Raw genomic sequence first — 44,821 nt, 5'->3', positions numbered from 1 at the left:
CGCGGTCCCCGCGCCGGCCGCCCCCGGCATCCGTCGTCGAGGCGGGACGGGTCAGCGGGCGGCTGGGCCTGTTCCGGCGCAACAAGTCCCGGGCCGACGGGGACGGCGCGGGCACCCCGGCGGACGGCGAGCCGCTGTCGAGGCAGGACGCGGAGTTCGTCGACTGGGTGACCCGGCTGGGCAAGCCGGTGGCGGACAACGAGGCTGCACCAACGACCTGATCGCGCTCGGTGTGCTGCAGGAGCTGACCGGACGCGGGCTGCGGGTGCCGGACGACGTGGCGATCGTCGGCTACGACGACATCGAGTTCGCCAGGCGGCCGCTGTCCCGCTGTCTTCGGTCCGCCAACCGCGGGAGCATCTGGGCGAACGGCGGCCAACTGCTGCTAGTGTTCTGAGTCGTTAATTCGTTGGTAGATTGCTGGTGTGGGTGATGGCCGTGGTCCGAAGCTGGGGCCGCTGGAACTGACCGCCGAGGAGCGGGAGGCGTTGCGAGGGCTGGCTCGGCGGCCGAAGACGGCGCAGGGGTTGGCGGTGCGGGCGCGGATCGTGCTGGCGTGTGCGGAAGGGCTGTCCAACAGCGAGGTGTCTCGCCGGCTTGGGGTGTCGCTGCCGACGGTCGGCAAGTGGCGCAAGCGGTTCGTGGCCGATCGGGTGGACGGGCTGCGCGACGAACCGCGCCCGGGTGCGCCACGGAAGATCGGCGACGCCCAGGTCGAGGCCGTGATCACGAAGACGCTCGAAGAGCTGCCATCCAATCAGGACAGCCACTGGTCGACCCGGTCGATGGCCAAGGCGGTGGGGCTGAACCAGACCGCGGTCTCGCGGATCTGGCGGGCGTTCGGGCTCAAACCGCACCAGGTCGACAGCTGGAAGCTGTCGACTGACCCGCTGTTCGTGGACAAGGTCCGCGACATCGTCGGGTTGTACCTGGACCCGCCCGAGGCCGCCATGGTCCTCGCCGTGGACGAGAAGTCGCAGATCCAGGCCCTCGATCGGACCGCGCCGATGCTGCCGATGATGCCCGGCGTGCCCGGCCGGGTGACCCATGACTACGTCCGCCACGGCACCACCAGCCTGTTCGCCGCGCTGGACGCGGCCACCGGCAAGGTCATCGGCCAGACCCAGCGCAAACACCGCCACCAGGAGTTCCTGCGCTTCCTGCGCACCATCGACCGGGCAACCCCGCCCGAGCTGGAGCTGCATCTGGTGCTGGACAACTACGCCACCCACAAGACGCCCGCCATCGGGCAGTGGCTGCTCAAGCACCCCCGGTTCCACCTGCACTTCACCCCGACCTACTCGTCATGGCTCAACCTTGTCGAACGCTGGTTCGCCGAACTGACCAACCGCAAACTCCGTCGGTCGGCCCACCGCAGTGTCGCCGCACTGGAAGCCGACGTAACCGCCTGGATCGAGGCGTGGAACGCCGACCCCAAACCGTTCGTGTGGACCAAGACGGCTGACGACATCCTCGAAACGATCGCCGCATACTGCCAACGAGTTAACGACTCAGGACACTAGGGCCAAGCAGCCGGGCGACCACTCAGAGGTAAGCCCAATCTGCTCATGCAGCGGCCGGTGCCCGACGGCACCGGCCGCTGCATCCCAGTCGCCACAGAACCCGACAAGGCAGGAGTGGCTTCAGGCGATCCCGTAGCGCTTGCGGGCCTCCTGAACGGTCTCGGGCTTGACCTCGCCGCGCCGGGCCAGGGCTGCCAGCGCCGCGACCACGACCGACTGCGGGTCGACCCCGAAGTGGCGACGGACGGCCGCACGGGTATCGGAGAGGCCGAAGCCGTCCGTGCCGATCGAGTGCCAGTCCTGCGGCACCCACTGGCTGATCTGGTCCGGAACCGCCCGCATCCAGTCGCTGACGGCGAGCACCGGGCCGGGAGCGCCGTTCAGCACCCGGGTCACGTAAGGGATGCGGTCCTCACCCTGAAGCTGCGCCGCGTCACAGTCCAGAGCGTCGCGGCGCAGCTCGCTCCAGGAGGTGGCCGACCACACGTCGGCTGCCACACCCCAGTCGCCGGCGAGGAGCCGCTGGGCCTCCAGGACCCAGTGGATCGCGGTGCCGGAGGCGAGAAGCTGCAGGCGCGGGGCATCCGCCGCCAACTCCGTGGCATTGGCTTCCTGGTACCGGTAGAGGCCCTTGAGGATGCCCTCCTCGATGTCCGCGCCGGACGGCATGGGCGGCTGAACCTTCGCCTCGTTGTAGACCGTGAGGTAATAGAAGACGTCCTCGGCGTCCGGGCCGTACATCCGGCGCAGCCCGTCGCGGACGATCACGGCGACCTCGTACGCGAAGGCCGGGTCGTAGGCGATGGCCGCCGGGTTGGTGGATGCGATCAGGTGGGAGTGGCCGTCCGCGTGTTGGAGGCCCTCGCCGGTCATCGTCGTACGGCCGGCGGTGGCACCGATGAGGAAGCCACGGCCGAGCTGGTCGGCGAGCGCCCACATCTGGTCGGCCGTCCGCTGCCAGCCGAACATCGAGTAGAAGATGTAGAAGGGGATCATCGGCTCGCCGTGCGTGGCGTACGACGTTGCGGCGGCCGTGAAGTCGGCCATCGAACCGGCCTCGGTGATGCCCTCGTTGATGATCTGGCCGTTCGTGGCCTCCTTGTAGTACAGGAGCGTGTCGCGGTCGACCGGGTCGTAGGTCTGGCCGTGCGGCGAGTAGATCCCGGCGGTGGGAAAGAGCGACTCCATGCCGAAGGTACGCGCCTCGTCCGGAACGATCGGCACCCAACGCCTGCCGGTCTCCGGGTCCCGCATCAGGTCCTTGACCAGGCGGACGAAGGCCATGGTCGTCGCGATCTCCTGACTACCGGACCCTTGGCCAACCTTTCGAAGGGCTTGGCGGACGGCGCGGGCAGCACCACCGGGTGGACACGGCGAGCCGGGGCGGGCCCGCCCAGCGCGGCCGTGCGCTCGTGGAGGTAACGGACCTCCGGCGAATCGGCGCCGGGGTGGACGTACGGCACCACCTCACCAGTCAGCTTGCTGTCGGGGATGGGAAGTTCGAGGAGGTCGCGCAGCGCGCGGAACTCGTCGCCGGTCAGCTTCTTCATCTGGTGGTTGGCGTTGCGCGACTCGAAGGCGGGGCCGAGCGTGTAGCCCTTGACCGTCTGGGCGAGGATCACGGTCGGCGCGCCCTGGTGCTCGACGGCGGCCCGATAGGCGGCGTACACCTTGCGGGGTTCGTGGCCCGCCCGCGAGGCGTGGAAGCACTCGGCGATCTTCGCGTCGGTCAGCACCTTCGCCATCTCGACGAGCGCCGGGTCGGCGCCGAAGAAGTGCTCGCGGATGTAGCCGACATCCCGGGCCGCGTACGTCTGGAACTGCCCGTCGGGGACCTCGCGCAGCCGGCGGACGAGCGCGCCCGTGGTGTCGAGCGCGAACAGGTCGTCCCAGGCCGAGCCCCACAGCGACTTGACGACGTTCCAGCCCGCCGCGCGGAACCGCGCCTCCAACTCCTGGACGATCTTGAAGTTGGAGCGCACCGGCCCGTCGAGCCGCTGCAGGTTGCAGTTGACCACGAAGGTGAGATTGTCGAGGCCTTCGCGACCGGCAAGAGCGAGCGCGGCGGTCGACTCGGGCTCGTCCATCTCGCCGTCACCGAGGAACGCCCACACCCGCGAGGCTGAGGTGTCCTTGATGCCGCGGTGCTGCAGGTAGCGGTTGAACCGCGCCTGGTAGATCGCCGACAGCGGGCCCAGGCCCATCGACACGGTGGGGAACTCCCACAGCCACGGCAGCCGGCGCGGGTGCGGGTAGGAGGGAAGGCCTTCGCCGCCCGCCTCCTGCCGGAACCGATCGAGATGGCCCTCGGTGAGCCGACCGTCGAGGAAGGCCCGGGCGTAGATGCCGGGGGCGGCATGGCCCTGGAGGTAGAGCTGGTCGCCGGAGCCGTCGGCCTCCTTACCGCGGAAGAAGTGCTGGAAGCCGGTCTCGTAGAGCCAGGCGGCGGAGGCGTAGGTAGCGATGTGACCGCCCAGGCCATAGCGGCTGCCGCGGGTCACCATCGCGGCGGCGTTCCAGCGGTTCCAAGCGGTGATGCGCCGTTCCATCTCCTCATCACCGGGGAACTCCGGCTCGGCGGCGGTCGGGATGGTGTTGATGTATTCGGTCTCGAGCAGCTTCGGCAGCGCAAGGCCGACGCCCTCAGCGTGTTCGAGAGTGCGGCGCAGGAGGTACGAGGCGCGCTGTGGCCCGGCCGCGGCGGTGACGGCGTCGAGAGAGGCCGCCCACTCGGCGGTCTCCTCGGGGTCACGGTCCGGGATCTGATCGAGTGCGTTCGGGTTGTTTCGCCCGATGTCGGTCATGGTGGCCGCCTTCCGACGGTTCCGGACCTCTCGTCCGCAGGGCGGGAGGTCGACACGGTGAGACAGGAAAGCTGCCTGCCGGGGATGCTCCGGCCGCAGCTACCAGCGAAGTGACTGGGAAGCAGCAAGGCCCGCAGCCGCCCACCTCCTGGGCGTCGCGGTACCGGGCCAGGAATGCGGTCAGTGCCGGCAGCATCTCCTCGGCGGCCCGCTCGGCGAGTCAGGCGCCCGCGAGACGGCGAACCGGCTGAACGATGAGCTCACGACACCCTCCGTTTCACCACACCTTGAGGAATCGGCACGGAACCGATGCTTCGTCCCGCGCCTTCCGGTTTCGTCGGCGAGCCGCCTCGCCGATCCACCACCAAGGACCAGGTGAGGCAGCGATTCGTGACAACCGACCCGCGTGTCAACGCCGCCTGAATCCTGACCATCGTGTTCCGCCCTGGAACCCGCCCGGAACCACGTGGTCAGTTTTCAGGCGGAGCCGACACCGCGACCAGCGCCCCGCGAGGACCTGCCGTCATCTCTCCGGCTGCCCTCGACCGGTATGGCCCGACCTACCACCGCACTGAACCGGCAAGCTGAGGCCGTGACACGCCTTGCCCGGGCCTTGCGCGACCGGCCGCCGCCCTGGACACGGTCAGCGATTCGAATCACGGAACGGGTATGCCGGCACCAGACGCGGCACCGGCAAGCTGAAACCAGGTGGACAAAGACCTCGGCAACCGCGACAGGCGGCTACCAACGGGAGGAACGAGACGTCATGTCCCACCGCGAGGTCCCGACGGATGCCGTGCGGGCCTTCGACGCGGTCCGGCCCCGGCTGTTCGGCATCGCCTACCGGATGCTCGGCACCGTTCACGACGCCGAGGACATCGTCCAAGACACGTGGCTACGTTGGCAGCTCACGGACCGCAGCGCAGTACGGGACCCGACAGCATTCCTCGTTACCGCAACGACCAGGCTCGCCCTGAACGCGGCGACATCGGCACGCGCCCGGCGAGAGACCTACGTCGGCCCATGGCTGCCCGAGCCGGTCCAGACATCGGTCGATCCGGCAACCCGAGCAGAGCAGGGCGAAGCTCTCGGACTTGCGTTGCTCCTCCTCCTGCAACGACTGACTCCGCACGAGCGCGCCGTGTACGTGCTACACGAGGCCTTCGACTATCCCTTCCGGCAGATCGCCGAGGTCCTCGACATCACCGAGGCGAACGCGCGGCAGCTCGGGCGCCGGGCGCGCACGCACCTCGCCGAAGAACGGCACGCGCCGGTCGCCCCCGCCGAGCACGGCCGGCTGCTCCACGCCTTCCTCGCCGCCGCACGCTCCGGTGATCTCGGTCAGCTGGAAAAACTGCTCGCGAACGACGTCGTCTCCTACGCCGACGGCGGCGGCATGGTCAGCGCGGCGCGGGTACCGGTCACCGGCCGGGCCGACGTCGCCCGCTACATCGCCGGCCTCATGAGAAAGTTCGGCGCGGTCGTCTCGCTGGACTTCGTCGAGTCCAACGGGCAGGAAGCCGTCCTCGTCCGCCGGGCAGGATCCGTCGTCGCACTGTGCGCGATCGATGCCTCTCCCGAGGGCATCACCCGAGTGCTGATCACCCTCAACCCGACCAAACTCGCCCGGTTTGATCCACAAGAAACCCGCTGATCGGGCGGCAACCCCAGGCGGGTTGATCGGGCGACCCGCCTGGGGCCAAGCCTGACGCGACAGCGGCACCAGCCAGTAGGCAGGCCATCAACTTCCCGAGCCCACCCGACAAGCTCCCCCTCACCCACCGGCCGCACCCCGCCGCCGCCGGCCACTCTTCCCGTTCGGCGTCCTGAGCGATCATCAGGACTGCTCCGACAACCGTGGGCCGGAACCTGGCTGCCCGGATCCGTCCCTCACCACCGTGGGCCACGGGCGGCTACCTCGGTGTGCGGACACCCGGCGCGGAGCTCCTCATGCGTCCACGACTCCGACCGCCCGCTCGGCTACGCCGCCCTTGCTCAGCGGCGCAAGCGGCGGGAGCAGGCGCCGTCGTGGTCGGCGCGGAGCAGGCAACGCCGACCGCCGGGCATCAGCAGGTCGCAGAAGACCCGATGGCGTACGTTCTGGTGGTCCTCGGCGGAGACGGTGGTCTCCCCCGGGTCGGTCTGCGGCAGCACCATCAGCCACCGGCCGATCACCCGGGCCAGGCGCTGCGCGGCGGGCAGGTCGGCGGTGGCCACCGGCAGGTGGATGACGTACCGCTGGGTCATGCCTCGGGTCCCTGATCGGCGTGGTCGCTCGATTGGCGACGCAGCGCCTCCTTGGCGGAGGCAACTTCCCGCCGGCTCGCGGCCAGGGCCGCGTAGACGGCGGCCATGTCCACGGCGACCCGGTCGAGGAAGGCGTACACGTGGTCGGGTTCAAGGCCGCGGCGTCCGAGCCCGACCAGCTTGAAGCGGCGCTCGCGCACCTGCCACGGCAGCAGCGGGGTGTACGGCATCGTGCCGTAGCTCGACCGTTGATTGCGGACGCTCATCTGCTGCCTGCCTCTCGTGTCGGATGGAAGGGGTGGGGCCACTCGTCCTCCCCGCACGTGCGGACCCACCCCGCCCTGCCACCGCAGCTTTCGATCAGCGGTACGGCACCAGGGCCTTGTAGTCATCGTGTGACAGTGGGCAGTGGAGACGCAACGTTCCACAGCAGAATTCTTGGCTCAGGCATTGACTTTTTTTACTGCAACCGATATGAGTTACGTGGTCGCGTTACGCAGTGTTGCGGGATGGAATCAGGGAGTGCTCGGGTGACAGAGGACGTCGGATCGACCGTGCCGCGTCGGCAGCTCGGTCGGCTGCTGCGCCAGTTCCGCACCGAGGCCGGGGTGACTCTGGACGCCGCCGCCGAAGCGCTGGAGTACAGCCGGCAGAAGATCTGGCGGATCGAGAGCGGCCTGGGGCCGGTGCGGGTGCTCGACGTCAAGGCGATGTGCGAGCTCTACCACGTGTCGCCGGAGATGACCGAGGCGATGCGGGGGCTGGCCGCCGAGACGAAGTCGAAGGGGTGGTGGCACGCGTACGGGGACGCGGTGCCGAGCTGGTTCGAGCTGTACGTCGGGTTGGAGTCCGCCGCGTCGCGCCTTCGCGGCTACGACGAGTCGCTGATCCCCGGCATCCTTCAGACCAAGGAGTACGCGCACGGGCTCTATCGGCTTGGGCGGACACTGAGCGACCAGGATCGTGAGCGCGCCGTCGAGGTGCGGCTACAGCGGCAGGCCCTGCTCACCCGACGGCTCCCCGCCGCACCGCGGCTGGAGTCGGTTCTCTCCGAGGCGGTACTCCGCCGCGCCGTAGGCGGACCGGCCGTCATGAGCGCTCAGCTCGACCACCTCCTCAAGCTGTCCGAGCTGCCTAACGTCTCGGTCCGAGTTCTGCCCTTGACGTCCGGTCCTCAGCCTGGAGCGGTGGCCGGGACCTTCATGATCCTCGACTTTCCCGCTACCAAAGGTGGTCGGGCCGCGCCGGAACCGTCGATCGTGTACAGCGAGTCGCTGACCGGGGCGCTCTACCTCGACAAGCCCGACGAACTGGCCGCCTACGAGCGCGTCTGGAAGGGTCTGGATGCGCTCGCCCTCGGCGAGGCAGAATCGAAGGACATGATCAAGAGGATTACCGGGGAGACGCGGCATGACTGACCTGACCGGCGCCGTCTGGCGCAAGAGCACCCGCAGCGGCGACAACGGAGGCGCGTGCGTCGAGGTCGCCGACAACCTCCCCGGCATCATCGCCGTACGCGACTCCAAAGACCCCGACGGGCCACACCTGCTTTTTCCAGCTGCAGCGTGGGTGTCCTTCACTGCCGCCGTCCGGAAGCCGGCCTGACGGGCTAGACCCAGCCGATCTAGCCGCCAACAAATCCGTGACCTCCGGTGCCCTGGCAGCCCGTCGGGGCCAGATCCCACCACCATCGGCCGTGCCCCCCTCTCGCCCACCTGGGCTTCGACTGAAAGACCCGACTCCCGGCCCCGTCAGCCAACGCTTTGGGCCCAATCGCGGCCAGCGCGCCTACCTCGGCCTTCGTCTTTGGACGCCGTGAGGAGGACGGCGGCTCGACGGGAGGCGGATGCGGCGCTGGCGATGAGCGCCCGTACGAACGCCCGACCTCAGCGATTCTCCCGGCCTTGCCCTCTTCCTCGCGGGCAGGCGGCGGCCGTTTTCGGCAGTGATGGTCAGCCATTCGGGAAGACAAAGGGGCCGGCTGGCCTTATTGCGCCCTCCGAGCTGTCGCATCAACGACAGACGTCTTCAAACTTGTTGTCACAGCAAGGAACGTCTTCAGCACCGAACGTGATTCTTTTTCGGGCACCTTTCGACCGAGCCAAGGGGTGGATGTGGTTTCGAGTCTCGAGCGCACCTCAGCCAAGCAGGACAAGGGCTACCAGCCGACCTCCAAAACAGATGAGGCCCACCGGGTCACGGCCTCGGCGTCCATGCCCTCCCCCCGATCCACCTTCCTGATTTGCTTCCTCCTGGCACTCCTGTTCGTCTTCGTCATCGCCGGTACCCCGCCAGGGTGGGGCGCCGGCATCAAGTGGACGACCCGAGCGCTCGCCGGCGTCATTCTGGTACTTCTGCTGGCCTGGCACACCCGACGTCGCTACTACTGGCCCCAGACACGGTCCCACCAACCCACCAGGGTATGGCGACTGCCGGATAACCAGGTAAATATCCTTCAGCGCAGCGCGGGCCAGACCAAAGCTCTCAGCCGCTTAAACGAGGCGGACTCGGCACGCGCTCGAGCATTCACATCAGCGATCCTCTTCCCGGCCAGCGTTCGACAAAGAATCACCGAGCGCTACGAGCCCAGCCAGAGAACGCTCACCCAGCACGTGACGATCGACGCGCAACTGCATCCACGGGTGGTGCGACAAATTCTGCATCCGGAAGACAAAACGATCGGCGGCCGCCAACCCTCGGTTCCGCTCCAGCGCCAAGCGGGGATAGAGGAAACGCGGGCGGAAGGCAGTGCATCGTCGAATGACGCAGCGGACAGGTCCGGAGGTGTCCACGATCAGCCGGTAATCCTGTTTCCCGTACTGGTCCCTCGCAAAGGGGAAATGGTTGATAACCTCCGCGTCCTCGCCGCAGACGGTAGCGCGCTTCCGGTCCTCTCGTACCGGCAGTACCTCCAGCTGATCGCCCAGGTCCTCAGGACCCTACTTGACATCGCATATGGTGCAGACATCTCCCAGAGCACTCACAGCAAGGCGTTCGAGGCCGAGCACATTGCGCTCCGAGCAGTGATGCGCCGGGCCGAAAACACCGAGCCGGACGACGACGATTCCGGAAGCCATGAACTGGACGTGGCGGCGAACCTGACTGACGGTCCCAAGGTTGTCAACAGCGCCGCGCTCAGGCTCGCCGCACAGCTGGTCAAGAAGCTCACCTCCCACTATGCCGTCGTCGCCGCGATCCCCTGTCCGCCGGACGGTCGCTTCGTCGTCTCCTATGAGCGCATGATGACTCCGGCCCTCGAACTTGCCCCGATCAAGCAGGGGGTCCTGAGCTGGCTGAAGGCCAGGGCCCGGCTCCTGCTCGGCTCTCGCCCGGTCGACTTCTCTATTTCGTTGGACAACGCGTGGACGACCCAGAGCTACCACCTTCTGATCGACGCACAGGATGGAGTTTTCGTCGGTGTCCAAGAATCCGAAGAGCTAATCGGCTATCTCGACGCGCATTGGAATCGGCGGAAGGAAATTCGCCGGGACGAGGCCAGAAAATATCGCTCCAATTCGTCCGCTATGGGGGGAGCAGGCTCCACGGTGGAAAGCACTACGCCGCCGCCGTACTATCGCTTCCGGCGACGCGCGGGCCAACGGTACGCGCACTTCTACACTCGATTCTTCCCCGAGCCGATGGAGGAACTCAAGAAGGAGCATCGCATGCCGAACGTGCGATTCCGTTTCTACGAGGTCCCACCGGGCTCCGTGTTCCGTGCGGTGATAACAGCCTCCGCTGCGGCGTTGCTAATCTGGCTGATTGGCTTCGTAGCCTCACGTAAAGCCGACCCCGGCACGGACGTTCCCGCCTTCCTCCTGGTTTTTCCCGCAGTAGCCGCCGCCTGGCTAGGCTTCGACGGCCAACCCCGACGTCTTCTCGAGGGGACACTGGCAGCCAGGATCTCGCTGGTCACCACCGTCCTGTGCTCCATCGCGGCGAGTGGCCTTTTCATGATCCACAAGGCTGACCTTCCGTACTTCCGCTGGGAGAACGTCGCGGACATGCAGGTTCTCGGCATCGCATCGTTGGCGTGGAGTGTGCTAACGGTCTTGGCTGTCCTGAACGCAGCCGCGATCGGGTACGCCTACCTTGCGCGCACGTGGGAGTTCATGCACCTGTCCAGCAGGCCCGACAACTTCGGCGGCCCAAAGGAGAACGTGGGCTGAGGCGATGCCCACTGCTACGCTCAGCGTTACCTCAGCATTACCGTGGCGACTACCCTTCTCAGTTGATCCTTCCCAGCACCTATGCCCGTCTTATCTAGAGGAGAACTTGCATGGGACTATGGATTGGAGCGGACAAGGCAATGGCAACCGACTCGGAGTATCACATCTCGTCACATGACTGGCCGGCAGGATCGCAGGCAAGCGATCTCACGCTCGAACAGGCGAATGAGGTTTTTGACCTGTTTGACAGCTTTTACCCCTTAGCGGTCCAGGGCCTGTCGTCCGTCACAATCCCCATGCCTCAGGACACCGACGACTGATGTGACTCGCACGGCCACCGCGAGCCGATACGCGGATGAACGCTAGCCGGCCGCTTGCAGACGCCGAATGCCGCGGCACCGGTAGCCCGTGTGCTCGTCCCGGTGCAGTACTACGCCGAGGACCCGGGGCAGGCTGATGGCGCTCGGCAATTCGGCTCGTCTCCCCAGATGGCAGCGGAACGGCGCCACCCGCTCGACACACTGCTTGGGCGTGTCTTCCCGATCGAACATGCTCATCGCCTCTGACGCCGTCCGTTCGTCTCGCCGGTCGCGTTCTCGCCCAGCCGACCGAGATGCACCAGCAATGTCTCGATCTCTGCCGCAGCCGGCGACTGCGGCCCGTACAAGGCGCTGATGTCTCGAAGCAGGTCCCGGAGGTGGCGTCGGGCACCGCTTACGTCGCCGACCCCGGCGGCGAGCATGGCAACTTGTTGCCGCAAGGCGAACAGCTCTGGTGAGTCCGGTGACATCACCCGCTGCTCCTCGAGCAGCAGCGAGCGCAGCTCGTCCAGCGCTGCGGTCGCCTCGCCCAGCTCGGCCTGACACACTGCTGCCTGCTGCCGGCACTGCCAGATCAGCTCCTGATCCGGCACCGGGCGCTCAGCAAGGTCGGGAATGAGACGCTGGAACTCGGGCAGCGCCTGGCGGAAGGCGCCGGCGAGGACGTACAGGTTGGCGAGGTTGAGCCGCAGCTCCAGAATCCTGGGCTGCTTGGCGGCGGGCCCTTTCCGGATCGGACGCAGCGCCGTTTCCAGCAGCGCGGCGGCCTGGGTGAACCGCTCCTCCTCGGCGAGCTCCCAGGCACGCTCCTCTGCTTCGGCCAACTCGTCGAGGGACAGCGGCCCGGACATCTGTGGCGCCGACCGTGGCCAAACGACGTCGACCCTGGTCGGAGCGATCGGCGCGCGGGGCGGTAGCGGACCGAACGGATAACGGTGGGGCATGGTCGGGTCGACGGACTGACCATCGGCGACCACTACGGCCAGGTCGTCGGCCACGCCGGGATCGACCACTCCGAGCGGCGCCAGGAGCTCGTACACCTCAGCGGCGGACCCGGGCCGGTCCTGCGGGTCCTTTGCGAGCAGGTGAACGACGAGCCGCACGAGTACGTCGGGCACACCGGCGCGATACTCGGTGACCGACGGAATCGGATCGTTCATGTGGCGGTGCAGCAGGCCGAGCGCGCTGTCCGCGCGGTACGGCGGCTCGCCTGTCAGTAGCTCAAACAGCACACAGCCCAGCGCGTAGAGATCGGCGCGCGGCCCGACGGCGCTGTTGAGCGCCTGCTCCGGGGCCATGTAGGTGGGTGTGCCCAGGGTGTGGCTGGTGGCGGTTAGCCGGGGCACGTCCGGGCCGAGCAGCGCCGCCACACCGAAATCGAGGACCTTGACCGATCCGGTCGGGGTGACCATCAGGTTCTGCGGCTTCAGATCCCGGTGCACCAGCGAGGCGGCGTGTGCGACGGCGAGCACCGAGCAGATCTGCGCGCCGATGGCGGCTGCCCATGGCACGGCGAGCCGGCCGCGCTCGGCGATCAGGTCGGAAAGCAGCAGGCCTGGTACGAGCTGCATGACGATGTAGACGTCGTCACCGTGGTGGCCGACGTCGTGGACGCTGGGCACCCCGGGGTGGTCCAGCCGGGCGGTGACCCGGGCTTCGCGCATGAACCGTTCGACCGCGTTGTCCCGCTCGTTCTCGGGGATGGTGAGCTTGCGGAGGAACTTGATGGCGACGGGCCGGTCGAGCTTCTCGTCGAAGCCGCCCCACACCTCCCCCATGCCGCCATGGCCGAGCGGGTACGTCAGCTCGTACCGGTCGGCCACGCGCTCCTGCGCCCGCATCCGCCTCCCCCTGTTTCCCGCAGCCGATTCCGTTGGTTCGAGCAGCTAGAACCGCTCACCGTACACTTCAGCCAGCTCCCGATACGCCTCGCGAACCGCGTCGAGGGCGGCCGGGTCGTGAGCGGCGTTCTCCGCGGCCAAGGCCGCAAGCTCGAGGGCGGTCTGGATCCGGGACAGGTCTGCCTCGATCTGATCCCACAGCGCCCTCGCTTTCTCCCGCTGTTCGGCCAGCAAGTTCGCGGCCTGACTGTTGGGCGAAGCGATCCGAGTCGGTTGGTGCTGCTGGCGAACGACCTGGGGACGAAGCTGCTGTCGACGACCGAGAACGTCAGCGGCCTCCCACAACACTTGGGCGAGCAGCTGCCCTCCCTCGGCCGGGTCGATCACCTTCTGGACGGCGGGCAGGGCAACACCGGCTCGCTCGGCCAACCCCATGAGGCCGAAGAATTCTTCGCGCTCCTCCACCCTTTCGAGCGTGTGGTGTAGTTCCGGGAACGCCGCCTGATCGGGTGCCACCACCTGGGCAGGCGGCGTGTCCGACACGGTCGCCGCCAAGCCCAAGCCCAGCACGAGCGTGGCCAGAATGAAGACCACCAAGAAGGGCGCACCGTTGAGGGACAGCCCGAAGGCGCCGAGCACGACCAGCGTGGCGAGCACGATGATGCCAGCCACATTGGGAGAGTTCTGGCGCACCGGTACGGCTCGCAGGTACGTGATACTTCCCCACTCATTCTTCACTCGCGCCCCGGACACCTTGAGCGGGGCGAGCGCCGCGACAGTCCTCGTGGCGTCGCTGGCGATCCAGAGGTGGAAGGGGTGGTCGGACGGGGACAACCGTCCTCCTCTCGAGAGGTATTCAGTTAGGCGATGCCCTTGCGGCGGCGGATCATCTGGTACGCCTGCCGGCGGGCGAACTGGTTGAGCTGCGAGCGCAGGCTGTCGTCGTCCAGGTAGCGCTGCATCAGCTTGCCGTTGTCGTCGTGCCGGGACAGGATCACGTCCTCGATGCGCTTGTCGCAGACCACGCCGAAGTTGCTCTCGTCGTTGACCATGGCGGCGGCTTCGAGGGTGCCGTCCTCAACCAGGGCGACGATCTGCTGCTCGACCCAGACCTTGTCGGCGTCGCCCAGCCCGATGCCGAACTTGTCGTTGAACGCGTCGATGAGCTCCGACAGCGCGACCTTCTCCGGGTCATGCTGCCTGCCCGCTCCCCCGCCGACGAACCCGGGCAGCATCTGCTCACCCTCGGGCGTCAGCGACGCGTCGTGCTCGCCGGTCTTGCTGACCCGCAGGTGGGTCAACTCCACCTCGCCGATGTCGACCGACGGGTCCTGTCGACGGGGCAGCCGGTTGAGCAGCGCACGCCCGTAGAGGTAGAGCCTTTCCAGGTCCTCGTCGTGGTAGGGCACGACCTGGCTCAGGAACGCGTACATCCGGGTGTAGTCGCGCAGCGCGGACCGGAAGGTGTCGGCGGCCTCGGCGTCGTCGGCGGCCAGGGCGTTGTAGCGGTCCACGGCCGGTTCGGTGAACCGGTAGAGGGCGGCGTGGGCCCGCTGGAGGCCGGTGTCGCTGGTGGCCTTCCGCTCGGCGGCGAGCAGCGCCTCGGCGTACGCCTGCATCTCGGAATCGACCAGCAGGGCGTAGCCCATGACCGCGTGCTGGGCGGTGTAGAGCAGGTTGGGGTCGGTGGGGGTGGTGGCGGCGGTTTCGAAGTACGGCTTGAACTGCTCGGCGATATCGCCGGCCTCGTTGACGAAGTCGAGGACGAAGACGTCGCCCTGGGCCTTGAGCGGGTGGGTACGGTTGAGCCGGGACAGGGTCTGCACGGCGGCGACGTTCTTGAGCAGCTTGTCCACGTACATCGTGGTGAGCAGCGGCTGGTCGAAGCCGGTCTGGTACTTCTCGGCGACGACCAGCATCCGGTACTCGGTGGGCTGCTTGGCCCTCGGCGTGCCGGCGTGCTTGTCGTCGGCGGCGGTGTAGGCGAACCGTTCGGGCAGCTCACCCTCGCTGAACCCGTTGATCCGGGCCTCGGTGTGCTCCACGCCGTCCACGTTGAGGTCGCCCGAGAAGGCGACCAGTGAGTCGCAGCCAACGTAGCCCTGCATCTCGACGTACTTCTTGATGGCGGTATGCAGGCGGACGGCGGCCTCGCGGGAGCCGGTGACCACCAGGGCCTTGGCCCGGCCGCCGAGCCGCGGCGCGGTGTGCCTGCGGAAGTGCTCGACGATGATCTCGGCCTTCTGCGCCTGCATAGTCGGGTGCAGGCTGGCGAAGCGGGCCAGCTGCGACCCGGCCTTCTTCGGGTCGACCTCCGGGTCGTCGGGGTTGGCGTTCGCCAGCTTCCAGTACGACTTGTAGGTCACGTAGTTGCGCAGCACGTCGAGGATGAAGCCCTCGTCGATGGCCTGGCGCATCGAGTACGTGTGGAACGGCTGGGGGTTGCCAGTCACCGAGTGCGGGGTGCCGAACAGTTCGAGGGTCTTCGGCTTCGGCGTAGCCGTGAACGCGAAGTACGACAACGTCTCGTGCCGGCCGCGCGCCAACGCCGACGCGGTGAGTAGGTCACCCGACTCGTCCACGTCGTCGCTACCGAGCTTGAGCAGCACCTTCTTCAGCGCGGCGGCCGAGTCACCGGACTGGGACGAGTGCGCCTCGTCGACGATGACCGCGAACCGCTTGCCGCGCAGCCCCTGCACCTTGTCGAGGATGTAGGGAAACTTCTGCATGGTGGTGATGACGACCTTGGCGGTCTCGCCCTGGAGTGCGGCGGCCAACTGTGCAGAGTCCTTGTCGATCCGCTGCACCACGCCCGGCACGTGCTCGAACTGGAAGACGGTGTCCTGCAACTGCCGGTCCAGCACCACCCGGTCGGTGATGATGATGGCCTTGTCGAAGACCGGCTCGTTGGGGCGCAGCCCCTTGGCCCGCGCATCCTCGTCGAGCATGGGGGCGGTGTGCAGGCTGGAGAGCCGGTGCGCCAGCCAGGCGATGGTGTTCGACTTGCCCGACCCGGCCGAGTGCATGACCAGGTAGTTCTGCCCGGAGCCGTTGCGGGCGGCGTGGTCGGCCAGGTTGGTGACCGCGTGCCACTGGTGGTAGCGCGGGAAGATCAGGCTGCCGGAGTCCTTGTCGGTGTGCAGGAACCGCCGGACCATGTCCATCCAGGTGTCCGGGTGCCAGATCTGCTCCCAGAGGTAGGAGCTGCGGTAGCCCTTGTCGCCGGCGGGCGGGTTGCCGGCGCCGCCGGAGACGCCCGGCCCGTCGGAGCCGGTGTTGAAGGGCAGGAACCGGGTCTTGTCGCGCGCCAGCTTCGTCGTGACGAAGACCAGGTCGGGGTCCACGGCGAAGTGCACGAGGGTACGCCTCGCGAAGAGCAGTTCCTTCGGGTCCCGGGTCTCGCGGTACTGCTTCTTGGCGTCCTCGATGGTCTGGCCGGTGAGCGGGTTCTTCAGCTCGGCCGTGGCGAGCGGGATGCCGTTGACGAAGAGGACCAGGTCGAGGGTGTTGTTGTTGCTCGTCGAGTAGGCGAGCTGGCGGGTGACGGTGAGGCGGTTGGCGCGGTAGAGCTTGAGCGCGTCGTCGGTGATGGCGTGGGCGGGGTTGAAGTAGGCCAGCCGGATCAGGACGCCCTTGTCCTTGACGCCACGGCGGAGCACGTCGAGGGGGCCACGCTCGTCGATCTGCTTGGCGAGGTACTGAGCGAAGTGCCGCTGCGCCTCGTTGGCGTTGTTCCCGTGGTAGGCAAGCAACTTCGCCCACTCGTCCGGCTGTGTCGCGCCGATGAAGGCGAACAGCTCGGCGGTGTCCAGTCCTGACTGCCGATCGTAGTTGCTGGCCGCTCCCCGCAGCCATCCCGAGCCGACCAGCTCGTGCTCGATTGCTGCCTCGAACGACTGCTCCTTGTGGACTGGGCTCATAGGTCGGCCTCCCGCGCCGTCGTCAAGTCCATCGCTCCTGATACAGCCGCCGCTATCAACGCCTGTCGCCGCTCACTGAGCAGGCCGAGCTGTCGCTCCACCACCGTTCGAAGATTTGAGGTAGGGCGATGGTGCGCGAACACCTCGGCCAGCATCAGCCGTTGGGCCGCTAAGGGAGCAGCCGGTACAGGCCATTCCTTGACTTCTTCAATCTTCAGATTCGCCATAGATTGCGAGGTTCCGTGAGACGCGGCAGCACAGAGGTCGCGAATTCTGGTTCCCTGCGCAACCATCGCTAGATAGTTCTTATCAAGCGCCGAGGTCGTTCCGATCCGGAAGATCTTGTCGCAGAGCAGGAGCTTCCGTCGAACCGATCCAACTACTGCAGCGGCACCCACAAGCGCGGGAGTATTTGCACGAGTTACGAGCAAATCACCCTCTCTGACTTCATAGCGGCTAACCGGAGCGACCTCGTCTGGGAGTCTTTTGTTCTCCGATGGGTGGAAGACGCCGCGCTTCACGCTACTAACCTTGAGAACACCCCACTCATGATCCTCTGCTGGCATGTTGTCGCACTGGGGGCTAAATCCCTGCTCGACACTGGCGATGAACCTTCTGAAGGGAGTGGTGCCGAAAGTGCCGGCCACCTCATCGATCTTGGAGTCAAGGACTGCTAGATCCCGCTCATGCAGCCTAAGCAGCATCTCCTGCTGCGCCTTCGCTAAGCGATCAATCCGCGCAACTTCACTGTCGAGGAAGTCTGCGATGCGCCGCTGCTCGTCAAGCGGAGGTAGTGGCAGTTCGAGATTGCCAACCTGTTCAGCATTCAGGTTCTGTTGCGTGTTACTGCGCGCCAGCGACGGCAACGCCTTACGCAGGGAGGAAAGGCAATACTCCAGAAAGCGAGGATCAACACGATGCGTCGGGGTTATGCCTAAGATCGCTTGATTCCAAGCGCCTATGCGACCCAACCGCGCCGTGTGGCCGAGACTTGCATACATACTAAACAGGATCGTGCCAGGTGGCGAAGGCTTCAAACGCGCGGCGCAGAGGCCAGCTGCTGTCAGAGCCCTGCTCGTGGTCTGGACGACAGGCTGGCTGGACATGTCTCCGATGGAAACCCATGGCACACCTTCGCCCGAGGAAGCCCAGTAGCTGCTATTACCAACGTCCGGCGTCCCTCCAGCGTTGAGTTGCGCAATGTACTTAAGCCGAGTCACTATCCAGCCATGGGGATTCCCAGTCACTGCGTGACCTCGCCCAGCAGGTTCTGAATCTCCGCCTCGAGAGCCTTTATCTCGGCGTCGATCTCCGCCAATGACCTCGGAGGCTGGTAGACGTAGAAGTGGCGGGTAAACGGGATTTCATATCCAGTCCTGGTCTTGGACTCGTCGATCCAGGCGTCGGGGACGTGTTGGATCACCTCGCGCTTGAGGTAGTCGTGGATGTCCTCGTCCAGCGGCACGTTCTCGTTGTCCCGCAGATCGGCGTCCGCCAGTGGCTTGCCCTTGCGGTCGGTCTGCACCTCCCCCTCCGGGTCGCTGACGGAGAACGCCTCCCACACCGCCTTCTCCACCGCCGCCGGCAGCTTGCCAAGCCCGTTCAGCTTCATCGCGAACTCAGCCCGCGTCGCGGACTGCGTGCCGATCAACGACTTCGCCGCCGCCAGCAGCGACTCCCGCTCGACGTACTTGAACACCGCCCGCGCCTCCGCGAGCAGCGCGACCGTCTCCTCCGTGACCTCGAACCGCAACCGCAGCGGACGCTCCACGGTGATCCGCTGGTAACCGAAGTCGGTGGTCTTGAAGACCTTCACCTTGGCGTGCTGCGGATGCGCCGGGTCGTCCGCGATGGACAGCGCGTCCACGTACGCCTTGGTCAGCTCGGCGATGTGCTCGTCAGTGAGCATCTTGCGTTTGTCGCCGAGGCTCTTGCGCATCTTGGTCCAGTAGTCGCGGCCGTCGAGCAGCACGACCCTGCGGTGGCGCGCCGGCTTCTTGCGGTTGGTGAGGATCCAGAAGTAGGTGGAGATGCCGGTGTTATAGAAGAGCTGGTCTGGCAGCGCGACGATGCCCTCCAGGAGGTCGTTCTCCAGGATCCAGCGGCGGATCTCCGACTCCCCAGACCCGGCGGCGCCGGTGAAGAGCGGTGAGCCGTTGAAGACGATTGCCAGCCGGCTGCCGCCGTCCTCGGGGCGCTTCATCTTCGAGATCATGTGCTGGAGGAAGAGCAGCGAGCCGTCGTTGATCCGCGGCAGCCCGGCACCGAACCGGCCGGCGTGGCCGCGAGCATGCTCGGCCTTGATGAACGCCTCGACCTTCTTCCATTCCACGCCGAACGGCGGGTTGGCGAGCATGTAGTCGAAGCGCTCGCTCTCGTGCCCGTCCTGGCTGAACGAGTTGCCGTAGGCGATCTTCGTCGGGTCGCCGCCCTTGAGCATCATGTCGGAGCGGCAGATGGCGTACGTCTCGCCGTTGAGCTCCTGCCCGTACACCTCAACGGTGGCGTGCGGATTGTGCGCCTGAATGTGGTCCTGGGCCTCGCTGAGCATGCCGCCGGTGCCGCAGGCCGGGTCGTAGACTTTGCGGACGATGCCCGGGGTGACCAGGTCGTCCTCGTCGGGGGCGAGCAGCAGGTTGACCATCAGCTTGATGACCTCGCGCGGGGTGAAGTGCTCACCGGCGGTCTCGTTGCTGATTTCGGAGAAGCGGCGGATCAGCTCCTCGAAGACGTAGCCCATCTGGTGATTGGAGACCACGTCCGGGTGCAGGTCGATGTCGGCGAACTTTGCGACCACCTGGTAGAGCAGCCCGGCCTCAGCGAGGCGGCTGATCTGGGTGTCGAAGCCGTACTTCTCCAGCACGTCGACTGCGCCGGGCGAGAAGCCGCCGATGTAGGCGCGCAAGTTCAGCCCGACGTGGTCCTGGTCGCCGAGCAGCTTCCGAAACGACATCTCGCTGGTGTTGTAGAACGACAGCCCGGCGGCCTTGCGCAGCACCGGGTCCATGTTTTGCACGCCAAGCTGCTTGAGCTGGGCGTGTTTGGCGAGCACCGCGTCCTTCGTCGGCTCCAGCACGCAGTCGAGGCGGCGCAGCACGGTCAGGGGCAGGATCACCCGGCCGTACTCCGACTGCTTGTAGTCGCCGCGCAGCAGGTCGGCCACCGACCAGATGAAGTTCGCGAGTTCGTGGTGCTTGGCGCTCACCAGATTCCTTTCGTTGTCAACAAACATGCAGTATGGCCGGTGGTCTGCATCGTTGTAGTCCCCCACCCGGTGCAGATGACGGGCCTGATCCGTCAGCAGGAGCCGGCGCCTGGCCCCTTACTTCGTTGGTCGCTTCCGGCTTGTCCGCTGCTCAGGGCGAAGTGATCCACGCGCCAGACCGTCGGCGGTGATCCGCACCAGGTCAGCGCCCAGCGACGCTGCCTGTCGGATCGCCGACTCGAAGGCGTCGAGGCGCCGGAAGGCCTCCCCGTGTGCCCGCTGGTCGTCCAGCGACAGCCGCCGCACCTGCGCCCGCCGGATGTCGAACCGCAACGTGCCTGACAGGCTCGACGTCTGCTTCTCGTTGGCCGATGTCCGCAACTGCCCGGCGAGGAACCACGAGTCCAATGCGGCCGAGTTGGGCCGCAGCAGGTAGAGGTTGCGCCCCAACAGCGCCCCCTCGGCGGTGACCACCCGGGCGGTGAGCTGCCGGGCGATCATCGGCACCACCACGTCCCCGGGCGCAAGGGCGATCTCCTGGCCGTACCGGTCGTCGATCCGACCCGACGCCTCGTCGCCCGCCAGCACGTCCTGCACGGTGAGCACCGGCGGCCCGTCGGGTGACGGCTCCGACGAGCCGGCCCGGACCGGCCCGATCAGCTGGAGCGCACCGGCACGCGCCAGCTCGCCCACGGTGAGGAACTGCCCATCCACCTCGTCCGGCGCGGGCGTGACCTGCGGCATCAGGGCTGACAGCTCGCCGACGACGGCGGCCAGCCGCTCCCTGGTGCGTACCAGATGCTCTCCCGAAGCCTCGCCCCCGACGGCGGGTTGCCGGCGCGCGGGTGTGAGATCGACCTCCTCGTCGAGCAGCTCGATGACCGGGACTGCCCGCGCGAAGCCAATCTCCTCGACCTCGGCGTCCGGCGCGGCGGAGAAAGCCCGCCACACGGCCAGCACCCGCGGGGCCGTCTCGGCCAGGTCACCGCCGGCGGCGTCGACCAGCAGCGCCCGCGCCGGTGGCGGCGCGTCGGCCGCAGCCCGCCGCAGCACCCACAGGTGCAGCGGTACGCCGTGCGGCGCGGCCACCCCCGGCGGGAGCGCGATGACGGCGCGTAGGTGACCCCGGCGCAGCAACTCACCGCGGATCCGTTTACCGGCCCGCCGGCTGGCCACCGTGGGCGGCATCAACAGAACGGCGTGCCCGCCGACCCGCAGGCGAGCGAGCGCGTGCTGCACCCAGGCCAGCTCCGGTTCGGTACGTGGTGTGGTGCCGACGATCCAGCGTGAGTCGTGAACGAGTTCCTCGTCGCCCCAGTTGGTGACACCGAACGGTGGATGGCAGACGACCGCGTCGAAGGCGCGCTCGGGGAAGGCGTCCGCCCGCAACGAGTCCCCGACGACGACCTCTCCCGGCACCTCGCGCAGGGCCAGCCAGAGTCGAGCGAGCGTGCCAAGGTCCGCGTCGAGCTCCTGCCCGTACGCGGAGGTGCAGCCGGCGCGGACGGCGGCCCGCAGGATGGCACCGGAGCCGGCGGCGGGGTCGAGGACGGAGCCGCCGCCGACGTCGGCGAGCCCGACCATGAGGTCGGCCAGGTCGTCGGGGGTGGCGAACGGGCGGCCCGGGCCTGGTGCGGAAAACCGTTGCCACAACTCGTCGAACGCGCCCTGCGGGCCCAGCTCGTCAGCCAGTGCGTCGACGTCGGGTAACAGGGGCGCCAGATGTGTATCGGCCCGGCGGGGACGGCCACCGCGCTGGCGGGCCAGCAATAGGGCGCCGACGGCGGCGAGGCCGGCGGCCGGGGAGTCGCTGGCCGCCGCGAGGTGCCGCCAGAGCCGGTCGGCGGTGGCGAGCTCGGGGAGCTTGCCCTGGCCACGGAGCCACTGCTCGACCTGGATCAGATCGAACTCGGGGCTGGCGGCGGTACCGCCCACCGGGGCGGGGAAGTCGGGGTGCCGCTTGCGCCAGTTGCTGACTGCGGCGCGACCGACCCCGGCGAGCCGGGCGATCTCCGCCGCCGTGATGGTCGGGGTCTCCTGCACCTCCGAAGTGTGTCACACCTGTCAAGCATGATGCTTGTTGACAGTGTTCACGGATGGTGCTCTCATTGACGCCGCAACGTTCACATCAGGAGGACAACGATGCGCAAGACCACCACTCTCGCCCTGATCACCACCGGCCTCGTCGCCTTGGGCTGCGGCTCCGGCGCCACCGAGACGTCCAAGAGCTCCGGCGACGGCGGCAAGGGCGAGGACGCCCCGGCGAAGACCGCGAAGGTCGGCCAGCCGGCTCGGGACGGGAAGTTCGAGTTCACGGTGAAGTCCGCCAAGTGCGGCGTCGCCAAGGTCGGCACCGACCTGCTCGGGGAGAAGGCGCAGGGCCAGTTCTGCCTGGTCACCGTCACCGTCAAGAACATCGGTAAGGAAGCGCAGATGTTCGACGGCAGCAGCCAGAAGGCGTACGCGGCCGACGGCACCGAGTACTCCGCCGACGGTGGCGCCGCCATCTACGCCAACAAGAACGCCGAGACGTTCCTCAACGACATCAACCCCGGCAACCAGGTCAGCGGCGTCGTCGTCTTCGACATTCCCAAGAACGTCAAGCTCACCAAGCTCGAGCTGCACGACTCGCCCTTCTCCGGCGGCGTCGACGTCGCCCTCGGCTGACCCCTCCCTCTTCCAGTCCGGGGCGGGTGCCGTCGCCCGCCCCGGCTGTTCACACCGTCACCTGTTCACAGAAGGAGCCTCGCCGTGACCGACTCGACCACCCCCACTCCGCCCAACCAGCCGCTGCCTCTGCCCGAGACTCCACCGGGCCGCACGGTGGCCAGCCGCAGCCCGTCGGAACACGCCGACCTGCCGGTGCTGGACACGCCGGTGCTCGGCACGGAGGCCGCCACGACGGACCACGGACGCCGGCGACGCCTGCCCCTGCTGATCGCCGTGGCCGGAGCGGCCGCCCTCGTCCTGATTGGCGTCGGTGTCGCCTGGGCGATGGGGGCGGACGGTACGCAGGCCGAGCCGCAGGCGAAGACGCCATTCGCCTCGGCGAGGGACAAGTGCGGAAGCGGCGCGCTGACGGGCGAGTCGGAACTGGGTGATCAGGGCAAGACGCTGACCCTGCGCGGCCAGGGCAAGGAGAGCAGTGGACTCAGCTACTCGACGCTGGAGTGCTACTGGTCCGAGCTCGACATGCCCGACTCGGTGAAGGCCGAGGTCGAAGCCACCCGTGCCCTCGACGGTCGGCAGACCGGCGACTGGGGGGACATCCACGCCTCGTGGAGCTACCACCCGGACAGCGGACTCCAGATGGTCCTCACCCACGCCAACTGACCAGGTGCGGCTGGTCGCCGCCCGAATCGTTCCCGACATCAGCTCCACAGCGTTCTGCCGGCGGACCCGTCGGCGACTCCCTCCGCTCGTCGCCCCGGTTCGGCACGCCCGCCGGACCGCAGCCCTCTCACGCCCGGAGACGACTATGGCCCTCCCCCGGATCCCGCGTCCGATCGACAGCTGGTGGAACAACTCCTCCCGCCACACCGTCCGCCAGGCCGCCGCCCTACTGGCCCCGGCCGTGCTGACGAGCCTCGCCCTGACCGGTTGCGGTGGCGGCAAGGCCGTCACCGCCGCGACACCCTCCACCAGCGCCTCTGCCTCCGCCAGTCCGTCGCCGACCATCAGCCCGACGCCGGAGCCCGACCGTGACGGTGATGGCTACCCCGACTTCGCCGACACCTACCCGGACGACCCGAAGAACATCCCCCAGCAGCAGCCGTTCACGCTCACCTGCGACATCGACGACGTCATCGGGACCACGGAGTTCACCGTCACCACCACGGGCGCCGAGGGTCGGGCCGACTTCACGGCGCTGTGGGCAGAGAAACCGACTTCTTGTGACACCGAGCTGGCCGTCTATCCGGTGACCACGACCGAGCTAGCCGCGCTCAAGACGTCAAAGTACGACGGTAACGACATCTCCGTTCTCTACGAGATTTGCGCGGCGGTCGACCCCGACGACACGTACGTGGAGCCGGACTTCGCCGCGAGCAGCGAGCAGATCCCGGAGCGGAACGCCGCGCTGCTCCTCTGCCCGAAGCACCCGCACGCCAAGAAGTGGAAGCAGGCGGTCAAGCGTGGCCAGGTCGACGTGGACCTGGCGGCCCAGGGCCGGCTCTTCGGCTCCGGCACGTTCCGGGTCGGCAAGGAGATCAAGCCCGGCACCTACGTCACCACGGACGTCGACGGCTGTTACTGGGAACGGCAGAACAGCTCCGGCGGCACGATCGACAACTACTTCACCAACAGCGCCCGCCGCGTGCAGGTCACCATCCGCTCCTCCGACTACGCCTTCAGCTCAGAGCGTTGCGGCGAGTGGCGCCCCGCCCGTTGAAACAAGTCCCCATGAGACGTCAGGAGGCGTCGTGCGTCCCGATGAGTTCCTCCGCACCCTGGCCCTGCTCCCCCCTCCCCTGCACGACCGCGCCATCGTCCTGCGCGGCTACGCCCGCGCCACCCGCTGCGACGACTGCCAGCGCATCGGCGACGCCGTCCGCCTGGCCCTCACCGCCGCCCACTACGACGAGCTGACCTCCGCCGGCGAACTGCTCGACACCGCCGAGCGGCTCGCCGCCGACCACGGCATCCACCGCCGGTCCGGCGACGACCAGCAGCGCGGTCGCGGCCGGGTGGTCCGCTGGGCGACGGCGTCCGCGCCGCTGGTCGCCGCGACCGACGCCAGCTGGAAGGGCCGCGTCGGCGGCATCGGGTACGTCGTCAGCGACGGCCACTACGGCCTGCTCGGTCGGGGCACCGGCCGGCTCGACCCGACCGGCGCCTCCCGGGTGCTGATCAACGAGCTGCGCGCGGTCGACTACCTGCTGACCGGGTACGACGAGGCGCCGGTGGGCATGACGGTGCTGCTGGACAGCCTCGCCGCCCTGCGGTACCTGCACCGGTGGCAGGCCGGCGAGACCGACGCGATGCCGGCCGGCTACAGCCTGCGGGAGCGCCGCTGGTCGGACCAGCCGACCCTGGTCCGGCTCGCCGCGCAGGTGGCCCGCCGTCCCGACCTGACGTTCGCGCACGTCAAGGGGCACAGCGGCCACGCCCTCAACGAGGCCGCCGACGGTCTGTCGCACATGGCCCGCCGCCGGCGGGAGGAGTCCTTCGACCTGCGTCCCCGGGCGCACGCCCTGGTCGACGCGTTCCTGCGCGACTGGCACACCACCGCCGTCGGCTGACCTGCTCGGCGGGACAGCCGATCCGTCCACGTCATCAGCTCCACAGCGTCCCGGCAGCACCTCACCGTGCAACCCCGAGCGGACCGATGACCCGTCGGCCGTGCGGACCTCACCCGCCTGGAGATGACCATGACCGTCCCCCGTCAGGAGTTGACTCCCCCGCCCGCCGCCTGGGCCGGCCCCACCCACTGAACCGAGCCGCAGCCACGTCCACCGCTCATCCCGGGCGGCCGCCCGGCCCGCGGACACCCTGCTCCTGGAGACGACCATGACCGAGCCCGCACAGCCCTTGATCGAGCTGATCTTCGACCGACTCGCCGCCGACAGCGACGTGAAGGCCGACACCGCCGAACTGGTCCTCGCCTCGCTCGCCGGCGAGGACGACCTGACCGCCGCCCTCGCCGGCCACCCCAGCCGGCTCGACCCGCGGTCCGCGGCGAACGACGAGCCGTCTGAGCGGATCTGGCTGAAGTCGGTGACCGTCGCCGGGTTCCGCGGCATCGGCCCGGAGCGCACCCTCGACATCACACCCGGGCCGGGCATCACCCTCGTCGTCGGCCGCAACGGCTCCGGCAAGTCGAGCTTCGCCGAGGCCGTCGAGCTCACCCTCACCGGCGACAGCGCCCGCTGGGCCGACAAGACCAGCGTGTGGCGTACCGGGTGGCGCAACCTGCACGCCCCGGACCCGTGCCGGATCGGTGTGGAGCTGCGGGTCGACGGCGTGGCCACGCCGACCCGGGTGGCGCGGGCCTGGCCGGCCGGTGGTGAGCTGGCCGACGCCGAGGTGAGCGTGACCAGCGAGCGGGGCCGGCACGGCGGCCTCGGCGAGCTGGGCCTGGCCCGCCCGCTGGAGCTGTACCGGCCGTTCCTCACGGCCGCCGAGCTCGGTCGGCTCGCCGCCGGCACGCAGAGCCAACTCTTCGACGCGCTCTTCGCCATCCTCGGCCTGGACGCGCTGACCGACGCCGACCAGCGGCTGATGCGCGCCGCCCGGCCGCACGACACCGCCGTCAAGGAGGTACGCGCACAGCGCGCCGCCCTGGCCGGTCTGCTCGCCGAGGTCGAGGACGACCGGGCGCGGCGGGCCGCCGGGCTGCTGCGCGGCCGGGGCGCGGTCGACCTGCCGGCGTTGACTGCGATCCTTGACGAGCCGGACGAGGCGACCGCCGACGAGGCGGTGCTGCTGTGCCGGGAGCTCGCCGCCCTCGACCCGCCGCCGGTGGACGAGGTGACGCGGCTGGCCGGGCAGCTGCGGGACGCGGCGACCGAGACCCTGCGGTACGACGGGGGCCGGTCCCGGGCGGCGCTGCGCAGCGCGGAACTGCTCCGCCTCGCCATCGAACATCACGAGGACCGGGGCGACGGGCCCTGTCCCGTCTGCGCCACTGGCACCCTCGACGGTGGGTGGCGGGCCGCCGCCGCCGAGAGCCTGACCGAGTTGCGGCAGCGCAGCGTCGCCGCCCAGACGGCGGCGACCCGACTCACCGCTCTGCTGCGCCAGGCGCACCACCTGATCGACGACCTGACCGTGCCCGACGGCCCCGGATCGCGGACGCCGACCGGGTCGCCGCTCAGGAGCGTCGGCACCGAAGTGCCGCACCAAGGGGCCGGCGGGAAGGTCCTTCCCGGGGGTGCCGCCACGGCGGCGTCGGACAGGAACGCTGGCGCCGGAGCTCTGAACGGAAGCGCCGGCATGGCGGCCGTGAGTGGAGAAGCCGGCACGGCGGCACCGCGCGGAAACGCCGGCGAAGCAGCCCAGAGCGGAAACGCCGGTGCGGGAGCCCGAAGCGGAAACGCTGGCGCGGGAGCCCTGAGGGAAAGCGCCGGCATGGCGGCCCTGAGCGAAGACACCGGCATGACGGCACCGAGTGAGGGCGACGGAGTTGCGGCGCTGCTCGGGGCGCTGCGGGAGGCCGTGGCCGCGCTGCGGGGCGTACCCGGGGAACCGGCCGAGTTGGCCGACCACCTGGCCGCGCGGTACCCGGCGGTGGTGGCGGCGGCGGACGCGGCCCGCGCGTACGCGGAAGGTTTCCTGCGGCAGCGCGACACCGGGTGGCGGTCGGCGGCGGCCGAGTTGGCGCGAGTGGGTCGCCGCCGCCGGGCGGGCTGGCGGGCGCGGGAGGCGGACGCTGGCCCGGGTGAAGGCCGCGCGCGCCTGGTTGACGGACACCGGCGCGGCGGTCCGGGACGAGCGGGTCGCGCCGTTCGCCGCGCACTCGCAGGGGATCTGGGAGCAGCTGCGGCAGGAGAGCAACGTCGAGCTGGGCGCGATGACCCTGGCCGGGACGAACACCCGGCGGCGGGTGGTCTTTCCGGTGAGGGTGGACGGCGCGGACAACGGCACCGCGCTGGGCGTGATGAGCCAGGGCGAGATGCAGGCCCTCGGGCTGGCCACGTTCCTGCCGCGCAGCTGCGCCCCGGAGAGCCCGTTCCGGTTCATCGTCGTCGACGACCCGGTGCAGAGCATGGACCCGTCGAAGGTGGACGGGCTGGCCCGGGTGCTCGCCGAGCTGGCCGAGGACCGGCAGGTCGTGGTCTTCACCCACGACACCCGGCTGCCCGACGCGGTGCGCCGGCTCGATCTGGGACGGGCGCGGATCGTGGAGGTGCAGCGCGCCGAGCGGTCCGTGGTGACCGTACGGCCCGGCTCCGACCCGGTCACCCGCTACCTCGACGACGCGTACGCCCTGGCCCGCAACGACGAGCTGCCCGCCGACGTACGCGCGCCGGTGGTGGCGGAGCTGTGCCGGTCGGCGGTCGAGGCGGCCTGCCACCAGCGGGTGTGGCGGGCCCAGGTGACCCGTGGCGTGCCCCATGACGACATCGAGGCGGCCATCGTCGACGCCTCCCGCCGGCTGACCACGATCGTGGCCCTCGCCGTCTTCGACGACGCGGAGCGCGGTGGCGACGTGCTCGGTTGGCTGGGCCGCCACGGCGGCTGGGCGGTGAGCGCGTACCGGGCCTGCCGGGAGGGCGTGCACGGGGCGTACCTGGCGGACCTGCCCGGCCTGGTCGCGGACGCCCGCGCCCTGGCGAAGGTGCTGGCGTGACCGCGCCGACGCCCCGCCGCTGCCTGGCGGCGGCCGACCAGCTGCTACGCGGCGCCGGCCCGCTCGGCGCCACGGCGGTGACCGCCGGCTGGTGGCCGCGGGCCTGCGCCTGCCTGATCCGCCTCGCCCTCGAAGGCGGCATCGACGACTACTGGCGGCGGGTTCGGCCGGCCGTGGCGAAGTGCCGGCAGGGCCGGGCCAAGCAGCTGATGCTGCGCAGTCGGCTCGGGCCGGGAGCCGAGGTCGCCCGCCGGATCGGGTACGCCTGGGCGACCCTGTCCGCCGCCACCCACCACCACTGCTACGAGCTGGCCCCGACGGCGGCGGAGCTGCGCCGCCTGCACACCGAGGTCGGCGCCCTGCTCCACCGACTCGACCAAGGACAGGAACCGCGACGATGACCTACCCTCAGCCCGGCCACGAGCCGACCCGGCCCCTGCCACCGGTCTCGGCCGTCCCCGCCGGCCCGTACCCGCAGGCCGGCCCGTACCCGCCGGCCAGGCCCTACCCGCCCGCCGTGCAGTATCCGCCGGCCGTGCCGTATCCGGCGCCCCTGCTGATCGCGGCGCCGCCCACGTCCGGCACCGCCACCGCCGCGATGGTGCTCGGCATCGTCGGCGTGCTCGGCGGATGGTGTGTGTTCGGCCTTCCCTGCCTGCTCGCCGTCGTCCTCGGCCACATCGGGCTGCACGAGACCCGCGACGGCCGGAAGTCCGGACGCGGCATGGCCGTCGCCGGGCTGGTGCTCGGCTACGTCTTCGTCGCCCCGGCGGTCGCGCTCACCGTCATGGTCTTCTTCGGCGGCGTCATCGGCGCCGCCACCCCGACACCTACCGCTACTCCATAAAGGGCGGATCCCTGATGACCTTCGACGAGACCGAGGTGCTCGGTGTCAACGCGTACCAGATCATGGCCCGTACGTAGGTCAAGCGGCTCGTCGACGAACTGCCCGACTCCGGAGCGGACGCTGAGGCGTACCTGAAAGGGCTGCGCCCGCCGGAACGTGCACCGGAGCCAGCCATTGATCCGTTTGCTAAACCGGTCTAGCATCTCCCAAACCGGTTTAGTGACCGGCGCTCGCTCCAGGACCTGCAGGTGCGGAAAGGAGGTCGAGTCGGTGAGCCAACGTCGACCGACGATCATCGACGTCGCCCGTGCCGCGGGAGTCTCCAAGGGAGCGGTCTCCTTCGCCCTCAACGGCCGGCCCGGGGTGGCCGAGGAGACCCGCCGGCGGATCCTGGCGGTGGCGAAGGAGCTGGGCTGGACCCCGAGCCATCGGGCCCGAGCCCTGTCCACCTCCCGGGCGTTCGCCGTCGGCCTGGTGCTCGCCCGCCCGCCGGAACTGCTCGGCGCCGACCCGTTCTTCCCCGCCTTCATCGCCGGTGTGGAACGCGTCCTCGCCGAGCAGAGCCAGGCGCTGGTTCTCCAGGTGGTCACCAGTCAGCGGGCGGAGGAGGACGGCTACCGGCGGCTGGCCGCCGACGGTCGGGTGGACGGGGTGTTCCTGCTGGACCTGCGGGTCGCCGATCCGCGGATCGCCCTGCTAGAGGAGTTGGGGCTGCCCGCCGTCACCCTCGGCCGTCCCGACGTGGCCAGCCCGTTCCCGGCGGTGCTCGTCGACGACCGGCCGGGGATCGCCGCCGCGGTACGGCATCTGGTGGAGCTGGGGCACCGGCACGTCGCGCACGTCGCCGGCCCGGACCACTTCCTGCACGGCTCGGCGCGGCGGGACGCCTGGGAGAACGCGCTACGGGACGCCGGACTGTCCCCCGGTCCTGCGTGCCGTCCGACTTCTCGGCGGCCGGTGGGGCCCGAGCCACCCACCACCTGCTCGACCTGGCCGACCCGCCGAGCGCGATCATCTACGCCAACGACGTGATGGCGATGGCCGGCATGGCCGTGGCCCGGGAACGTGGCCTCGACGTCCCCGGCCAACTGTCGGTCACCGGCTTCGACGACACCGAACTGGCCGCCCACATCAGCCCGGCGCTGACCAGCGTCCGGACCGATCCGTCCGGCTGGGGCGGCGTCGCCGCCCGTACCTTGCTCGACCTCGTCGACGGCAACGGCGGCCCGGACGTCGAGATGCCCCCCGCGCAGCTCGTCGTCCGCGCCTCCACCGCTGCACCACCACCCACACCACACCAATCGCCGTGACCCACCGCCCGGGCATCGCCTCGGCCTGGTCGGTGCAACGTCACGGCAGTCGAGATCGGAGACCGATATGAGACGTACCGTCCCCGCTGCCTTCCTCGTCCTCTCCCTCGGCCTCACCGCGGCCTGCGGTGACGGCGGCTCCGGCACCAAGGCCGATTCCTCGGCCAAGGGGCCGATCACGATCTGGCTGTCGAACAACAAGGAGGAGTTGGCCTGGGGCAAGGCGATGGTCGAGGCGTGGAACGGCCAGCACGCCGACCAGAAGATCACCGCGCAGGAGATCCCGGCCGGCAAGTCCTCTGAGGAGGTCATCGGCGCCGCGATCACCGCCGGGAACGCGCCCTGCCTGATCTTCAACACCGCGCCGGCCGCCGTGCCGCAGTTCCAGAAGCAGGGCGGGCTGGTCGCACTGGATGACTTCGAGGGCGCCAAGGGCTACATCGAACAGCGGACCGGTTCGGCCGCCGAGCAGTACCGGTCGCCGGACGGCAAGTACTACCAGATGCCCTGGAAGGCCAACCCCGTCATGATCGTCTACAACAAGGCGATCATGCAGAAGGCCGGCGTCGACCCGGAGAATCCGCCGCTCGGCACGTACGCGGAGTTCCTCGACACGAGCCGCAAGATCAAGTCCTCCGGTGCGGCGCAGGCGGCCATCCATCCCTCGCCGGCCAGCCAGTTCTTCCAGTCCTGGTTCGACTTCTACCCGCTGTTCATCGCCGAGACCGGCGGGAAGCAGCTCGTCGAGGACGGCAAGGCGCAGTTCAGCTCGGCCGAAGGGCAGCGGGTCGCCGACTTCTGGAAGACGCTCTACGCCGAGGGGCTGGTCCCGAAGGAGCAGTACAACGGTGACGCCTTCGGCGAGGGCAAGTCCGCCATGGCCATCGTCGGCCCGTGGGCGATCCCGGTATACGGCGACAAGATCAAGTGGGGGCTGAAGCCGGTCCCCACCTCCGCCGGCAAGCCCGCCGCCGAGATCAAGACCTTCAGCGACGCCAAGAACGTCGCGATGTACTCCTCCTGCCAGAACCGGGGCACCGCGTGGGAGGTGCTGAAGTTCGCCACCAGCCAGGAGCAGGACGGCGCGCTGCTGAAGGCGACCGGCCAGATGCCGCTGCGCGCCAACCTGACCGCCACCTACCCGGACTTCTTCACCGAGAAGCCCGGCTACCGTGACTTCGCCGACCAGGCCGGGCGCACCGTCGAGGTCTCGAACGTGCCGAACTCCGTCACCATCTGGCAGACGTTCCGGGACGCGTACTCGGAGTCGGTGATCTTCGGTAAGCGGCCGGTGGCCGACGCGTTCGGCGACGCCGCGAAGAAGGTCGACGGGCTAGCCGGCCAGCGATGACCGCCCACCTCACCCGGGGCGCGCACCCGCGCCCCGGCCGCCGACCGGTGACGGCTCTGATCGGCCGTCACCCGGTCGGGCTGGCCCTGATCGCGCCGTACGCGGCGTTCATCGTGCTGGTCTTCGCGTATCCGTTCGGGTTCGCCGTCTGGATGACCTTCCACGACTACTTCTTCGCCGCGCCGGGAGCCCAGGTCGAGCGTCCCTTCGTCGGGCTGGAGAACTACCGCACCGTGATCGGCGACCCGGGGGTCCGGCAGGCGTTCGGCAACATCCTGGTCTTCCTGCTGATCAACGTCCCGCTCACCGCGGTGCTGGCGCTCACCCTCGCCGTGGCGCTCAACCAGGCCATCCGGGGGCGCACCTTCCTGCGGGTCGCCTACTACGTGCCCTATGTGACGGCCAGCGTTGCCGTGGTCGGGGTGTGGCTCTTCCTGTTCAGCTCGGACGGCCTGGTCAACACGGCCCTCGGCCCGCTCGCCCCGAACCCGTCCTGGCTGGTCAACGAGACGCTCGCGATGCCACTCATCGCGGTCTTCGTGGCCTGGAAGCAACTCGGCTTCTTCATCCTGCTCTACCTCGCCGCGTTGCAGAACGTCCCGAAGGAGCTGTACGAGTCGGCAGCGGTCGACGGGGCGAGCGCCTGGCAGCGGTTCCGCTCGGTGACCGTACCGGCGGTCCGCCCGGCCACCACCCTGGTGGTGATCGTAGCGACCATCACCGGCGCGAACCTCTTCACCGAGCCCTACCTGCTGACCGGGGGCGGCGGCCCGAACGGCGCCTCCACCTCCCCGGTACTGCTGATGTACCAGCGCGGCATCGAGCAGGGCAACCCGGACGTGGCGGCGGCGATCGGAGTGCTGCTCGTCATCGGCGTCGTCAGCGTATCGATGATCAACCGTCGACTGCTGGAAAGGCCCTGACATGTCGACCCGGACCCTCGGCGCAGCCGGAACCGCGCCCACCGTCACGCCCGCGCCCATAGCCCGCCGCCCCGGCACCCTCGGGCGGGTGCTGCGGGCCGCGGCCCTGATCGCCTTCGCGCTGGCCTTCCTCTTCCCCTTCTACTACATGTTCATCGGGTCGTTGCAAACCGAACCGGACACCTCCCCGGCCGGGGCATTCCCCACCAGCGGCCTCACCCTGGACAACTACCGGGAGATCAACACCGAGATCAACCTGCTGCGGTCACTGGTCAACTCCGGCATCTTCACCGGCGGGGTCATCCTCGGCACGGTCGTGTTCGGCCTGCTCGCCGGCTACGCGCTGGCACAGCTCAGCTTCCGGGGCCGCAGCGCGCTGTTCAGCCTGGTCCTGCTGGTCCAGGTGGTCCCGTTCCAGCTCCTGCTGATCCCGCTGTACGTGCTGATCGTGCGCGGCTACGGGTTGGCCGACTCCTACCTCGGCATGATCCTGCCGTTCGCGATCAACACCACGGCGGTCTTCATCTTCCGGCAGTTCTTCCTGCAACTGCCGGCCGACCTGTTCGCCGCCGCCCGGGTGGACGGCGCGAGCGAACTGCGCATCCTCTGGTCGGTCGCGCTGCCCCTGGTCCGTCCGGCACTACTGACCGTGGTGCTGCTGACCTTCATCGGCCCGTGGAACGAGTTCCTCTGGCCGTTCCTGATCACCAAGCAGACCGACATGCAGCCGCTGGCGGTCTCGCTCGCCAACTATCTGAGCACCGTCGCCGCGCGTGCCGCCAACCCGTACGGGGCGGTCCTCGCCGGCGCCTGCGTCCTCGCCGCCCCGGCCGTGGCGCTCTTCGTCGCCTTCCAGAAGCACTTCACCTCGAACAACATCGGATCTGGCGTAAAGGGTTGAACCGTTGACTGTCTCCACTGCCGTCCCGTACACCCTCACCCGACTGGGCGTCGTCATGGCACCCGCACCGGGCGAGCCGCTGGAAGCCGAGGGGGTGTTGAACCCGGCCAGCGGCCGTACCCCGGACGGGAAGCTCCACCTGCTGCCGCGGCTGGTCGCCGAGGGGAACGTCTCCCGGGTCGGGCTCGCCGAGGTCGAGTTCCACGACGGGGTGCCGGCCGGGGTGGCCCGGCGCGGCGTGGTCCTCGCCCCCGACGAGGGGTGGGAGCGCGGGTTGAACAACGCCGGAGTCGAGGATCCGCGCACCACCTGGGTGCCGGGCCTCGGCAGCCACCTGATGACGTACGTCGCCTATGGTCCGTTGGGCCCACGTCTGGCCCTGGCCGTCTCCACCGACCTGCGCACCTGGCGCCGGCTCGGTCCGGTGCAGTTCGCATACCAACCGGACCTGGACACGGACCTGAACCTCTTTCCGAACAAGGACGCCGTCTTCTTCCCCGAGCCGGTGCCCGGCCCGGACGGTCGCCCCTGCTACGCAATGCTGCACCGACCGATGTGGGACCTGGGCTGGTTCCGTCCCGGCGAGGGGGTGCACCTGCCGGCCGGGATCACCGACGAGCGGCCCGGCATCTGGATCTCCTACGTCCCGGCCGAGGAAGTGCACGCCGACATCACCGCCCTGGTCCGGCTCCGCGACCACCGCTGCGTCGCCCTGTCCGAGTTCCCCTACGAGGAGCTGAAGATCGGTGCCGGCCCGCCGCCGGTCCGGGTGGCGGAGGGCTGGCTGCTGATCCACCACGGGGTGACCGGCCACATCCCCGACACCTTCGACCCCAGCACGCAGCAGGTCGAGTACGGGGCCGGGGCGATGCTGCTCGACCCGGCGACCCGGGTCGGGTGCTGGCCCGCACCGCCGAGCCGGTCCTGGTGCCCGAGACCGAGGACGAGCGCTCCGGCACCGTCCCGAACGTGGTCTTCCCGACCGCGATCGAGGAGGTGGACGGCGTCCGGTACGTCTTCTACGGAATGGCCGACGCCAAGATCGGCGTCGCCCGGCTCGACCGTGTCCGGTGAGCCGTGCGGCACGGCCGGCCATCGCGACCGGGCGGGCTGCACCGACGGGCGGATCCGGTGACCGGCCATACCGCGCTGCGCCTCGGCATCGTCGGGGCCGGCGGCTTCGCCACCTTCCTCACTGGCGCCCTGCGTGACCTGCCGGACGTGACAGTGACCGTGGTCGCGGACCCGGACACCGACCGGGCCCGGCGGCTGGCCGAGATCCTGGCCGCCCGGCCGGTGCCGGACTGGCGGGCGCTGGTCACAGCCGACGACGTGGACGTCGTGGTGGTGGCCACCCCGCCGGCCGGGCACGCGGAGACCACCCTCGCGGCGCTGCGCGCCGGCCGGCACGTCTTCGCCGAGAAACCCCTGGCCGTCAACGAGGACGAGGCCATCGCCATCCGGGACGCGGTCGCGGCCACCGGTCGCGTCCTGGTGGTCGACCACGTACTGCGCTACAACCCCGTGATACGGGCGCTGGCCCGGCTGCGCGACCCACGGTTCGCCGCGCCGCCCGGTTCCCCGTCCGACCCGCTGCTCGGTCCGGTCCGGCGGCTCGCCTTCGAGAATGACGCCAGCGACGAGGACCTCGGCCCGGGGCACTGGTTCTGGGACGAGCGGGTCAGCGGCGGGATCTTCGTCGAGCACGGCGTGCACTTCTTCGACGCGGCCGACGCCCTCGTCGGCGCGATCCCCGAATCGGTGCAGGGCATACTCGGCCACCGCCCCGAAAGCAACCTCCTCGACCTGGCGGTCGCCACCACCCGCTATCCGGACGGCGCGCTGGCGACCTTCGCGCACGGCTTCAGCCACGCCCACCGCTGCGAGCGGCAACTGATGCGGATCGACTTCGGCACCGCCGAGGCCCGGGTGACTGGTTGGATCCCAGTGCACGCCATCGTCGACCTCTGGACCGATGACGCCGGAGCAGCGCTGGTCGAGGGCCTGCCGGCCCGGTCCGGGGAACTGCTCGCCGTCGACGGCCACCGGCTGCCTGACCCGGCCGCCGTCACGGTGGCGGTACACCGGCACGCCGGCCCGGAACACGCCCGGGAACGGGGCCACGAGCGGCGGCTGCCACACCGTTGCCGGATCACTCTCGACCTCGGCGGCGAGGCCGCCAAACCACACGTCTACGCCGAGAGCGTCCGCGCCGCCATGCACGATTTGGTGCGCTGCGTCCGCACCGGCGACCGACCCGTCGCCGGAATCACCGAGGGCGCCACCGCGGTAACCGTCGCCGCCGCGGCCGCCCGCTCCGCCCGCGAGGACCGCACCGTCCACCTCAGACGACGGTCCCCGAAACACCCCACAGTCTGCCCGTCCTGACCGAGGAGACCCCCGTGAAACGCCGATCGCTGCTGCTGGGCGGCCTCGCCGTCACCGCTCCGCTGTTCACCCCCACGCCGGCCGAAGCCGCCAACACCCGACGGAGTACGGCCGCGCCTGAGGGGCCGCTGACCAACCTCGCCCACCTGGACTTCCTCCGGCAGGACGTCACGCCGCCGGACCAGCACGGGCACACCACCTACCGGCTCGCCGACACCCCGGGAGTCGGGGTGCTCTGGACCTACGCCGAACCCGGGCCGGACGGCGCGTTCCGCCGCGTCGGCGGTGGCGCGTACGACCCGGACACCGACACCTGGGGGCAGGGCGCCTACAACGCCGACGACATCTCCCGAGCCGCGGTGGTCTACCTGCGGCACTGGCGGCGGACCGGGGCCGCCACCAGCCGGAACGCCGCCTACCAGCTCCTGCGCGGGCTGACCTATTTGCAGACCGCCGACGGCCCCTACGCCGGCAACGTGGTGCTGTGGATGCAGCCGGACGGCACGCTCAACCCGAGCGCCGAGCCGAAGGAACTGCCCGACCCGTCCGACAGCGACGCGTCGTACTGGCTGGCCCGGACCATCTGGGCGCTCGGCGAAGGGTACGCGGCGTTCCGCGACACCGACCGGGACTTCGCCGGCTTCCTGCGCGACCGCCTCGACCTGGCGATCGCCGCCGTACAGCGTCAGGTGCTCGTCCGCCACGGCCAGTGGCAGATCATCGACGGGGACCGTACCCCGGCCTGGCTGATCGTCGACGGCGCGGACGCCACCGCCGAAGCGGTCCTCGGACTCGCCGCCTACGTCGAAGCCGGCGGCGGCACCACCGCCCGCCGGGCGCTGCGCCAACTCACCGAGGGCATCGCCGCCCTCGCCGACGGCGGCGTGCGGGAATGGCCGTTCGGCTCGGTACGACCCTGGGCGCTGTCCCGCTCCGTCTGGCACGGCTGGGGCGCCCAGATGCCGGCCGCGCTCGCCCAGGCCGCGCAGGCACTCGACGACCGGACCCTGCTCGGCCCCGCCGTCACCGACTCCGCCGTCTTCACCCCCTGGCTGCTCACCTCCGGCGGCCCGGACAACGGCCGGCTGCCCACCCGCACCGACCGGACCCAGATCGCCTACGGCGTCGACTCCCGCGTGCAGTCCCTGCTCGCCGTCGCCGACGCCACCGGACGTTCCGGATTCGCGCAGCTCGCCGCCCTCACCGCCGCCTGGTACTTCGGCGCCAACCCGGCCGGGACACCCGGCTACGACCCGCACACCGGCCGGGCCATCGACGGCATCAACGGCGACGGGCAGGTCAACCGGAACTCCGGCGCCGAGTCCACCATCCACACCCTGCTCAGCATGCTCGCCCTGGACGCCCGGCCGGGACTGGCCGCACTCGCCCACCACACCGAAATCGTCGAACGGGTCGGCACGGTGACCCTGGAAGCCGAGGACGGCTCCCATCAGGGCGGCGCGACCGTGGTCACCCCGCCGTCGGCGTGGACCGGCGAATCGCTGATCAGCGGAAGCTACGTCGACCTGCCCGCCGGGGCCGGGCTGCGCTGGCAGCTCCCACCGGCCGACCAGCCCCGGCTGGTGCTGCCGGTGGTGGACCTGCGCCCCGGCGTACCGGCCCGGACCGTCTGGCACAGCGACGCCGGACCGCTCGGCGAGGTCGACCACGCCCGGGTCGGCGCCCAGGGCAGCTCCCCGGCGCCGGGTGCGCTGCTCCCGGTCACCCTGCCCCGCGAACTCGCCGCCCACGCCCACCGAACTGACCGCTCAGGCGACGGCCGGCAACCCGGCCACCGTCGACGCGGTCATGCTGGAACCGCTGGTCTCCCGGCTCACCCTGGCCGGCGACGGACACAGCACGACGCTGCTGCGCAGTGCCGCCCGGGCCAGCCAAACCGCGCAGGTCACCGCCGGCGGCACCGGACCGGCCACCGTCGAGGTGTACGACGCGGCGGGCGCGCTCCACTCCCGGCACGCCAGCACCGCCACCCAGCTGCGGGTCACCGTGCTGCCCGGCGGCTTCACCCTGGTCCGCCGTTGATCGAGTCCGCGCCGGGCCAGCCGTGGTGGCGCGGCGGCGTCTGCTACCAGGTGTACGTCCGCAGCTTCGCCGACTCCGACGGAGACGGGATCGGGGACCTGCCCGGCGTGACCGCCCGCCTGCCCCACCTGGTCTCCCTCGGTGTGGACGCCGTCTGGCTGACCCCGTTCTACCCGTCACCGATGGTCGACGGCGGATACGACATCGTGGATCATCGCGACGTCGACCCGCTCTTCGGCACCCTCGCCGACGTCGACGCGCTCGTCGCCGAGGCGCACCGGCTCGGCCTGCGGGTCGTCTGCGACCTGGTGCCCAACCACACCTCGGACCGGCACCCCTGGTTCCGGGCGGCGCTCGCCGCACCGCCGGGCAGCGCCGCCCGCCGCCGGTACGTCTTCCGTCCGCTCGACGAGGACCACCCGGACCGGCCACCCAACGACTGGCGGTCGGCGTTCGGCGGGAGCGCCTGGCGGCGGGTGCCGAGCCCGAACGGCGGGCCCGACGAGTGGTACCTGCACCTGTTCAGCCCCGAGCAACCCGACTTGAACTGGGACAACCCGCAGGTGCCGGCGGAGTACGGGGAGATCATCCGGTGGTGGCTCGACCGGGGCGTGGACGGGTTGCGCATCGACATGGCGCACGCCCTGTTCAAGCACCCCGACCTGGTCGACGCCGGCCCCGGACAGCACACCGAGTTCCGCCGCAACCACCTGATGCCCTTCTTCGATCAGGCGCCGCTGCACGCTCTGTACCGGCAGTGGCGGACCATGGTCGACGCGGTGCCGAGGGAACGGGCGCTGATCGGGGAGGTGTGCCTCTTCGACGCCGACCGGCAGGCCCGCTACGTCCGGCCGGACGAGTTGCACCAGGCGTTCACCTTCGAGCTGCTGGAGTGCGACTGGTCCGCCCCGGCGCTGCGGGACACCATCGGGCGCACGCTTGAGGCGTACCGCCGGGTGGGTGCCCTGCCGGCGTGGGTGCTGAACAGCCACGACGCGGTCCGGACCGGCACCCGCTACGGCGGAGGAGAGCGGGGGCTGCGCCGGGCGCGGGCCGCCGCCCTGCTGATGTTGGCGCTGCCCGGTGCGGCCTACGTCTACCAGGGGGAGGAGCTGGGGTTGCCTCAGGTGGACCTGCCCGACGAGGCGCTCCGTGACCCGCTCTGGGAACGTTCCGGGCGGACCGTGCGCGGGCGGGACGGGTCCCGGGTGCCGATCCCGTGGACGGTGGACGGCGCAACGTACGGCTTCTCGCCCGAGGGAGCCGATCCGCCGTGGCTGCCGCAGCCCGACGGCTGGGGCGCCTGGAGCGTGCAGCGGCAGACGGCGGACCCGGCCTCCACCCTGGCGCTCTACCGTGCGGCGATCCGGCTACGCCGAGAGCTGGGCAACGGTGTTGCCGCCGTCGACGAGCTGACCTGGTGGGATACCGGGCCGGACGTGGTGGCTCTTCGACGCGGCGACGGGTTCGGCTGCGCGGTCAACGTCGGCGACCAGGCGGCGCCGCTGACCGGCGTCGGACGGGTGCTGCTGGCGAGTGCACCGCTCCGAGCGGCCGACCGGATCCTCCTGCTGCCGCCGGACGCCGCGGTCTGGTTCGTCCCGTCGTAAGGTACGTGGTCGACCACGCCGCGACACCCATAGTCCGCAGCAGGCGCACACCATCAGGCGCTCGACCCGCGTTCCCGCAGGTCGAGCGCCTGTTGATGTTGCGGGCTCGGAGGGAATCGAATCCCTGACCTGCTGATCCGCAGCGCTTTGTCGTGGTCGTCAGTCCTCGGCTCGCCAGCGGTAGAACTCGTGGGCCACCGAGTCCTCCGGCCCGTGCCACGTCTCGGGGTTGTACGGGCTGATGTACGGGCTCAGCTCCGCCATGATCTTGGCGAACACCGGCTGTTCGTGGTCCTGCCCCGCGCCGTCGGCGGCCGCCGCGTCGGTGCGTTCCAGCAGGTGCACGTAGACGTCGTCGATCGAGTACAGCCAGCGTCCGGTGACGCCCAGCTGGACCGGCAGCGACCCGGCGTCGGACTCGCCGAAGATGCGGGCGACGTCGGGCTCCGCGCCGGGCTTGATCCGTCCGAGGATGACGGTGAGGTTCCGGCCGGCCGACTCCGGCGCCGGGTTCTCGGGGACCCAGCTGTAGAACTCCTTGGCGACGGAGTCGGAGGGGTTCTTCCAGTATTTCGGGTACGGCGTCACGTACGGGGCGATGGCTTCGGCGATCTTCTGGAACGCCGGCAGTCCCCGGGTCTGGCCCGAGATCCTCGGGTCTTCCTTGCGTTCGATCACGTGGATGTAGAGGTCGTGGAAGGAGAGCAGCCGTCGTCCGATCACGCCGAGGTCCTGCGGTCGGGTCGACTTGTCGTAGTAGCCGAAGACATCGCCGACGATGTCGTCGCTGCCCGGAACCATGTGGCAGACGATCACGTTTCGGAAGACCATTACCGCTCCTCGGGTGTGTGGACGGGTGCTTGCGTGGACGGTGATCTCTGGCTGCCGATCGGGGGCGGCGCCTCGGCGCCGCTGCCGATCGGGGGCGGCGCTGCGGCGCCCCCGGCGGTGAACTCGACCGGGAGTTCCAGCAGGCCACGGAACGGTGATCCGGCCGGCAGTCGGCGCAGCTCGGCGACCGGCACCGCGAGCCTTAGCTCCGGTAAGCGGGTCAGCAGCGCCTCGATGGCGATCTGTGCCTCCATCCGGGCCAGCGAGACCCCGAGGCAGTAGTGGACGCCGTGGCCGAAGCCGATGTGCGGGCCCCGCACGCGGCGCAGGTCCAGCCGGTCCGGGTCGGCGAAGTGGGCCGGGTCGTGGTTCGCCGCGTTGATCACCACGCCGACGATCGACCCGCGCGGGATGCGTACGCCCTGATACTCGACGTCCTCGGTGGCGATCCGGGGACTGGCCACCGGCAACGGGCCGTCGAACCTCAGCAGCTCCTCGATGGCCGAGGGCAGCAGTTCCGGTTTGGCGCGCAGCAGGTCGAGCTGGTCGGGGTTGGTCAGCAACGCCACGGTGGCGTTGCCGAGGAAGTCGGCGGTGGTCTGGTGCCCGGCGAACAGCAGCAGGAACGTGGTGGTGACCAGTTCGGATTCGGAGAGCTTTCCGTCGTGGTCGCAGGCGTCGATCAGGGCGCTGATCATGTCGTCGCCGGGGTGCTCGCGTTTGGCCTGGACCAGGGCGGCGAGATAGTGGTGCAGCCGGAGCTGGGCCTCCTGCACGGCCGCCCGGTCCTCCTGCGGGCTGCGGCCGGACGACCCGGACGTCCTGATCACCTGGGTCCAGTCGAGGACCGGCTCGTGGTCGGTCTCCGGGATGCCGAGCAGTTGGCTGATCACCATCATCGGTAGCGGGATCGCGAAGTCGTGCATCAGCTCGGCCCGGCCCTGCGGGATGACCTTGTCGAGCAGGTTGTCCACGATCTCCGCCACGCGGGGCCGCATGGCCTCGACCCGGCGGGGCGCGAACGCCTGCGACACGATCCGGCGCAGCCTGGTGTGCTCGGGCGGGTCCGCGTTGAGCATGTTCTTGTTCAACGCCTCGGAGTTCGGCCCGAAGATCCGCAGGTATTCCTTGCCCGGGCCGTAGAGGTCCTTGGACAGCCGGGGGTCGATCAGCGCGGCCTTGGCGTCGTCGAACTGGGTGATCAGGTAGGAGTCGAACCGCGGCGAGCTGATCGGGCACACCGGCTTCTCCGCCCGCAGCCGGGCGAAGGTGGGATAGGGATTGGCGGCGAAGTCGGGGGTGTAGAGCTCCGACGCGGGTACGGCATCCTCGGTCATCGCGACTCCTCGGGCTCGCTGCGTACGCTGTGCAGAACCTGGTAGGTGTGCCGCTGCGCGGATTCGCGAAGCTCGCGGATCATCTGCAACAGCCGTTCCCGGTGCTCGCTTCGGCCGAAGGCGTCCAGCCGTTCCCGGTCCGCCCAGTCGCTGATGATCAGGTAGCTGCGCGGGTCGTCGGCGTCGCGGACCAGGTCCTGTTTCAGGCAGCCGTCCAGCGCGCGGATCTCCTCCGCCGCCGAGCGCCACTCCGCCTCGAACCGTTCCTCGCAGCCCTCCCTGGTACGCATGGCGAGCACGGTGCGTACCGTCGTCATCGCGCGCCTCCGAAGACCAGTTGCAGGTGCTTGCCGAGCGCGTCGGCGTCGATCGGCTGGCTGCGGAACCCGACGTGCCCGTCCGGGCGGATCAGGTACAGGCCGCTGCCGTCGACGCCGTACGCGGCGCGGAACCCGCCTTCGGCGTCGTGCACCACCGGCGGATCCAGCAGCGCCGGCACCGGGGCGTCCGGGCTGAGCAGCAGGTAGATGTCGACCTGCCCGGAGGTCTGCCGGCGGACGTCGGCGCAGAGCTGCCCCAGGGCGGTCGACGCTGCCAGGTCGGCGGAGCGATCGGCGTAGAGCAGCAGCGTGTGCCGGGTGCCGTGGGTCAGCTCGTGCAGGCGCAGCGGGTGCCCGACGCCCCGCCGGTGCAGGCCGCCGACGTCGGGAGCGCGGTCGCCAGGCCCGGGGCCGGCGCGCAGGGCGTCGGGAGCGGACAGCGACTCGCCGACCAGCGGACTGTCGGAGTAGCTGAGCAACATGGACATCTCCTGGAGGAACTGCCGCTTCAGGTCGTCGCGGTCCAGCTCGTCGGTGAAGGCCAGCCGCACCGCGCGCCCGACGATCTCCTCGCCCTCCGGGCGCCGTTCGGTCTCGTAGCTGTCGAGCAGCCCGGGGGCGGCGATCCCGCGTACCGCGAGGGCCAGTTTCCACGCCAGGTTCCAGGCGTCCTGGATGCCGGTGTTCATGCCCTGGCCGCCCGCGGGCGGGTGCAGGTGGGCCGCGTCGCCGGCCACGAACACCCGGCCGTCGGCGTACCGGTCGACGATGCCGTGGCTGATCCGGAACACCGACGACCAGCGCAGGTTCGACGCGCGGGTGCCGGGCGGGGCCAGCCGGTCCAGCGCGACCTGGAGGTCGGCGAGGGTGGGTTCGGCGAGTTCCTCGCTGAATCCCGGCGGGGCGTCCTGCCCGCCGGTCTGGGCGAAGAACCGGGGCGGTGCGAGGGTGGCGATCCGGTACCGGGACTCGCCGCGCAGCGGCACGCAGACCAGCATCCCGTCCATCTGGCCGTCGGTCTCGTGCATGAACCGGAGCAGGTGCCCGTCGGGCATGTCCCAGTCCACGTCCACGTCGCAGAGCATGAACAGCTGCGGGAACCGGCCCAGTCCGCCGGAGAACGTCAACCCGAGCAGCTCGCGGACCTTGCTGTGCGCGCCGTCGCAGCCGACGAGGTACTTCGCGCGTACCGTCTCCTCGCCGGCGGCGGTCGCGAGCGTGGCCAGCACGCCGTCGTCGTCCTGAGTGAACGTGACCAGCTCGGCACCGCGCTGCGGGCGTACGCCGAGGGTGGCCAGCCGTTCGGTGAGGATGCGCTCGGTCTCGTACTGGGGCAGGCCGAGGTGCGCGTAGGGCAGCTCGGGCAGCTCCCAGCTCATCTGGTGGGTCTGCACCCCGTTGACGAACACCGTGTTGCCGGTCAACCAGATCCCGGCGTCCATCGCGTCGCGCACGATGCCCTGGCTCTCCCAGATCTCCATCGTGCGGCAGTGCACGCCGATCGCCTTGTCGGCCTGCCCCGGCGGGGTGGCCCGCTTCTCGACCACCCGGCACTCGATGCCGCGCCGGGCCAGCTCGACGGCGGCGGTCAGCCCGGTGGGCCCCGCTCCGACGATGAGTACGTCCGTTGTCGTGTGCACGTCGATCTCCTTGCCCGTACTCGGTTCTCGCCTGGTGTCGGGATGGGCCGCGCTGTGGAACAGGCGGCGCCGGAAGTCGAGGAGGAACGGCGCGATCGGCCCGGCCTCCTCCTGTGCGTGTGCGGGGTTGCCGATCCAGCGGAAGAACTCCGCCTCGCTGCGCCATTCGGCGAAGATGTGGTGGACGTCCGAGTCGGGCTCGCGCAGCAGGTCCTCGCGCAGGTAGCCGGGCACTCCCGCCATCCGTGCCTTCACCTCGGCGTAGCCGCGGGTGAACTCGGCGAGCCGGGCGGCCGGCACGATGACCTCGACGTCGACGAAGATGCTCCGCCCCGGCCCGCCGTGCTCGCGCATCACCCGGTAGCTGTCGGCCGAGGGCGGCTCCCGCAGCGGGCGGACGGTGGCGGAGAAACGCGCGGCGACGGGCCCCCTCTCGTAGCCGCGCAGCGCCGACTCGTCGGTCCACTCGGTGACGACGACGAGCGAGCGCGGGTCGTCGGTGTCCAGGAGCAGGGCCTGCCCGAGGTTGCCGGGCAGCTCGCCGACCTGCCCGGCGACGGCTCGCCACGCGGCTGCCACGGCGTCCTCGCAGCCCGGCCGCGCGCGAATTCGGCACATCGTCCTGATCATGGAAGCTCCTTGGACGGCCCGCGCGCGACGGTGCGGCGGTGGCACCTTCGAAAACGGCTGACGTCGGCCGTTGCCGGGCGGGAGTCGCGAGCGGTGAGCGTTCTGCGGATCATTCACGGATTCCTTCCTGGGCCCCGCGGAGGTGGTTCCTCGTCCGGTCCGCCGGCTCACGGTCGGGACGACGGCCGGCGGGCGTCCTTTCTCGACCGGTCGCCCGGACCGAACGGCGGCACTCCCGGCTGGGCTGGGTGACAGGTCCCGGCCAGCGGCGCCCGGACCGCGACGCCGTCGTCCTGCGACCTTGCCGGACCTCGCGTCACCCCGCCGTCACCGGCGACCGGCGCCGGGTCCGGCCGCGTTGACGGGGCGGG

The 44,821-nt window shown here is 69.8% G+C and carries 34 protein-coding genes and 4 pseudogenes; 25 read left to right on the top strand and 13 right to left on the bottom strand.

Features of this window, described 5'->3' with window-relative positions; translation table 11 throughout:
* From JNW89_RS01415 to JNW89_RS01405, 3 genes and pseudogenes are all read left to right on the top strand, one after another.
* Window positions 1-221 (top strand): annotated as a pseudogene (locus JNW89_RS01415) (hypothetical protein); the annotation flags it as partial.
* An 11-nt stretch (window positions 222-232) separates the two neighbouring features.
* Window positions 233-397 (top strand): substrate-binding domain-containing protein, encoded by a 165-nt coding sequence (locus JNW89_RS01410; RefSeq protein ID WP_375155026.1) that lies wholly within the window; start codon window positions 233-235, stop codon window positions 395-397.
* Between the two features lie 28 nt (window positions 398-425).
* The gene (locus JNW89_RS01405; RefSeq protein WP_238447312.1) at window positions 426-1,523 is read left to right on the top strand and encodes an IS630 family transposase; all 1,098 of its coding nucleotides are present in this window, start codon (window positions 426-428) and stop codon (window positions 1,521-1,523) included.
* A 120-nt stretch (window positions 1,524-1,643) separates the two neighbouring features.
* Here the strand turns inward: JNW89_RS01405 and aceE are convergent.
* Window positions 1,644-4,327, bottom strand: a pseudogene (aceE, locus tag JNW89_RS01400) (pyruvate dehydrogenase (acetyl-transferring), homodimeric type).
* 766 nt (window positions 4,328-5,093) lie between these two features.
* On the opposite strand from aceE, the gene JNW89_RS01395 reads away from it, so the two are divergent.
* Window positions 5,094-5,981, top strand: coding sequence for an RNA polymerase sigma-70 factor (locus tag JNW89_RS01395; protein ID WP_238447311.1), 888 nt, complete (start codon window positions 5,094-5,096; stop codon window positions 5,979-5,981).
* A gap of 341 nt (window positions 5,982-6,322) precedes the next feature.
* Here the strand turns inward: JNW89_RS01395 and JNW89_RS01390 are convergent, their stop codons facing one another.
* Both JNW89_RS01390 and JNW89_RS01385 read right to left on the bottom strand, forming a co-directional pair.
* Window positions 6,323-6,574 carry a hypothetical protein gene (locus JNW89_RS01390; RefSeq protein WP_238447310.1) on the bottom strand — a complete coding sequence of 84 codons (252 nt, stop codon included), beginning with the start codon at window positions 6,572-6,574 and terminating at the stop codon, window positions 6,323-6,325.
* Window positions 6,571-6,840 carry a DivIVA domain-containing protein gene (locus JNW89_RS01385; protein ID WP_238447309.1) on the bottom strand — a complete coding sequence of 90 codons (270 nt, stop codon included), beginning with the start codon at window positions 6,838-6,840 and terminating at the stop codon, window positions 6,571-6,573. The genes JNW89_RS01390 and JNW89_RS01385 overlap by 4 nt, the downstream gene beginning before the upstream one ends.
* A 264-nt stretch (window positions 6,841-7,104) precedes the next feature.
* Between JNW89_RS01385 and JNW89_RS01380 the strand changes: the two genes are divergently transcribed.
* The 4 genes from JNW89_RS01380 to JNW89_RS01365 all read left to right on the top strand — a co-directional run bounded on the left by JNW89_RS01380 (window position 7,105) and on the right by JNW89_RS01365 (window position 11,063).
* Window positions 7,105-7,992: a helix-turn-helix transcriptional regulator gene (locus JNW89_RS01380; RefSeq protein WP_238447308.1), complete on the top strand. Its 888-nt coding sequence runs from the start codon at window positions 7,105-7,107 to the stop codon at window positions 7,990-7,992.
* Entirely contained in the window at window positions 7,985-8,179 is a 195-nt protein-coding gene (locus JNW89_RS01375) for a DUF397 domain-containing protein (protein WP_238447307.1), read from the top strand. Before JNW89_RS01380 ends, JNW89_RS01375 begins: the two co-directional genes overlap by 8 nt.
* A 503-nt stretch (window positions 8,180-8,682) precedes the next feature.
* Window positions 8,683-10,743 carry a hypothetical protein gene (locus JNW89_RS01370; protein WP_238447306.1) on the top strand — a complete coding sequence of 687 codons (2,061 nt, stop codon included), beginning with the start codon at window positions 8,683-8,685 and terminating at the stop codon, window positions 10,741-10,743.
* 110 nt (window positions 10,744-10,853) lie between these two features.
* Complete coding sequence (locus JNW89_RS01365; protein WP_238447305.1) at window positions 10,854-11,063, top strand: hypothetical protein; 210 nt, start codon at window positions 10,854-10,856, stop codon at window positions 11,061-11,063.
* 233 nt (window positions 11,064-11,296) lie between these two features.
* On the opposite strand, the gene JNW89_RS01360 is transcribed toward JNW89_RS01365, so the two are convergent.
* The 6 genes from JNW89_RS01360 to JNW89_RS01335 form a co-directional block, all read right to left on the bottom strand.
* Entirely contained in the window at window positions 11,297-12,904 is a 1,608-nt protein-coding gene (locus JNW89_RS01360; protein ID WP_238447304.1) for a serine/threonine-protein kinase, read from the bottom strand.
* Window positions 12,905-12,949: 45 nt separating this feature from the next.
* On the bottom strand, window positions 12,950-13,738 hold the full coding sequence (locus tag JNW89_RS01355) for a hypothetical protein (RefSeq protein ID WP_238447303.1): 789 nt from the start codon (window positions 13,736-13,738) through the stop codon (window positions 12,950-12,952).
* Window positions 13,739-13,764: 26 nt separating this feature from the next.
* Window positions 13,765-16,824, bottom strand: a complete 3,060-nt coding sequence (locus tag JNW89_RS01350; protein ID WP_238447302.1) for a type I restriction endonuclease subunit R — start codon at window positions 16,822-16,824, stop codon at window positions 13,765-13,767.
* Window positions 16,821-18,071 (bottom strand): restriction endonuclease subunit S, encoded by a 1,251-nt coding sequence (locus JNW89_RS01345; RefSeq protein ID WP_309139938.1) that lies wholly within the window; start codon window positions 18,069-18,071, stop codon window positions 16,821-16,823. The genes JNW89_RS01350 and JNW89_RS01345 overlap by 4 nt, the downstream gene beginning before the upstream one ends.
* Entirely contained in the window at window positions 18,068-20,029 is a 1,962-nt protein-coding gene (locus JNW89_RS01340; protein ID WP_238447300.1) for a class I SAM-dependent DNA methyltransferase, read from the bottom strand. The genes JNW89_RS01345 and JNW89_RS01340 overlap by 4 nt, the downstream gene beginning before the upstream one ends.
* Before the next feature lie 117 nt (window positions 20,030-20,146).
* The gene (locus JNW89_RS01335; protein WP_238447299.1) at window positions 20,147-22,072 is read right to left on the bottom strand and encodes an N-6 DNA methylase; all 1,926 of its coding nucleotides are present in this window, start codon (window positions 22,070-22,072) and stop codon (window positions 20,147-20,149) included.
* Window positions 22,073-22,171: 99 nt separating this feature from the next.
* Here JNW89_RS01335 and JNW89_RS01330 point away from each other — a divergent pair, with 99 nt between their 5' ends.
* The 17 genes and pseudogenes from JNW89_RS01330 to JNW89_RS38450 all read left to right on the top strand — a co-directional run bounded on the left by JNW89_RS01330 (window position 22,172) and on the right by JNW89_RS38450 (window position 39,692).
* Window positions 22,172-22,696, top strand: a complete 525-nt coding sequence (locus JNW89_RS01330) for a DUF4352 domain-containing protein (RefSeq protein WP_238447298.1) — start codon at window positions 22,172-22,174, stop codon at window positions 22,694-22,696.
* 84 nt (window positions 22,697-22,780) lie between these two features.
* Complete coding sequence (locus JNW89_RS01325) at window positions 22,781-23,362, top strand: hypothetical protein (protein WP_238447297.1); 582 nt, start codon at window positions 22,781-22,783, stop codon at window positions 23,360-23,362.
* A gap of 145 nt (window positions 23,363-23,507) precedes the next feature.
* Window positions 23,508-24,419, top strand: a complete 912-nt coding sequence (locus JNW89_RS01320) for a hypothetical protein (protein WP_238447296.1) — start codon at window positions 23,508-23,510, stop codon at window positions 24,417-24,419.
* Window positions 24,420-24,450: 31 nt separating this feature from the next.
* Complete coding sequence (locus JNW89_RS36395) at window positions 24,451-25,269, top strand: ribonuclease HI (RefSeq protein ID WP_238447295.1); 819 nt, start codon at window positions 24,451-24,453, stop codon at window positions 25,267-25,269.
* 268 nt (window positions 25,270-25,537) lie between these two features.
* Window positions 25,538-25,849: pseudogene (locus JNW89_RS38460) on the top strand (hypothetical protein); the annotation flags it as partial.
* Between the two features lie 1,558 nt (window positions 25,850-27,407).
* Window positions 27,408-28,319: an AAA family ATPase gene (locus JNW89_RS01305; RefSeq protein ID WP_238447293.1), complete on the top strand. Its 912-nt coding sequence runs from the start codon at window positions 27,408-27,410 to the stop codon at window positions 28,317-28,319.
* Window positions 28,316-28,720, top strand: a complete 405-nt coding sequence (locus JNW89_RS01300; RefSeq protein WP_238447292.1) for a hypothetical protein — start codon at window positions 28,316-28,318, stop codon at window positions 28,718-28,720. The genes JNW89_RS01305 and JNW89_RS01300 overlap by 4 nt, the downstream gene beginning before the upstream one ends.
* Complete coding sequence (locus tag JNW89_RS01295) at window positions 28,717-29,166, top strand: DUF4190 domain-containing protein (RefSeq protein WP_238447291.1); 450 nt, start codon at window positions 28,717-28,719, stop codon at window positions 29,164-29,166. Before JNW89_RS01300 ends, JNW89_RS01295 begins: the two co-directional genes overlap by 4 nt.
* Window positions 29,167-29,436: 270 nt before the next feature.
* A complete protein-coding gene (locus JNW89_RS01290) occupies window positions 29,437-30,198 on the top strand; it encodes a LacI family DNA-binding transcriptional regulator (RefSeq protein ID WP_238447290.1) in 762 nt (253 codons plus the stop codon).
* Entirely contained in the window at window positions 30,099-30,476 is a 378-nt protein-coding gene (locus JNW89_RS01285; protein ID WP_238447289.1) for a substrate-binding domain-containing protein, read from the top strand. Before JNW89_RS01290 ends, JNW89_RS01285 begins: the two co-directional genes overlap by 100 nt.
* A gap of 67 nt (window positions 30,477-30,543) precedes the next feature.
* A complete protein-coding gene (locus tag JNW89_RS01280) occupies window positions 30,544-31,827 on the top strand; it encodes an extracellular solute-binding protein (RefSeq protein WP_238447288.1) in 1,284 nt (427 codons plus the stop codon).
* Window positions 31,824-32,750, top strand: a complete 927-nt coding sequence (locus JNW89_RS01275; RefSeq protein ID WP_238447287.1) for a carbohydrate ABC transporter permease — start codon at window positions 31,824-31,826, stop codon at window positions 32,748-32,750. The genes JNW89_RS01280 and JNW89_RS01275 overlap by 4 nt, the downstream gene beginning before the upstream one ends.
* Window position 32,751: 1 nt before the next feature.
* Complete coding sequence (locus JNW89_RS01270; protein ID WP_238447286.1) at window positions 32,752-33,651, top strand: carbohydrate ABC transporter permease; 900 nt, start codon at window positions 32,752-32,754, stop codon at window positions 33,649-33,651.
* 55 nt (window positions 33,652-33,706) lie between these two features.
* Window positions 33,707-34,525, top strand: a pseudogene (locus JNW89_RS01265) (hypothetical protein); the annotation flags it as partial.
* A 23-nt stretch (window positions 34,526-34,548) separates the two neighbouring features.
* Window positions 34,549-34,725 carry a hypothetical protein gene (locus tag JNW89_RS38455; protein WP_375155028.1) on the top strand — a complete coding sequence of 59 codons (177 nt, stop codon included), beginning with the start codon at window positions 34,549-34,551 and terminating at the stop codon, window positions 34,723-34,725.
* Between the two features lie 57 nt (window positions 34,726-34,782).
* Window positions 34,783-36,039 carry a Gfo/Idh/MocA family protein gene (locus tag JNW89_RS01260; protein ID WP_238447284.1) on the top strand — a complete coding sequence of 419 codons (1,257 nt, stop codon included), beginning with the start codon at window positions 34,783-34,785 and terminating at the stop codon, window positions 36,037-36,039.
* 2,039 nt (window positions 36,040-38,078) lie between these two features.
* Complete coding sequence (locus JNW89_RS38450; protein WP_375155027.1) at window positions 38,079-39,692, top strand: glycoside hydrolase family 13 protein; 1,614 nt, start codon at window positions 38,079-38,081, stop codon at window positions 39,690-39,692.
* A 159-nt stretch (window positions 39,693-39,851) separates the two neighbouring features.
* Here JNW89_RS38450 and JNW89_RS01250 read toward each other — a convergent pair whose 3' ends face one another.
* The 4 genes from JNW89_RS01250 to JNW89_RS01235 are packed head-to-tail and all read right to left on the bottom strand — an operon-like array spanning window position 39,852 to window position 44,438.
* Window positions 39,852-40,523, bottom strand: coding sequence for a TcmI family type II polyketide cyclase (locus JNW89_RS01250; protein WP_238447282.1), 672 nt, complete (start codon window positions 40,521-40,523; stop codon window positions 39,852-39,854).
* Window positions 40,523-41,860, bottom strand: coding sequence for a cytochrome P450 (locus tag JNW89_RS01245; RefSeq protein WP_238447281.1), 1,338 nt, complete (start codon window positions 41,858-41,860; stop codon window positions 40,523-40,525). Before JNW89_RS01245 ends, JNW89_RS01250 begins: the two co-directional genes overlap by 1 nt.
* Window positions 41,857-42,177, bottom strand: a complete 321-nt coding sequence (locus JNW89_RS01240) for a putative quinol monooxygenase (RefSeq protein ID WP_238447280.1) — start codon at window positions 42,175-42,177, stop codon at window positions 41,857-41,859. Before JNW89_RS01240 ends, JNW89_RS01245 begins: the two co-directional genes overlap by 4 nt.
* Window positions 42,174-44,438 (bottom strand): FAD-dependent oxidoreductase, encoded by a 2,265-nt coding sequence (locus JNW89_RS01235; protein ID WP_255540252.1) that lies wholly within the window; start codon window positions 44,436-44,438, stop codon window positions 42,174-42,176. Before JNW89_RS01235 ends, JNW89_RS01240 begins: the two co-directional genes overlap by 4 nt.
* Window positions 44,439-44,821 lie beyond the last annotated feature (383 nt).

The sequence above is a fragment of the Micromonospora sp. 4G55 genome (assembly GCF_016803375.1).
This window is presented reverse-complemented; position numbering and strand designations above follow the sequence as displayed.

What these genes read in the sequence shown, in the direction of transcription:
- JNW89_RS01395 (WP_238447311.1), top strand. Translation starts at nt 5,094, where the DNA reads ATGTCCCACCGCGAGGTCCCGACGGATGCCGTGCGGGCCTTCGACGCG.
- JNW89_RS01390 (WP_238447310.1), bottom strand. Translation starts at nt 6,574, where the DNA reads ATGACCCAGCGGTACGTCATCCACCTGCCGGTGGCCACCGCCGACCTG.
- JNW89_RS01385 (WP_238447309.1), bottom strand. Translation starts at nt 6,840, where the DNA reads ATGAGCGTCCGCAATCAACGGTCGAGCTACGGCACGATGCCGTACACC.
- JNW89_RS01375 (WP_238447307.1), top strand. Translation starts at nt 7,985, where the DNA reads ATGACTGACCTGACCGGCGCCGTCTGGCGCAAGAGCACCCGCAGCGGC.
- JNW89_RS01365 (WP_238447305.1), top strand. Translation starts at nt 10,854, where the DNA reads ATGGGACTATGGATTGGAGCGGACAAGGCAATGGCAACCGACTCGGAG.
- JNW89_RS01360 (WP_238447304.1), bottom strand. Translation starts at nt 12,904, where the DNA reads ATGCGGGCGCAGGAGCGCGTGGCCGACCGGTACGAGCTGACGTACCCG.
- JNW89_RS01350 (WP_238447302.1), bottom strand. Translation starts at nt 16,824, where the DNA reads ATGAGCCCAGTCCACAAGGAGCAGTCGTTCGAGGCAGCAATCGAGCAC.
- JNW89_RS01330 (WP_238447298.1), top strand. Translation starts at nt 22,172, where the DNA reads ATGCGCAAGACCACCACTCTCGCCCTGATCACCACCGGCCTCGTCGCC.
- JNW89_RS01320 (WP_238447296.1), top strand. Translation starts at nt 23,508, where the DNA reads ATGGCCCTCCCCCGGATCCCGCGTCCGATCGACAGCTGGTGGAACAAC.
- JNW89_RS01295 (WP_238447291.1), top strand. Translation starts at nt 28,717, where the DNA reads ATGACCTACCCTCAGCCCGGCCACGAGCCGACCCGGCCCCTGCCACCG.
- JNW89_RS01280 (WP_238447288.1), top strand. Translation starts at nt 30,544, where the DNA reads ATGAGACGTACCGTCCCCGCTGCCTTCCTCGTCCTCTCCCTCGGCCTC.
- JNW89_RS01275 (WP_238447287.1), top strand. Translation starts at nt 31,824, where the DNA reads ATGACCGCCCACCTCACCCGGGGCGCGCACCCGCGCCCCGGCCGCCGA.
- JNW89_RS01270 (WP_238447286.1), top strand. Translation starts at nt 32,752, where the DNA reads ATGTCGACCCGGACCCTCGGCGCAGCCGGAACCGCGCCCACCGTCACG.
- JNW89_RS01250 (WP_238447282.1), bottom strand. Translation starts at nt 40,523, where the DNA reads ATGGTCTTCCGAAACGTGATCGTCTGCCACATGGTTCCGGGCAGCGAC.
- JNW89_RS01245 (WP_238447281.1), bottom strand. Translation starts at nt 41,860, where the DNA reads ATGACCGAGGATGCCGTACCCGCGTCGGAGCTCTACACCCCCGACTTC.
- JNW89_RS01240 (WP_238447280.1), bottom strand. Translation starts at nt 42,177, where the DNA reads ATGACGACGGTACGCACCGTGCTCGCCATGCGTACCAGGGAGGGCTGC.
- JNW89_RS01235 (WP_255540252.1), bottom strand. Translation starts at nt 44,438, where the DNA reads ATGTGCCGAATTCGCGCGCGGCCGGGCTGCGAGGACGCCGTGGCAGCC.